At 63.6% G+C, this 55642-nt stretch carries 56 protein-coding genes (1 of these 56 cut by a window edge); 34 read left to right on the forward strand and 22 right to left on the reverse strand.

Annotated features, from left to right (window positions below; genetic code table 11):
• From KBB36_RS04680 to KBB36_RS04695, 4 genes are all read right to left on the reverse strand, one after another.
• A partial coding sequence (locus KBB36_RS04680; RefSeq protein ID WP_290977513.1) for an MATE family efflux transporter occupies positions 1-313 on the reverse strand: 313 nt, incomplete at its 3' end.
• Positions 314-323: 10 nt separating this feature from the next.
• The gene (dxs, locus tag KBB36_RS04685; protein ID WP_290977515.1) at positions 324-2243 is read right to left on the reverse strand and encodes a 1-deoxy-D-xylulose-5-phosphate synthase; all 1920 of its coding nucleotides are present in this window, start codon (positions 2241-2243) and stop codon (positions 324-326) included.
• Positions 2244-2258: 15 nt separating this feature from the next.
• Positions 2259-3167, reverse strand: a complete 909-nt coding sequence (locus KBB36_RS04690) for a polyprenyl synthetase family protein (protein ID WP_290977517.1) — start codon at positions 3165-3167, stop codon at positions 2259-2261.
• On the reverse strand, positions 3164-3448 hold the full coding sequence (locus tag KBB36_RS04695; protein ID WP_290977519.1) for an exodeoxyribonuclease VII small subunit: 285 nt from the start codon (positions 3446-3448) through the stop codon (positions 3164-3166). Before KBB36_RS04695 ends, KBB36_RS04690 begins: the two co-directional genes overlap by 4 nt.
• A gap of 140 nt (positions 3449-3588) precedes the next feature.
• On the opposite strand from KBB36_RS04695, the gene KBB36_RS04700 reads away from it, so the two are divergent.
• From KBB36_RS04700 to KBB36_RS04710, 3 genes are all read left to right on the forward strand, one after another.
• The gene (locus KBB36_RS04700; protein WP_290977521.1) at positions 3589-4338 is read left to right on the forward strand and encodes a lipid-binding SYLF domain-containing protein; all 750 of its coding nucleotides are present in this window, start codon (positions 3589-3591) and stop codon (positions 4336-4338) included.
• Between the two features lie 2 nt (positions 4339-4340).
• Complete coding sequence (locus tag KBB36_RS04705; RefSeq protein ID WP_290977523.1) at positions 4341-4769, forward strand: DUF3293 domain-containing protein; 429 nt, start codon at positions 4341-4343, stop codon at positions 4767-4769.
• Between the two features lie 165 nt (positions 4770-4934).
• Positions 4935-5150, forward strand: coding sequence for a helix-turn-helix transcriptional regulator (locus KBB36_RS04710; protein WP_290977525.1), 216 nt, complete (start codon positions 4935-4937; stop codon positions 5148-5150).
• A 55-nt stretch (positions 5151-5205) separates the two neighbouring features.
• Here the strand turns inward: KBB36_RS04710 and KBB36_RS04715 are convergent, their stop codons facing one another.
• From KBB36_RS04715 to meaB, 4 genes are all read right to left on the reverse strand, one after another.
• A complete protein-coding gene (locus KBB36_RS04715) occupies positions 5206-6384 on the reverse strand; it encodes an acetyl-CoA C-acyltransferase (RefSeq protein ID WP_290977527.1) in 1179 nt (392 codons plus the stop codon).
• An 84-nt stretch (positions 6385-6468) separates the two neighbouring features.
• Positions 6469-7617 (reverse strand): acyl-CoA dehydrogenase family protein, encoded by a 1149-nt coding sequence (locus KBB36_RS04720; RefSeq protein WP_290977529.1) that lies wholly within the window; start codon positions 7615-7617, stop codon positions 6469-6471.
• Positions 7618-7696: 79 nt separating this feature from the next.
• Positions 7697-8875 (reverse strand): pyridoxal phosphate-dependent aminotransferase, encoded by a 1179-nt coding sequence (locus tag KBB36_RS04725; protein WP_290977531.1) that lies wholly within the window; start codon positions 8873-8875, stop codon positions 7697-7699.
• 3 nt (positions 8876-8878) lie between these two features.
• The gene (meaB, locus tag KBB36_RS04730; protein WP_290977533.1) at positions 8879-9850 is read right to left on the reverse strand and encodes a methylmalonyl Co-A mutase-associated GTPase MeaB; all 972 of its coding nucleotides are present in this window, start codon (positions 9848-9850) and stop codon (positions 8879-8881) included.
• Positions 9851-9936: 86 nt separating this feature from the next.
• On the opposite strand from meaB, the gene KBB36_RS04735 reads away from it, so the two are divergent.
• The 6 genes from KBB36_RS04735 (at position 9937) to KBB36_RS04760 (ending at position 15812) form a co-directional block, all read left to right on the forward strand.
• Positions 9937-10776 carry an ABC transporter permease gene (locus KBB36_RS04735; RefSeq protein WP_290977535.1) on the forward strand — a complete coding sequence of 280 codons (840 nt, stop codon included), beginning with the start codon at positions 9937-9939 and terminating at the stop codon, positions 10774-10776.
• A 149-nt stretch (positions 10777-10925) separates the two neighbouring features.
• Positions 10926-12137, forward strand: a complete 1212-nt coding sequence (locus KBB36_RS04740) for an aspartate aminotransferase family protein (RefSeq protein WP_290977537.1) — start codon at positions 10926-10928, stop codon at positions 12135-12137.
• Positions 12134-13066 carry an ornithine carbamoyltransferase gene (argF, locus tag KBB36_RS04745; protein WP_290977539.1) on the forward strand — a complete coding sequence of 311 codons (933 nt, stop codon included), beginning with the start codon at positions 12134-12136 and terminating at the stop codon, positions 13064-13066. Before KBB36_RS04740 ends, argF begins: the two co-directional genes overlap by 4 nt.
• Position 13067: 1 nt before the next feature.
• A complete protein-coding gene (locus tag KBB36_RS04750) occupies positions 13068-14021 on the forward strand; it encodes an Hsp33 family molecular chaperone HslO (RefSeq protein ID WP_290977541.1) in 954 nt (317 codons plus the stop codon).
• A 56-nt stretch (positions 14022-14077) separates the two neighbouring features.
• On the forward strand, positions 14078-14671 hold the full coding sequence (locus tag KBB36_RS04755; protein WP_290977543.1) for a hypothetical protein: 594 nt from the start codon (positions 14078-14080) through the stop codon (positions 14669-14671).
• Positions 14672-14819: 148 nt separating this feature from the next.
• Positions 14820-15812 carry a D-glycerate dehydrogenase gene (locus tag KBB36_RS04760; protein ID WP_290977545.1) on the forward strand — a complete coding sequence of 331 codons (993 nt, stop codon included), beginning with the start codon at positions 14820-14822 and terminating at the stop codon, positions 15810-15812.
• A gap of 149 nt (positions 15813-15961) precedes the next feature.
• Here KBB36_RS04760 and lpdA read toward each other — a convergent pair whose 3' ends face one another.
• The 6 genes from lpdA to KBB36_RS04790 all read right to left on the reverse strand — a co-directional run bounded on the left by lpdA (position 15962) and on the right by KBB36_RS04790 (position 24474).
• The gene (lpdA, locus tag KBB36_RS04765) at positions 15962-17365 is read right to left on the reverse strand and encodes a dihydrolipoyl dehydrogenase (RefSeq protein ID WP_290977547.1); all 1404 of its coding nucleotides are present in this window, start codon (positions 17363-17365) and stop codon (positions 15962-15964) included.
• 4 nt (positions 17366-17369) lie between these two features.
• On the reverse strand, positions 17370-18590 hold the full coding sequence (gene odhB / locus KBB36_RS04770) for a 2-oxoglutarate dehydrogenase complex dihydrolipoyllysine-residue succinyltransferase (RefSeq protein ID WP_290977549.1): 1221 nt from the start codon (positions 18588-18590) through the stop codon (positions 17370-17372).
• A 36-nt stretch (positions 18591-18626) separates the two neighbouring features.
• Positions 18627-21512, reverse strand: coding sequence for a 2-oxoglutarate dehydrogenase E1 component (locus tag KBB36_RS04775; protein ID WP_290977551.1), 2886 nt, complete (start codon positions 21510-21512; stop codon positions 18627-18629).
• A 56-nt stretch (positions 21513-21568) separates the two neighbouring features.
• Positions 21569-22447 carry a succinate--CoA ligase subunit alpha gene (sucD, locus tag KBB36_RS04780; protein WP_290977553.1) on the reverse strand — a complete coding sequence of 293 codons (879 nt, stop codon included), beginning with the start codon at positions 22445-22447 and terminating at the stop codon, positions 21569-21571.
• Positions 22447-23616 carry an ADP-forming succinate--CoA ligase subunit beta gene (sucC, locus tag KBB36_RS04785; protein WP_290977555.1) on the reverse strand — a complete coding sequence of 390 codons (1170 nt, stop codon included), beginning with the start codon at positions 23614-23616 and terminating at the stop codon, positions 22447-22449. The genes sucD and sucC overlap by 1 nt, the downstream gene beginning before the upstream one ends.
• Positions 23617-23820: 204 nt before the next feature.
• Positions 23821-24474, reverse strand: a complete 654-nt coding sequence (locus KBB36_RS04790) for an outer membrane lipoprotein carrier protein LolA (protein ID WP_290977557.1) — start codon at positions 24472-24474, stop codon at positions 23821-23823.
• A gap of 123 nt (positions 24475-24597) precedes the next feature.
• On the opposite strand from KBB36_RS04790, the gene KBB36_RS04795 reads away from it, so the two are divergent.
• The 4 genes from KBB36_RS04795 to KBB36_RS04810 all read left to right on the forward strand — a co-directional run bounded on the left by KBB36_RS04795 (position 24598) and on the right by KBB36_RS04810 (position 28176).
• A complete protein-coding gene (locus tag KBB36_RS04795; RefSeq protein ID WP_290977559.1) occupies positions 24598-24924 on the forward strand; it encodes a YbjQ family protein in 327 nt (108 codons plus the stop codon).
• A gap of 79 nt (positions 24925-25003) precedes the next feature.
• Entirely contained in the window at positions 25004-25600 is a 597-nt protein-coding gene (locus KBB36_RS04800; RefSeq protein WP_290977561.1) for a TetR/AcrR family transcriptional regulator, read from the forward strand.
• Between the two features lie 48 nt (positions 25601-25648).
• Positions 25649-26575: an alpha/beta fold hydrolase gene (locus KBB36_RS04805; RefSeq protein WP_290977563.1), complete on the forward strand. Its 927-nt coding sequence runs from the start codon at positions 25649-25651 to the stop codon at positions 26573-26575.
• Positions 26576-26643: 68 nt separating this feature from the next.
• The gene (locus tag KBB36_RS04810) at positions 26644-28176 is read left to right on the forward strand and encodes a hypothetical protein (RefSeq protein ID WP_290977565.1); all 1533 of its coding nucleotides are present in this window, start codon (positions 26644-26646) and stop codon (positions 28174-28176) included.
• A gap of 4 nt (positions 28177-28180) precedes the next feature.
• On the opposite strand, the gene KBB36_RS04815 is transcribed toward KBB36_RS04810, so the two are convergent.
• From KBB36_RS04815 to KBB36_RS04830, 4 genes are all read right to left on the reverse strand, one after another.
• Positions 28181-28729 carry an RES family NAD+ phosphorylase gene (locus KBB36_RS04815; RefSeq protein WP_290977567.1) on the reverse strand — a complete coding sequence of 183 codons (549 nt, stop codon included), beginning with the start codon at positions 28727-28729 and terminating at the stop codon, positions 28181-28183.
• A 2-nt stretch (positions 28730-28731) separates the two neighbouring features.
• Positions 28732-29070 carry a hypothetical protein gene (locus KBB36_RS04820; RefSeq protein WP_290977569.1) on the reverse strand — a complete coding sequence of 113 codons (339 nt, stop codon included), beginning with the start codon at positions 29068-29070 and terminating at the stop codon, positions 28732-28734.
• Between the two features lie 160 nt (positions 29071-29230).
• Positions 29231-30967, reverse strand: a complete 1737-nt coding sequence (gene rpsA / locus KBB36_RS04825; RefSeq protein WP_290977571.1) for a 30S ribosomal protein S1 — start codon at positions 30965-30967, stop codon at positions 29231-29233.
• A 139-nt stretch (positions 30968-31106) separates the two neighbouring features.
• Positions 31107-31769, reverse strand: coding sequence for a (d)CMP kinase (locus KBB36_RS04830; RefSeq protein ID WP_290977573.1), 663 nt, complete (start codon positions 31767-31769; stop codon positions 31107-31109).
• Between the two features lie 307 nt (positions 31770-32076).
• Between KBB36_RS04830 and KBB36_RS04835 the strand changes: the two genes are divergently transcribed.
• The 3 genes from KBB36_RS04835 to KBB36_RS04845 are packed head-to-tail and all read left to right on the forward strand — an operon-like array spanning position 32077 to position 36427.
• On the forward strand, positions 32077-34194 hold the full coding sequence (locus tag KBB36_RS04835) for a methyl-accepting chemotaxis protein (RefSeq protein ID WP_290977574.1): 2118 nt from the start codon (positions 32077-32079) through the stop codon (positions 34192-34194).
• Between the two features lie 16 nt (positions 34195-34210).
• Positions 34211-34726 carry a chemotaxis protein CheW gene (locus KBB36_RS04840; RefSeq protein ID WP_290977576.1) on the forward strand — a complete coding sequence of 172 codons (516 nt, stop codon included), beginning with the start codon at positions 34211-34213 and terminating at the stop codon, positions 34724-34726.
• Positions 34727-34735: 9 nt separating this feature from the next.
• Complete coding sequence (locus KBB36_RS04845; RefSeq protein ID WP_290977578.1) at positions 34736-36427, forward strand: ATP-binding protein; 1692 nt, start codon at positions 34736-34738, stop codon at positions 36425-36427.
• Here the strand turns inward: KBB36_RS04845 and KBB36_RS04850 are convergent.
• Positions 36408-37163, reverse strand: a complete 756-nt coding sequence (locus tag KBB36_RS04850) for an ABC transporter substrate-binding protein (protein ID WP_290977580.1) — start codon at positions 37161-37163, stop codon at positions 36408-36410. The two genes, KBB36_RS04845 and KBB36_RS04850, sit on opposite strands and share 20 nt — an antisense overlap.
• A gap of 178 nt (positions 37164-37341) precedes the next feature.
• Here KBB36_RS04850 and KBB36_RS04855 point away from each other — a divergent pair, with 178 nt between their 5' ends.
• Complete coding sequence (locus KBB36_RS04855) at positions 37342-38259, forward strand: EamA family transporter (RefSeq protein WP_290977583.1); 918 nt, start codon at positions 37342-37344, stop codon at positions 38257-38259.
• Here KBB36_RS04855 and KBB36_RS04860 read toward each other — a convergent pair.
• A complete protein-coding gene (locus KBB36_RS04860; protein ID WP_290977585.1) occupies positions 38256-39545 on the reverse strand; it encodes an NCS2 family permease in 1290 nt (429 codons plus the stop codon). The two genes, KBB36_RS04855 and KBB36_RS04860, sit on opposite strands and share 4 nt — an antisense overlap.
• A 180-nt stretch (positions 39546-39725) precedes the next feature.
• On the opposite strand from KBB36_RS04860, the gene KBB36_RS04865 reads away from it, so the two are divergent.
• Together KBB36_RS04865 and KBB36_RS04870 are read left to right on the forward strand one after the other, a co-directional pair.
• On the forward strand, positions 39726-40457 hold the full coding sequence (locus KBB36_RS04865; protein WP_290977587.1) for an SDR family NAD(P)-dependent oxidoreductase: 732 nt from the start codon (positions 39726-39728) through the stop codon (positions 40455-40457).
• A gap of 10 nt (positions 40458-40467) precedes the next feature.
• Complete coding sequence (locus KBB36_RS04870; RefSeq protein ID WP_290977589.1) at positions 40468-40980, forward strand: 2,4'-dihydroxyacetophenone dioxygenase family protein; 513 nt, start codon at positions 40468-40470, stop codon at positions 40978-40980.
• On the opposite strand, the gene KBB36_RS04875 is transcribed toward KBB36_RS04870, so the two are convergent.
• Positions 40977-41837, reverse strand: coding sequence for an MBL fold metallo-hydrolase (locus KBB36_RS04875; protein WP_290977591.1), 861 nt, complete (start codon positions 41835-41837; stop codon positions 40977-40979). The two genes, KBB36_RS04870 and KBB36_RS04875, sit on opposite strands and share 4 nt — an antisense overlap.
• Before the next feature lie 81 nt (positions 41838-41918).
• On the opposite strand from KBB36_RS04875, the gene KBB36_RS04880 reads away from it, so the two are divergent.
• The 14 genes from KBB36_RS04880 to KBB36_RS04945 all read left to right on the forward strand — a co-directional run bounded on the left by KBB36_RS04880 (position 41919) and on the right by KBB36_RS04945 (position 54021).
• A complete protein-coding gene (locus KBB36_RS04880) occupies positions 41919-42245 on the forward strand; it encodes a metalloregulator ArsR/SmtB family transcription factor (protein ID WP_290977593.1) in 327 nt (108 codons plus the stop codon).
• Positions 42242-42775 (forward strand): rhodanese family protein, encoded by a 534-nt coding sequence (locus tag KBB36_RS04885; RefSeq protein WP_290977595.1) that lies wholly within the window; start codon positions 42242-42244, stop codon positions 42773-42775. The genes KBB36_RS04880 and KBB36_RS04885 overlap by 4 nt, the downstream gene beginning before the upstream one ends.
• Before the next feature lie 9 nt (positions 42776-42784).
• Entirely contained in the window at positions 42785-43564 is a 780-nt protein-coding gene (locus tag KBB36_RS04890; RefSeq protein WP_290977597.1) for a sulfite exporter TauE/SafE family protein, read from the forward strand.
• 40 nt (positions 43565-43604) lie between these two features.
• Positions 43605-45383 carry an SLC13 family permease gene (locus tag KBB36_RS04895; protein ID WP_290977599.1) on the forward strand — a complete coding sequence of 593 codons (1779 nt, stop codon included), beginning with the start codon at positions 43605-43607 and terminating at the stop codon, positions 45381-45383.
• Positions 45384-45419: 36 nt separating this feature from the next.
• Positions 45420-47333 (forward strand): asparagine synthase (glutamine-hydrolyzing), encoded by a 1914-nt coding sequence (gene asnB, locus KBB36_RS04900; protein WP_290977601.1) that lies wholly within the window; start codon positions 45420-45422, stop codon positions 47331-47333.
• Entirely contained in the window at positions 47330-48628 is a 1299-nt protein-coding gene (locus KBB36_RS04905) for a 3-deoxy-D-manno-octulosonic acid transferase (protein WP_290977603.1), read from the forward strand. The genes asnB and KBB36_RS04905 overlap by 4 nt, the downstream gene beginning before the upstream one ends.
• 1 nt (position 48629) lies before the next feature.
• Complete coding sequence (locus KBB36_RS04910) at positions 48630-49109, forward strand: nuclear transport factor 2 family protein (RefSeq protein ID WP_290977605.1); 480 nt, start codon at positions 48630-48632, stop codon at positions 49107-49109.
• Positions 49110-49155: 46 nt separating this feature from the next.
• Positions 49156-49968, forward strand: a complete 813-nt coding sequence (locus KBB36_RS04915; protein ID WP_290977607.1) for a CoA transferase subunit A — start codon at positions 49156-49158, stop codon at positions 49966-49968.
• Between the two features lie 4 nt (positions 49969-49972).
• On the forward strand, positions 49973-50722 hold the full coding sequence (locus KBB36_RS04920) for a CoA-transferase (protein ID WP_290977609.1): 750 nt from the start codon (positions 49973-49975) through the stop codon (positions 50720-50722).
• 13 nt (positions 50723-50735) lie between these two features.
• Entirely contained in the window at positions 50736-51485 is a 750-nt protein-coding gene (locus KBB36_RS04925) for a DUF3750 domain-containing protein (protein WP_290977611.1), read from the forward strand.
• A gap of 138 nt (positions 51486-51623) precedes the next feature.
• Positions 51624-51893, forward strand: a complete 270-nt coding sequence (locus KBB36_RS04930) for a DUF2282 domain-containing protein (RefSeq protein ID WP_290977613.1) — start codon at positions 51624-51626, stop codon at positions 51891-51893.
• A gap of 20 nt (positions 51894-51913) precedes the next feature.
• A complete protein-coding gene (locus KBB36_RS04935) occupies positions 51914-52825 on the forward strand; it encodes a DUF692 domain-containing protein (RefSeq protein ID WP_290977615.1) in 912 nt (303 codons plus the stop codon).
• Positions 52809-53564 (forward strand): DNA-binding domain-containing protein, encoded by a 756-nt coding sequence (locus KBB36_RS04940; RefSeq protein ID WP_290977617.1) that lies wholly within the window; start codon positions 52809-52811, stop codon positions 53562-53564. The genes KBB36_RS04935 and KBB36_RS04940 overlap by 17 nt, the downstream gene beginning before the upstream one ends.
• Positions 53565-53577: 13 nt before the next feature.
• The gene (locus KBB36_RS04945; protein ID WP_290977619.1) at positions 53578-54021 is read left to right on the forward strand and encodes a DoxX family protein; all 444 of its coding nucleotides are present in this window, start codon (positions 53578-53580) and stop codon (positions 54019-54021) included.
• A 17-nt stretch (positions 54022-54038) separates the two neighbouring features.
• Here KBB36_RS04945 and KBB36_RS04950 read toward each other — a convergent pair whose 3' ends face one another.
• Positions 54039-54929 carry a GNAT family N-acetyltransferase gene (locus tag KBB36_RS04950; RefSeq protein WP_290977621.1) on the reverse strand — a complete coding sequence of 297 codons (891 nt, stop codon included), beginning with the start codon at positions 54927-54929 and terminating at the stop codon, positions 54039-54041.
• 117 nt (positions 54930-55046) lie between these two features.
• Here KBB36_RS04950 and KBB36_RS04955 point away from each other — a divergent pair, with 117 nt between their 5' ends.
• Positions 55047-55642, forward strand: partial view of a ParA family protein gene (locus tag KBB36_RS04955; protein WP_290977623.1) — the 5' portion only. It continues 169 nt past the right edge of the window; the window shows 596 of its 765 coding nt (coding positions 1-596); the start codon lies at positions 55047-55049; its stop codon lies beyond the right edge, outside the window.

A 55642-nucleotide genomic window follows, 5' to 3' on the forward strand; every position in this document is an offset into this window, starting at 1 on the left:
GCAGCATCGCCAGCAAACCATACAGGCCCACCAGGATCAGCCCGTCATGCACCGCCTGGCGCACACCATCGCGGTCATCCGGATTGCGGCCCAGCGCCTGGGCGGCAATCGCCGGCGTGGCCATGCTGAGGCCCAGCCCCATCACCCACAGGAAATAAAACAGCGACATGCCAACGGCGGCAGCGGCCAGCGCGGTTTCGGAATAACGCGCCAGCAGCAGCACATCAGTGGTGTGGATCGCCATCTGTGCCAATTGGGTGCCAACAATCGGCAGCGCCAGGGCGACGGTGGCCCGCGCTTCGGTTACGATCATGTCGGAACCCTCAGGCGCGGACGCTAAAGCTGGATGAATTACCCAGGGCGTTGATCGCGGTGGCGACAATCTGCGGCGCGTTCAGGCCGGCTTCGTCATATTGCCGCTGCGGCGTGTCGTGATCGATGAAATGATCCGGCAGCACCAGCGGGCGGATTTTCAGGCCATGATCCAGCAGGCCGTCATGGCTCAGGAAATGCAGCACATGGCTGCCAAAGCCGCCCACGCTGCCTTCTTCCACCGTCAGCAGCACTTCATGATGCCGCGCCAATTGCCGCACCAGATCAATATCCAGCGGCTTGCAGAAACGCGCATCGGCCACTGTGGTGGGCAGGCCGCGTGCGCCCAGCTCTTCCGCCGCCTTCAGGCATTCCGCCAGCCGGGTGCCAAAATTCAGGATCGCCACCGCACTGCCTTCGCGCAACACCCGGCCCTTGCCCAGCGGCAACACCTGGCCACGCGCCGGCAGGGTCAGGCCCAGCCCCTCGCCACGCGGATAGCGGAAGGCCGAAGGGCGATCATCCAGCGCTGCCGCTGTGGCCACCATATGCATCAGCTCAACTTCATCTGCCGCCGCCATCAGCACCATGCCGGGCAGATTGCCGAGATAGGCTATATCGAAGCTGCCGGCATGGGTGGCACCATCGGCACCCACCAGGCCGGCGCGGTCGATGGCAAAACGCACCGGCAGCTTCTGGATCGCCACATCATGCACCACCTGGTCATAGGCGCGTTGCAGGAAGGTGGAATAGATCGCGGCAAAGGGCTTGAAGCCTTCCGCCGCCATGCCGGCGGCAAAGGTCACGGCATGCTGTTCGGCAATGCCCACATCGAAGCAGCGTTTCGGGAAGCGCTTGGCAAACAGGTCCAGCCCGGTGCCGGAAGGCATTGCCGCGGTGATGGCAACAATGCGCTCGTCATTCTCCGCCTCGCGGATCAGCGCTTCGGCAAACACCTTGGTATAGCTCGGCGGGCCGGCTTTCGGCTTGGCCTGGGCGCCGGTGACAACATCAAACTTGGCCACGCCGTGATATTTGTCTTCTGCCGCCTCGGCCGGGCCATAACCCTTGCCCTTCTGCGTCACCACATGCAGCAGGATCGGCCCCGGCTGTTCATTGTCGCGCAGGTTCTTCAGCACCGGCACCAGATGTTCAAGGTTATGACCATCCACCGGGCCGATATAATAGAAGCCCAGTTCCTCAAACAACGTGCCGCCGGTGACTAGGCCGCGCGCATATTCCTCCGCCTTCTCGGCGGCATCGGCCAGGCTTTTCGGCAGGATCTTCTTGCCCAGCTGCTTGGCCAACTGGCGCAGCGACATGTATTGCCGTGATGACAGCAGCCGCGACAGATAGGCGCTCATCGCCCCCACCGGCGGCGCAATCGACATGTCGTTGTCGTTCAGGATCACCACCAGCCGGCTATCGCTGAACCCGGCATTGTTCATCGCCTCATAGGCCATGCCGGCCGACATGGCGCCATCGCCAATCACACAAACCGCCTGGCGCTGTTCGCCTTTCAGCGCCGCCGCCACCGCCATGCCCAGGCCGGCGGAAATCGAGGTGGAACTATGCGCGGCGCCAAACGGATCATACTGGCTTTCCGAACGGCGCGTGAAACCGGACAGCCCGCCGCCCTGGCGCAGGGTGCGGATGCGGTCGCGCCGGCCGGTGAGAATCTTGTGCGGATAGGCCTGGTGGCCCACATCCCAGATCAGCCGGTCTTCCGGCGTGTTGAACACATGATGGATCGCCACCGTCAGTTCCACCACGCCCAGGCCGGCGCCGAGATGGCCGCCAGTTACCGAAACCGCATCGATGGTTTCACGCCGCAGCTCATCGGCCAGCTGGCGTAGCTGGTCGAGGTCAAAAGTGCGGATATCCGCCGGGCTGCGCACGGTATCCAGCAAGGGAGTGCGGTTGCTGATCATGATGGGGCCATTCTGTCACGAGCGGCGGGTTATAACAAACGCCGCCAGTCCATGCAAAACCCCGGTATCGCCTTTTAGCGCCGCCAGATGCTGCTGGGCCGCGCTGGTTAACGCCGCCGCCCGCGCCCGCGCCCCATCCAGGCCCAGCAGGCCAACAAAGGTGGCCTTGCCGGCCGCCGCATCCTTGCCCACCCGTTTGCCCAGCATGGCGGCATCGCCTTCATGATCCAGGATGTCGTCGGCAATCTGGAAAGCCAGACCGATGGCATCGGCATAGGCGCGCAGGGCCTGGCGTTCAGCCATGGCAGCGCCGCCCAGAATGGCCCCGGCCTCGGCGGCAAAACCGATCAGGGCGCCGGTTTTCAGCGCCTGTAAATGGCCGATCTCGGCCATATCCAGGGTCTTGCCCTGGCCGGCCAGTTCCTCGGCCAGCAGATCAATCGCCTGGCCGCCCACCATGCCGCGTGGCCCGGCAGCGGCGGCAAGCCCGGCCACCAGTTCCACCCGCACGGCCGCCTCCGGATGGGTGGCCGGATCGGCCAGCACGGCAAAGGCCTGGGCCTGCAAACCATCGCCGGCCAGCACCGCCGTGGCTTCGTCGAATGCCTTATGCACGGTCGGCCGGCCACGGCGCAGGTCGTCATCATCCATGCAGGGCAGGTCGTCATGCACCAGGGAATAGCAATGCAGCATTTCCAGCGCCGCCGCCGCGCGCAGGCTCTGCGCCCGCGCCACACCGAACAGATCGGCGCCGGCCACGGTCAGCAAAGGCCGCAGCCGTTTGCCGCCGCCCAGGCAGGCATAGGCCATGGCGTGGTCCAGCTTTGCGGTATGGCCGGCAGGCTGCGGCAGCAGGCGCGGCAATTCCGCCTCCACCGCCGCCGCCACCTCAGCCAAGGCCGCCTGGAATAGCGGATCGCTCATTCGCTGCGGAAGGCTTGGGCAGACACGCTGCCATCGCCGGCCACCACGATCTTTTCGATCTTTTCCTCGGCAGCGCGCAGCTTGGCCTCGCAATGGCGCTTGAGCAGCGCACCACGGCCATAAAGCGCAATGGATTCCTCAAGCTCCACCCGGCCGCTTTCCAGCCGGGCAACGATCTCATCCAGCGCCTTGAGCGCCGCCTCAAAGCTCATCGCCTGGATATCGGCAGGGATTTCCGGCGGATTTTCAGCCTTCTCGGCCGCATTGGCTGCCTTGGTCATGCCGCCTCCTGATCGCAATTCGGACATAGTTTACGGCTCATCTGGGGCTTAGGACAACCCGGCCGCTCGCTGGCGCAGTCCATATATTGTATCATTCCGTTTGCCAACCCCGAGATATACGTAACGAGAGGATGGATATCATGACCAATCCCCATATCATCGCCCGCGCCACCGCCCCCATTGCCCGGCGCAGCCTGCTGAAAAGCCTGGGCCTGGGCGGCTTGATGCTGAGCCCGGCTGGCGCCTTGTTGCTGCAAAACCGCGCCGCTCTGGCCAGCAGCGATCCGAAATTGCAGGGCCTGATGGATCAGGCCCGCATCACCGTGCAGAATTTTGCCGGCGACAGCAATTACACCGACATGCGGCGCCAGCTTGCCAATGCCAAGGGTGTGCTGGTGCTGCCGCAATTGATCAAGGCCAGCTTCATCTTTGGCGGCGAAGGCGGTTCCGGCCTGCTGCTGGCAAAGACTGCCGGCAGCTGGAGCCAGCCGGCCAATTACACATTGGCTGCCGGTTCGGTCGGGTTCCAGATCGGCGGCGAGGTATCCGAAGTGATGCTGCTGCTGATGTCGAACCGCGCGGTGGAAGCCATCCTGCGCAACGAATTCAAGCTCGGCGCCGATGCCTCGGTGGCGGCCGGCCCGGTCGGCGGCGGCATCGAGGCTTCCACCACCACCAATATGGGCGCCGATATCCTGTCCTACTCGCGCAGCAAGGGCCTGGCCATCGGCGTGTCGCTGGAAGGCGCCGTGATCACCGCGCGCCATGCCCGCAACGAGGCTTATTACGGCCGCTCGGCACATCCGCGCGACATCCTGTACCAGAACGCGGTATCGAGTGCCGGCACCGCCGAATTGCGCCAGGCGCTCGCCGCCGCCGAATTGCGCTGAAAATGAGAGCCGGGCTGCGCCGCGCCTATCGTGCCACCACCTATGCGGTGCTGGCATCGGGCGTGGCGCAGCCCTTTCTGCTGCGCGCCGGCAAACATCATGCCGGCTTTGATGCCTGGCTGAAACAGCAGGGCGCCCGGCAGGCGGTGTTGATCACCGCCTGGAACCCGGCCAGCCGCCAGCAAACCAGCAAACGTAACAAAGCTGCCAATGCCGCGCTGGCCGCCTGGCTTGGGCAACGCGGCTATCATCTAATCGACGCCGAAAACCGCGCCGCCGATCCGGCCTGGTGCGAGGAAAGCCTGGCCGTTCTGGACCTGCCGCGCAGTCTGACGCGCGCGCTCGCCCGTCGATGGCGCCAGAATGCAGTGCTATTCTGCCGACGCGGGCGGCGCACCACATTACTCGGCACACGGCGCAAATTCCGTTGACGAATCGCCGCGTTTTTCATAATAACCAACGGGTTACCCAGGCGCGGTCAATCCGGCCAGGGGCGGGTCTTCCCTGTTATGGCGACGTATCCGCCCTTCATTTCCTTTTGTCCTGCGGCCGCCCCGTGACTTGCGCGATTGCTGGCGGATATTCGTGAGAAAACCATGCCGATTGCACCGATCAGACAGGATAACCGCCTCTACTACCCCAAGGATTCCCACGAGCAGATTATCATGTGGTGCCGCAGCAAAGGCATGACATTGGATGAGTTCGCCCTGCAAGTGGGTTTGCCGCGTGCCAATCTGGTGAATATCCTGAAGGGTATCGACGCCGCGCCCACCCGGGTGGCGCAGGCGATCAACGACACCCTGCGTGGTTAAAGCATAAAAAAAGGGCCGGGAAATCCCGGCCCTTTGCTTGGTGTTTGTTGCCGGCTCAGGCCACTTCAAACAGCCCGGCCGCGCCCATGCCGCCGCCGATGCACATGGTCACCACCACATATTTGGCGCCGCGCCGTTTGCCTTCGATCAGGGCATGGCCGGTCAGCCGGGCGCCCGACATGCCATAGGGATGGCCCACCGCGATGGCGCCGCCATTCACATTGAGCAGTTCATCCGGGATGCCGAGCCGGTCGCGGCTGTAGATCACCTGGCAGGCAAAAGCCTCGTTCAATTCCCACAGGCCGATATCCGATACTTTCAGCCCGGCGCGTTCCAGCAGGCGCGGCACCGCGAAAACCGGGCCGATCCCCATTTCGTCCGGTTCGCAACCGGCCACTGCGAAGCCGCGGAAGATGCCAAGCGGCTGCAAACCACGCTGTTCCGCCAGCTTGGCATTCATCACGATGCAGGCCGAGGCACCATCGGAGAACTGGCTGGCATTGCCGGCGGCAACCACACCGCCCGGAATTGCCGGCTTGATCTGTGACACGCCTTCAAAGGTGGTGTCGGCGCGGATGCCCTCATCGGCCGTAACGGTCACTTCGCGCGTGGTGGTCTGGCCGGTTTCCTTGTCGGTCACCGCCATCATGGTCTTCACCGGGATGATCTCGGCATCGAACTTGCCGGCGGCGCGGGCGGCAGCGGCACGCTGCTGGCTGCGGGCGCCATAACGATCCTGGTCCTCGCGGCTGATATTGTAGCGCTTGGCCACCGTCTCGGCGGTTTGCAGCATCGGCCAGTAAACTTCCGGCTTGTGCTCGGCCAGCCAGGGATCGATGAGGTTGTTCTTGTTCATCTCATTCTGCACCAGCGAGATCGACTCGACGCCGCCCGCCGCCATCACCGGCACGCCATCCACGATCACGCGATGCGCCGCCTGGGCAATGGTTTGCAGGCCCGACGAGCAGAAGCGGTTCACCGTGACGCCCGATGTGGTGACCGGCAGGCCGGCACGCAGCGCAATCTGGCGCGCGATATTGCTGCCGGTGGCGCCTTCCGGATTGGCGCAGCCCATGATCACGTCCTCAACCTCGGCCGGATCAATCTTGGCGCGCTCCACGGCGGCGGCCAGGGCGGCGCCGCCAAGCGTGGCGCCGTGGGTCATATTGAAGCCGCCCTTCCAGGATTTGGCCAGGGCAGTACGCGCAGTGGAGACAATGACAGCTTCGGTCATGATGCGGTTTCCTCCAGTTGATTATGAACCAAGGCTAACAATTGTTACTTAGCATTACAATATCGTTTTCAGACCGCCCAGTTTTCACCTCACCCAGCGTTTGGCGATTTCCTCCAGCATCACCTCGGTGGCACCGCCGCCGATCGGGTGGATGCGAGCATCGCGCGCCATACGTTCGATGGCAGTGTCGCGCAGATAGCCGGCCCCGCCATGGAATTGCAGGCAGTCATAGGTCACATGGTTGACCAGTTCGCCGCAGAGCGCCTTCACCATCGACACTTCCTTTACCGCATCGATGCCCTGCTCCATCAGCCAAGCGGCGTGGTACACTAGTTGCTGTGCTGCGGCGGTTTCCGCCTCACGCATCGCCAGGCGCTGGCGGATCGCCTGCTTGTCCAGCAGGGTGGCGCCGAAAGCCTTGCGCTCGGCCACATAGCGCTTGGTGATGTCCAGCGCGCGGCGGCATTCACCCACCGCCATGGCACCCAGCACCAGGCGCTCATTCTGGAAATTTTTCATGATGGCGTAGAAACCCCGATTCTCCTCACCCAGCATGTCGGCGGCGGGAATACGCACGTCATCAAAGCTTAGTTCGGCGGTATCCGAGCAGAGCCAGCCATGTTTGCGCAGCCGGCGGCTGACCTTGAAACCCTTGGCGCCCTTGCGCAGCACAAATATCGAAATGCCGCGTGAACCCTTGGCCTCCGGGTCGGTGCGGGCGGCAACAAAATACACATCCGCCAGCGCACCATTGGTGATGAACATTTTCGAGCCGTTCAGCACCCAATCGGCGCCATCCCGGCGCGCCCGGCTTTTCATCCCGGCCACATCCGAGCCGGCATCCGGTTCGGTGACGGCGATGGCGGTGATCGCCTCGCCGCGCACGATGGCGGGCATGAATTCGGCCCATTGCGCCTCATTGCCGGCATGGCGCAGATGCGGCGAAGCCATGTCGGTATGCACCAGCACGGTGGCGGAAAAGCCGCCAAAGCCAGACAGGCCGCATTCCTCGGCCAGCACCACTGAACCCAGCGGCCCCAGGCCCAGGCCGCCGAAACGCTCCTCATGCCGGATGCCGAGGAAACCCAGGCTGCCCATCTGGCGCAGCACGGCGCGCGGCACCTCGCCGCTTTCCTCCCAAGCCTCGCCCTGCGGCATCACTTCCTGAGTTATGAAGCGGGCAATCTGCGCCCGCATCTGCTCCAGTTCGTCGCTGAAATACGGCTGCGGCATGTTTCCTCCTTGGCTTCCATCGTCATGCGCGGACTTGATCCGCGCATCCCCGGCGATGACGACTTGGTATGGTGCTACCTCAGCGCAATTGCGGCTCCAGCCGGTCCAGCGCCTCGCTCAGCTTCGGCAGCGAGGCGGCGAAGCAGAGCCGGATGCGGCCTTCGCCGGTATCGCCGAAAGCGATGCCGGGCGCCAGGCCGACCTTGGCGGTTTCCAAAAGCTTGAGGCAGAAAGCCAGGCTGTCGCTCATGCCATCCAGCGCGAAGAAGGCATAGAAGGCGCCTTCCGGCCGGGTCAGGCGCACCCGCGGCAAGGCCGCCAGGCGCTGAAACACCATGTCGCGCGCCTGGCCATAGCGCGCCACCAGATTCTCCACATAGGCGTCGCCCTGATCCAGCGCGGCAATGCCGCCATGCTGCACAAAGGTGGTGGGGTGCGAGATGTTGAACTCGGTCATCTTCTCGATCTCGGTTTGCAAACGCGGCGGCGCCACGATCCAGCCCAGGCGCCAGCCGGTCATCGACCAGCTTTTGGAGAAGGAATTGACGATCACCACCGGGTCTTCCGGCTCGGCGATGGTGAGGAAGGTGGGCGCAAACGGCCGGTCATAGACGATGCGCGAATACACCTCGTCGGACAGAACCCAGATGCCGCGCTGGCGGCAGAAATCCAGGATGGCGCGCAGTTCATCTTCTGTCGCCATCCAGCCTGTGGGGTTGCCCGGGCTGTTGATCGAGATGACGCGGGTATTGTCGTCGCAAGCGGCAAACAGCTTGTCGAGATCAAGCCGCCAGCCGCCATCTTCGGTGGGGTCCAGATCAACCCGGCGCGGCTCGGCGCCCATCACCCGCATCGCCTGCATGCCATTGGGCCAGACCGGGCCGATCACCACGCCATTATCGCCCGGGCCGAGCAGGCATTGTGTGATCAGCATCAGCGCATTCATGCCCGAGGCGGTGACGGTGATGCGCTCAATGGCCACATCGCGCTGATAGGTGCGCAGCATGTAGCGCCGGATCGCCTCGCGCAATTCCGGGATGCCGCGATTGGGGGCGTAGAAGGTCTTGCCACTTTTGGCGGCTTCGGCAGCTGCATCGGCGATGAAGCCCGGCGTCGGATCGTCGCCCTCGCCGAACCATAGCGGCAGCACATCCGGCATATTGGCGGCGGCGCGGTTGACGATGCGGATACGCGAGCCGTTGATGGCCTGGATATGCGAACGGATCGGCGCCGTGGCGACGGGGGCGGTGACAGACATGATCTAGCGGGACTCCCGGGACAGCAATTGCAGCAGGTTGTTGAGAACAGTGTCGGTATCAGCATTGCCTTCCAGCAGATCGAGCGCCAGGGCATCAAGCGCTTCGGCCGGCAAAGCCTCCAGGCGGCGGCGGAACCAATCCTGCGCCAGGCCAGCAAGCAATCGGCGCAACCGGGCGCGCGGATCGGGGCGTTTGCGGCGGCCCAGCGCGGCGATGGCATCGGCCAGGTCGGGCACACCTTCATTACGTGTGGCCGAGGTGCGCAAAACCGGCACCGGGCGGCCATCGCGCTGCGCCGCCATGGCGGCAAGCTGGCGCGCCGAACGCTCGGCAAAAGGCAGATCGGATTTGTTCACCACCAGCACATCGGCAATTTCCAGAATGCCGGCCTTGATTGCCTGGATGTCGTCGCCGAGGCCGGGGGCATTCACCACCACGCGCACATCGGCGATTTCGGCAATCTCAACTTCCGACTGGCCGGTGCCGACGGTTTCCACTACCACAATGTCGCGGCCCGAGGCATCGAACACATCAATCACCCGTGCCGCCGTGCGCGACAGGCCACCGAGATGGCCGCGGCTGGCCAGCGAGCGGATGAAAACGCCGGGATCGGCGGCATGCTGGCTCATGCGGATACGATCACCCAGGATGGCACCGCCGGTAAGCGGGCTGGACGGATCCACCGCCACCACACCAACCGAGAGGCTGCGCCGGCGCAATTCCGCCACATAGGCCGAAACCAGGGTGCTTTTGCCCGCACCGGGCGCGCCGGTGAAGCCCACCACCAATGCGCGGCCAAGCCGATCACGGATAGCGCGCAACACGGCCCGCGCCTCTGGCGTCTCGTTTTCCACCGCCGTGATGGCCCGCGCCAGGGCGGCGCGTTCGCCTGCCAGCAGGCCGGGCAGCCAGGCCGGGGCCGGAAAAGCTGCCTGGGCGGCGCTCGGGCCAGGGCTGGAGGGGGTGTTTTGCATCGGGCGAAAATACGCGCTATGAGAGGCGCCCGACAAGCGTTCCGCCTCGCCGGATATATCCCCGCCGGCCTCGTTAATGGTTTCCCATGCAGCCGCCCGCAAATGCCCAGCCATCGCCCCCGCCCGCCGCCGCGCCCAATCTGGCGCCGCGCGACTATGGCCTAGTGAACTGGCTTGGGCTGTGGACGCTGTATCTCAAGGAAGTGCAGCGTTTCCTGAAAGTAATCACCCAGACCGTGCTGGCCCCGGTGGTGACAACATTGCTGTTCTTCGCGGTTTTTGCCCTGGCTCTGGGCGGCGCGGTGCGGCAGGTTGGCGGCCTGCCCTTCATCGATTTCCTGGCTCCCGGCCTGATCATGATGGCGACGACGCAGAACGCCTTCGCCAATACCTCGTCCTCGCTGATGATCTCAAAAATCCAGGGCAACATCGTGGATGTGCTGATGCCGCCGCTCAGCCCGGGTGAATTGCTGGTGGCCTATGCCCTGGCCGGGGTGACGCGCGGCATGGTGGTGGCAAGCGCCGTGGGCGTGGCGATGCTGCCCTTCATCAGCACGCCGATCCAGGCCTGGTGGGCGGTGGTGTATTATGCCCTGCTGGGTTCACTGATCCTCAGCCTGATCGGCATCCTGGCCGGGCTGTGGAGCCAGAAATTCGACCACCTGGCCGCCGTCACCAACTTTGTGATCACGCCGCTGGCCTTCCTTTCCGGCACCTTCTATTCGGTGCAGCAATTGCCGCCCTTCTGGTATGCGGCAGCCCATGCCAACCCGTTTTTCTTCATGATTGACGGCTTCCGCTATGGCATGACCGGGCATACCGATGGCGACATAACGCTGGGCGCCACGGCATTGGGGCTGGTGGCGCTGGCTTTGTGGGGCTTCTGCCATCTGCTGCTCAAGCGCGGCTATCGGCTGCGACCCTAGACCTTTGGCCATTGTCCGGGTGCAATTCGCCGAATTGACACATACCGGTCTGCCGCTTAAAAAAGGGGTATCGCCAGCCCGGCAGCGCAAAAGCCGGGGCTGGCGTCGTTATTTTGGGCCAATCGCAATAGCAGCCAAAGGAGAGTGTCGTGAGCGAAGCATTGATGTCGACCTACGCGAGGCAGAACCTCGCGTTCGAGCGGGGCGAGGGTTCCTACCTCTACACCGCTGACGGTCGACGTTATCTGGACTTCGCTTCCGGCATCGCCGTCACCGCCCTGGGCCATAGCCACCCGCATCTGGTGGCCAAGCTGCAGGAGCAGGTCGGCAAGCTGTGGCACACCTCCAACCTGTTCCAGATTCCGGCCCAGGAAGAACTTGGCGCCCGGCTGGTGGCGGCGAGCTTTGCCGACAAGGCATTCTTCTGCAATTCCGGCGCCGAGGCCTGCGAAGGCTCGGTGAAGATCGCGCGCAAGTATTTCGCCGCCAAGGGGCAGCCGGAACGCTGGCGCGTCATCACCTTTGAAGGTGCCTTCCATGGCCGCACCATCGCCATGCTGGCTGCCGGCAACAACAAGAAATATCTCGACGGCTTTGGCCACAAGGCCGATGGCTTCGACCAGGTGCCGCTGAACGATCTGGAGGCGGTGAAAGCCGCCATCGGGCCGGAAACTGCGGCCATCATGGTGGAGCCAATCCAGGGCGAAGGCGGCATCCGCGAAGTGCCGAGCGAGACGCTGCGGGCGCTGCGCCAGATTTGCGACGAGCGCGACCTGTTGCTGATCTTCGACGAAGTGCAGACCGGCATGGGCCGCACCGGCAAGCTGTTTGCGCATGAATTGAGCGGCGTGACGCCGGATATCATGGCGCTGGCCAAGGGCCTGGGCGGCGGCTTCCCGGTGGCGGCGATCCTGGCCACCGCACGCGCCGCCAGCGGCATCGCACCTGGCACGCATGGCACGACTTTTGGCGGCAACCTGCTGGCGATGACCGCTGGCAATGCCGTGCTGGATGTGATGCTGGCGCCCGGCTTCCTGGATCAGGTGCAGCAAAATGGCCTGCGGCTGCGCCAGCAACTGGCCATGATCGCGGATCGCCATCCCGATATCATCGAAGGTGTGCGCGGCCAGGGCCTGCTGCTGGCGGTGAAAACCCGCGTGCCGAATGGTGATCTGCTCAACGAACTGGTGAACCAGGAGATGGTGACAGTAACGGCCTCGGAAAACACCCTGCGCCTGCTGCCGCCCTTGACTGTGAGCGATGCCGAGATCGGCGAGGCAGTGCGCAAGCTGGAAGCAGCCTGCGTGGCGCTGGAGGCGAAGCTGGCACCAGCGGAAACCGCCAAGGCCGGCGCAGCATGAGCGGGCCGCGGCATTTCCTCGATCTGAAGGAGCTGCCCGCGGCAACGCTGCGGGCAATCCTGGATCATGCCGCACGCATGAAAGCCGGCCGCGCCGGCTGGCCCAAGGGCCGCGAGGAACCGGATGCACCCGGCCGCGACCGCGTGCTGGCGATGATCTTCGAGAAGCCCTCAACCCGCACCCGGCTGTCCTTCGATACCGCGATGCGCCAGCTTGGCGGCAGCACCATGGCGTTGCGGGCCGACGACTTGCAGCTTGGCCGGGGCGAAACCATTGCCGATACCGCGCGTGTGCTGTCGCGCATGGTGGATGCGGTGATGCTGCGCACCACCAAGCATGCCAACATGCTGGAACTGGCCGCCAATGCCGATATCCCGGTGATCAACGGCCTGACCGATGACAGCCATCCCTGCCAGATCATGGCCGACCTGCTCACCTTCGAGGAAAAGCTGGGGCCGGTTGCCGGCCGCAAGGTGGCCTGGATCGGTGATGGCAACAATGTTGCGGCCTCGTGGATTCATGCGGCGGTGAAATTCGGCTTCCGGCTTGATCTGGCCTGCCCTGCCGGCCTGCATCCGGCAGACAGCCTGCTCAACTGGGCGAAGGCCGAAGGCGGCATGGTCAATCTCAGCAACGATCCGGCGGCAGCCGTGGCCGATGCCGAATGCGTGGTGGCCGATACCTGGGTTTCCATGGGCCAGGATGAGCAGGCCGCGCGCCGCCATGCCGCGCTGGAACCCTATCGTGTTGATCAGGCGCTGATGGACAAGGCGGCCGGTAACGGCATCTTCATGCATTGCCTGCCGGCGCATCGCGGCGAGGAAGTCACCGCCGAAGTGATCGACGGGCCGCGTTCGGTGGTGTTTGACGAGGCCGAGAACCGCCTGCATGCGCAGAAGGCGATTCTGGCCTGGTGTTTTGGCGGCTGATTTGACCCCCGAATTGACCGACGATCTCTCGCAGCCCTTCCAGGTCGAAGCCTGTGACGTGCGTGGCCGCCTGGTGCGGCTGGGCGCGGCGCTGGATGATGCCCTGGCCAAACATGACTACCCCAATCCGGTGGCGCAACTGGTGGCCGAGGCGGTGGCGCTGGCCGCCACCATGGCCACGGCGCTGAAATTTGACGGCATCTTCACCTTGCAGGCCAAGGGCGACGGCCCGGTTTCGCTGCTGGTGGCGGATTATCGCACCGGCACATCCGAAAACGATATCGGCAGCGGCGCATTGCGCGGCTATGCCAGTTTTGATGCCGAACGCCTGGCCGGGCTGGAACTTGGCCCTGGGCCGGAACCGCGCACCGCGCCGGTGCCGCTGCTGCTGGGCAAGGGCTATCTGGCCTTCACCATCGACCCGGCCGGCGAGGATATGGAACGCTATCAGGGCATCGTCGATCTTTCCGGGGCCAACCTGGCCGAAGCGGCGCATGCCTATTTTGCCCAATCCGAACAATTGGCGGCGCGGGTTTCGCTGGGCGCGGCCCGGGTGGCCGGCGCCGATGGCCGGCGCCGCTGGCGCGCCGGCGGCCTGCTGGTGCAGCAATTGCCGGCAAAGGCCGGCGGCCTGGGCCCCGAGGAACGTGAAGAGGCCTGGGAACGGGTGAAGGCATTGACCGCCACTGCCAAGGTGCAGGAATTCTGCGACCCGGCGCTACCGCCGCATGACCTGCTTTACCGCCTTTACCATGAAGATGGTGTGCGGGTTTACGAGCCGATGGCTTTGGCCGCGCGCTGCACCTGCAACGCGGATCGTATCCTGGGCATTCTGCGCTCCTTCACCGCCGAGGAGATCAACCACATCGTGGCAGACGGCCAGGTGGCGGCGACTTGCCAGTTTTGTAGCGAAACCTATCGCTTTCCGGCGGAAATGGTCCAAAATCTGCCGTAATCTGGCCGCATTTGGCGCCTTTAAGTGGCGCCTGACAAAAACTGAGGAGATCGAGCATGCGATTCCCCAAAACCGCTGCCCTGGCTGTTGCATTCCTTACCGCCCTGGCCGCCTGCACCACGCCGCCGCCGCCGCGCCTTAACCTGCCCGAAATCGGTTTCGCGCAATCCGGCCCGTTGATCTTTGCCGCCGGCTCGGTGGAGACGGTGAACGAATTCCGCTCCAGCTTCGCCTCGCCCTATATCGAACATATGCTGCCGCAGCCGCCGGCCCGGGTGGCCGAACGCTGGGCGCGCGACCGGGTGCAACTTGATAATTCACAGCCCAATTCGGTGCGCGTGGTGATCAAGGATGCCAGCGTGATCGAGCAGGATATCGCCAAGACCCCCGGTTTGCGCGGCCAGTTCACCAATGATCAGGTATCGCGCTTTGAAGTCAGCCTGGGGCTGGTGGTGGAAGTGCGCGATGCGCGCGGCTTCAAGCTCGGCGAGGCCAGTGCCTCGGCCAAGCGCTCCGGCACCCTGGCCGAAAAGGCCACGCTGAACGACCGCGACATGCTGATCTACAACCTGATCAAGGATGCCAGCGCCGATGTGGATCGCGGCCTGGATCAGAGCATCCGGCAATATCTGCCGCTTTACGTTCGGTAAGACTGCCGGTAGCTGTTCGTAGACGAACGGATCTGCCCGTCTTAGCCGAAAGTACCGGAAAAACGCCCCGTCCGAGGGTTTGTCTCGGTCGGGGCGATCTGCTAATCAAGGCCTGTCAGGTCTTCACTTTCGCTCTGGAAACGCCCGCATGCCCACGCCCAAGAAGCGCCCCCTGGTGGTTGTCACCCGGAAGCTGCCGGACCAGATCGAAACCCGGATGATGGAGCTGTTCGAGACCCGGCTGAATGTCTCGGACAAACCGCTCACCCAGGCCGAGCTGATCGAAGCCGCCAAAACCGCCGATGTGCTAGTGCCGACCCTGACCGACCGGATCGACGGCGCGGTGCTGGCCCATGCCGGGCCGAATTTCCGCCTGATCGCCAATTTCGGCACCGGCGTGGACCATATCGACCTCGCCGCCGCCCGCCAGCGCGGCATTACCGTGACCAACACCCCCGGCGTGTTGACCGAAGACACCGCCGACATGACCATGGCGCTGATCCTGGCCGGCCCGCGCCGCCTGATCGAAGGCGCCAATCTGCTGCGCAGCGGCGAGTGGCAGGGCTGGTCGCCAACCTGGATGCTGGGCCAGCGCATCTGGGGCAAGCGGCTCGGCATCATCGGCATGGGCCGCATCGGCCAGGCGCTGGCGCGCCGTGCCAAGGCATTCGGCCTGTCGATCCACTACCATAACCGCAAGCGGGTGCATGACAGCATCGAGCAGGAACTGGAGGCGACCTACTGGGAAAGCCTGGACCAGATGCTGGCACGGATGGACATCATCTCGGTGAATTGCCCGCATACCCCGGCCACCTTCCATCTGCTTTCCGCCCGCCGCCTCGACCTGTTGCAGCCGCAAGCCTATGTGGTGAACACCGCGCGCGGCGAGGTGATCGACGAGAACGCCCTGATCCGCAAGCTGCGCAAGGGTGAGATCGCCGGTGCCGGGCTGGACGTGTTCGAGCATGAACCAGCCGTGAACCCGAAGCTGTTGGAACTGAAGAATGTGGTGCTGCTGCCGCATATGGGCTCGGCCACGCTGGAAGGCCGCGTCGATATGGGCGAGAAGGTGATCATCAACATCAAAACCTTCGCCGACGGCCACGCCCCGCCCGACCGCGTGATTGCCGGGCTGCTGTAAGGCAGCCCGCCTCACTCTCACACGTCATCATGCCCGGACTTGATCCGGGCATCTTTCTGCCTCGAGAGGCCATAAAAAAGAAGATGCCCGGATCAAGTCCGGGCATGACGACTTGGCGGTGCGGTTACAGCCACCTCAGATATTGCCGCTCAGATATTGATGGCGCGGCCTTCCACGGCGAGCGCGGCTTCCTTCACCGCCTCGGTGAGTGCCGGATGGGCATGCACGGTACGGAACACATCCTCAGCCGAAGCGCCGAATTCAATCGCCTGCACCACTTCCTGGATGATGTGGCCGGCATCGGCGCCGATGATGTGGCAGCCGACAATCTTCTGCGTGGCGGCGTCTTCGAGGATTTTCACGAAGCCGTCGGTCATGGTCATGGCGCGGGCGCGGGCATTGGCGGTGAAGGGGAATTTGCCGGTCTTGTATTGCACCCCGGCAGCCTTCAATTCCTCTTCCGTCTTGCCCACGGAAGCCACTTCCGGCCAGGTGTAGACCACGCCCGGAATGGCATCGTAGTTGATATGCGGCTTCTGGCCGGCCAGCATCTCGGCCAGCACCACGCCTTCCTCCTCGGCCTTATGCGCCAGCATGGCGCCGCGGATGCAGTCGCCGATGGCATAGATGCCGGGCGCCGTGGTGGCGAAATGATTGTCCACCTTGATACGGCCGCGCTCGTCCAGTTCCACATTGGCCTTGCCGATGCCGAGGCCCTTGGTGTAGGGCCGCCGGCCGATGCTGACCAGCACCACATCGGCGGTCATCTCTTCCTTGTCGCCGCCAGCAGCCGGCTCCAGCGTCAGCGTGACACCGGTCTTGCCGGGCTTCGCCGCCGTCACCTTGGTGCCAAGCTTGAACTTCATGCCCTGCTTGGTCAGCACGCGCTGCATCTGCTTCGACACTTCGCCGTCATTGGTCGGCAGGATGCGGTCGAGGAATTCCACCACCGTCACCTCGGCGCCAAGCCGGCTCCACACCGAGCCAAGCTCCAGGCCGATCACGCCGCCGCCGATCACCACCATGCTTTTCGGAATCGCCGGCAGCTTCAGCGCGCCGGTGGAGGACACGACCTTGTCCTCGTCGATCTCGATGCCGGGCAGCGGCGTCACTTCCGAACCCGGCGCCAGGATGATGTGCTTGGCGCTGAGCGTGGCCGGCGCCTCGCCGCTTACCTGCACCTTGCCGCCACCGAGCAGGCTGCCCTCACCCAGGAACCGGGTGATCTTGTTCTTCTTGAACAGGAACTCGATGCCCTTGTTCGAGGACGTGACCACGCTCTGCTTCTGCGCCATCATCGCCGGCAGGTCGATCTCGATCTTGCCGACCTTGAGGCCATGCTGGGCAAAACCATGCGTGGCTTCGTGATACAATTCCGAGGAATGCAGCAAAGCCTTGGACGGAATGCAGCCGACATTGGTGCAGGTGCCGCCAAGGCCGGCATCCTTTTCGATGCAGGCCACGGAAAAGCCGAGCTGGGCGGCGCGGATCGCGGCGGTGTAGCCGCCCGGGCCGGCGCCGATGACAACAACGTCAAAAGCTTGTTCGGTCATGGCCTCACACCTCGAACAGCAGACGCTGCGGGTCTTCGATGCTTTCCTTCACGCGCACCAGGAAGCTGACCGCCTCGCGGCCATCAACAATGCGGTGATCGTAGCTCAGCGCCAGATACATCATCGGGCGGATCACCACCTGGCCGTTGATCGCCATCGGGCGGTCCTGGATCTTGTGCATGCCGAGGATAGCCGATTGCGGCGGATTGAGGATCGGGGTGCTCATCAGCGAACCGAACACGCCGCCATTCGAGATCGAGAAGGTGCCGCCCTGCAATTCGTCCAGACCCAGCTTGCCATCGCGGGCGCGCTTGCCGAAATCGGCGATGGTCTTTTCCACGCCGGCAAACGACATCTGGTCGGCATCACGCAGCACCGGCACCACAAGACCGGTCGGGGTGGAAACCGCGCAGCCGATATTGAAGTAATTCTTGAACACCACATCGGTGCCCTCGATCTCGGCATTCACCGCCGGGAATTCCTTCAGCGCCTGCACGCAGGCCTTGACGAAGAAGGACATGAAGCCGAGGCGCACGCCATGCTTCTTCTCGAAGCCATCAACATAGGTCTTGCGCGCCGCCATCAGCGCGGTCATGTCCACCTCGTTGAAGGTGGTGAGCATGGCGGCAGTGTTCTGCGCTTCCTTGAGCCGGCGCGCGATCACCTGGCGCAGCTTCGACATCGGCTTGCGTTCTTCACGCGCGGCATTGGCACGCGGACCGGCAGCCACCGCAGCAGCGGCCGGCGCGGCAGCCGGCGCGGCCAGCATGGCGGCAACATCGCCCTTGGTGACGCGGCCATCCTTGCCCGAACCAGCAACACCCGAAACATCCAGGTTATTCTCGGCAGCCATCTTGGCAGCAGCCGGCAAAGCCTGACCGGCAGCCTTGGCAGCCACGGGCGCGGCTACAGGTGCCGGGGCTGGCGCGGGCGCCGGCGCGGGGGCCGGGGCAGCAGCGGGCTTCGGCGCCGGCTTGGTGCCGGCAGCGCCAGCTGCAATGGTGGCCAGCAGATCGCCCACCTTCACGGTGGCGCCTTCGGCGGCGAGGATTTCACTGACGGTGCCGGCATCGGCGGCATTCACTTCAACGGTGACCTTGTCGGTCTCCAGCTCCACCAGCAACTGGTCGCGGGCGACGCTGTCGCCGGCCTTCACCGACCACTTGCCAACGGTGGCTTCGGAGATCGATTCCGCCAGTTGCGGCACTCGGATTTCAACGGCCATGGGGTATTCCTCTGCTTCAATCTACGGCGTGGTGGATCAGGACGCAGTCAGCGCGTCATCCACCAGCTTGGCTTGCTGCTGGTTATGCTTGCTCATCAGGCCGGTGGCCGGCGATGCGGCCTCGACCCGGCCGGCATAAACCGGACGCTTCGGCTTCAGGCCGCTATCCGCCAGCACCGCTTCCAGATAGGGCTGGATATAGCTCCAGGCACCCATATTCTTCGGCTCTTCCTGGGCCCAGACCACCAGCTTGGCGTTCTTGTAGCGACCCAGTTCGGCGGCGAGCGCCTTGTGCGGGAAGGGATAGAGCTGTTCGATACGCAGGATCACGGTGTCCTTCAGGCCACGCTTCTCGCGCTCCTCGAACAGATCGTAATAGACCTTGCCGGTGCACAGGATCACACGCTTGATCTTCTCGTCGGCGCTGGGCTGGTTGTCGTCCCACAACACACGATGGAAGGACGAACCCGGCCCCATCTCGCTCAGCTTCGACACCGCCAGCTTGTGGCGCAGCAGCGATTTCGGCGTCATCAGCACCAGCGGCTTGCGGAAATTGCGCTTAAGCTGCCGGCGCAGGATGTGGAAATAGTTGGCCGGCGTGCTGCAATTCGCCACCTGCATGTTGTCTTCGGCGCAGAGTTGCAGATAGCGCTCAAGCCTTGCGGAACTATGCTCCGGCCCCTGGCCTTCATAGCCATGCGGCAGCAGCATCACCAGGCCCGACATGCGCATCCACTTGGCTTCGCCCGAGGAGATGAACTGATCCACCACCACCTGCGCACCATTGGCGAAATCGCCGAACTGGCCTTCCCAGATCGTCAGCGTGTTCGGATCGGCCAGGCTGTAGCCGTAATCATAACCCAGCACCGCCACTTCGGAGAGCAGGCTGTCGATCACTTCATAATTGGCGGCACCGGCGCCGAGATTGTTGAGCGGCACATAGCGCTCCTCGGTCTGCTGATCGTGCCACACCGAATGGCGCTGGCTGAACGTGCCACGGCCACAATCCTGGCCGGAGAGGCGCACACCATGGCCTTCAAGCTGCAAAGAGCCGAAAGCCAGCGCTTCTGCCGTGGCCCAATCAATGCCCTCGCCGTTATCAATCATCGCCTTCTTGGTGGCGAGCTGGCGGGTCAGCGTCTTATGGATGTTGAAACCTTCCGGCACCGTGGTGATGGCGGCGCCAACCTGGCGCAGCACATCCAGTTCCACGGCGGTGGAGCCACGGCGATCATCGCCTGAGGCCACTTCCAGGCCGCTCCACTTGCCTTCCAGCCAATCGGCCTTGTTCGGCTTGAACGACTTCGAGGCTTCCAGTTCCTCTTCCAGACGATTCTGGAAGTTGGTCACCATCGCCTCCGCCTCGGCCTCGCTGAGCGTACCTTCATCCACCAGCCGCTTGGAATAAAGCTGCCGCGTGGTCGGATGGGTGGCAATGGTGCGATACATCACCGGCTGGGTGAAAGACGGATCGTCGGTCTCGTTATGGCCATGGCGGCGATAACAGAACAGGTCGATCACCACATCCTTCTTGAAGGTCTGGCGGAATTCGGTGGCGATCTTCGCCACATGCGTCACCGCCTCGGGATCGTCGCCATTGACATGGAAGATCGGCGCCTGCACCACCTTGGCGCCATCCGACGGATAGGGCGACGAGCGCGAATAGCTCGGGTTGGTGGTGAAACCGATCTGGTTGTTGACGATGATGTGGATGGTGCCGCCGGTGCGGTAGCCGCGCAATTCGGACAGCGCAAAACATTCCGCCACCACGCCCTGGCCGGCAAAGGCCGCATCGCCATGCAGCAGCACGGTCATCACCTGGCCGCGCTCGGTATCGCCAAGCTGGGTCTGCTTGGCGCGCGACTTGCCAAGGCAGACCGGATTGATGATCTCAAGGTGCGACGGATTGGCGGCCAGCGAGAGATGCACCTTGTTGCCATCGAATTCACGATCCGACGAAACACCAAGATGGTACTTCACGTCGCCCGAACCCTGGAAATCGTCGGGATGGTAAGCCATGCCCTTGAATTCCGAGAAGATGGCGCGATACGGCTTGGCCATCACATTGGCGAGCAGGTTGAGGCGGCCGCGATGCGGCATGCCCAATTCGATATCCAGCAGGCCCATCTGGCCGCCGCGCTTGATGATGGCTTCCAGCGCCGGAATCAGCGCTTCGCCGCCTTCCAGGCCGAAACGCTTGGTGCCGGTGAATTTCATGTGGCAGAAACGCTCGAAGATTTCGGCTTCCACCAGCTTGTTCAGGATGGCGCGCTTGCCCTCGGGGGTGAAATGCACCTCCTTGTCGCGGCCTTCGATGCGGGCCTGAATCCAGGCTTTCTGTTCCTGATGGTAGATATGCATGAACTCGACGCCGATGGTCGAGCAATAGGTGCGGCGCAGGATGGCGAGGATTTCGCGCAGGCTCGCGGTTTCCAGGCCGAGCATGAAATCAATAAAGATCGGCCGGTCCATATCGGCTTCCGAGAAGCCATAGGTGGCCGGCTCAAGCTCGGGATGCGCGCCCGGCGCCTGGATGCCCAACGGATCCAGATTGGCCATCAGATGGCCGCGGATGCGGTAATTGCGGATCAGCATCGCGGCGCGGATGGTGTCCAGCGCGGCGGCGCGGGCATCGGCGGCACTGGCACCCGCCTTGAGCGCCTTGTCTGCAGCCTTGGCGGCTTTGCCCTGGTTGCCGAGCAGCCCCTCATCGTCGAGCTGCACCAGCGGCGCCACCGGCTGCCAGGACGGCCGCGTCTTGGCGTCGGCCGGCTGGGCGAAGCCTTCACCCAGCGCGGCGAAGAATTCGCGCCAGGAGGCGTCGACGCTGTTGGGGTCGGCGACGAACTTGCCATACAGCTCCTCCACGAAGGAGCTGTTGCCGCCGTAGAGGAACTGAGTGCGTTCGAGTTGCGCCGTCATGGGGCTGTATGCGGCGCCGCTTGTTGGCCGGCGCCGCCCTCTTCAGTGTTGTGCCGTTACTTCCCGTTCAACAGATCAACCAGCGTGGTGCCGAGCGCCGCCGGGCTATCCGACACGCGGATGCCGGCCGAACGCATGGCCTCAAGCTTGGTTTCAGCATCGCCCTTGCCACCCGAGATGATGGCGCCGGCATGACCCATGCGGCGACCCGGAGGCGCGGTGCGACCGGCGATGAAGCCAACCGTCGGCTTCTTCACCTTGTTCTTACGCATGAACTCGGCCGCCTCTTCCTCAGCCGAGCCACCGATTTCGCCGATCATGATGATGGCTTCGGTTTCCGGGTCCTTCAGGAACAGGTCAAGGCAATCAATGAAGTTGGTGCCGTTCACCGGATCGCCGCCGATGCCGATGCAGGTGGTCTGACCCAGACCGGCTGCCGTGGTCTGCGCCACCGCTTCATAGGTCAGGGTGCCGGAACGCGACACGATGCCGACCTTGCCACGGCGATGGATATGGCCCGGCATGATGCCGATCTTGCATTCGCCGGGTGTGATGATGCCGGGGCAGTTCGGGCCGATCAGGCGGGTCTTGCTGTTGGCCAGGGCGCGCTTCACACGCACCATGTCCAGCACTGGGATGCCCTCGGTGATGCACACCACCAGCTTCACCTGGGCATCAATCGCTTCCAGGATCGAATCGGCGGCAAATGGCGGCGGCACATAGATCACGCTGGCCGTGGCCTTGGTCTTTTTCACCGCGTCGCCCACGGTATCAAAAACCGGCAGGCCGAGATGCTGCGTTCCGCCCTTGCCGGGGGTGACGCCGCCAACCATCTTGGTGCCATAGGCAATGGCCTGTTCGGAATGGAACGTGCCCTGGGCGCCGGTGATGCCCTGGCAGATCACCTTCGTGTCCTTGTTAACGAGAACAGCCATTACGCGGCCTCCTTCACGGCCTTGACCACCTTCTGGGCAGCGTCGGCAAGATTATCGCCAGAAATGATCGGCAGGCCGCTCTCGGCCATGATCTTCTTGCCCAGCTCAACGTTAGTGCCTTCAAGCCGAACGACAAGCGGCACCGACAATTTCACTTCCCGCGCCGCCGCGATCACGCCTTCCGCGATCACGTCGCAGCGCATGATGCCGCCGAAGATATTCACCAGGATGCCCTTCACATTGGGATCCTTGAGAATGATCTTGAACGCAGCGGTGACGCGCTCCTTGGTGGCGCCGCCGCCAACATCGAGGAAGTTGGCCGGCTCGGAGCCGTACAGCTTGATGATGTCCATGGTGGCCATGGCCAGGCCGGCGCCGTTCACCATGCAGCCGATCTTGCCGTCGAGCTTGACATAATTCAGCTCATACTTGGCGGCTTCGAGTTCGGACGGGTCTTCCTCGTCCGGGTCGCGCATCTCAGCCACGTCCTTGTGGCGGAACAGCGCGTTGTCATCGAAGTTCATCTTGGCATCGAGCGCGATCAGGTCGCCGGCGCCGGTGACGACCAGCGGGTTGATCTCGACAATCGAGGCATCCAGCGCAATGAAGGCCTGATACATCGCGGTCAGGAACTTCACCGCCGAGCCGACCTGCTTGTCCTTCAGCTTGAGCGCGAAGGCGATCTTGCGGGCATGGAACGGCTGCAAGCCGGTGACCGGATCAATCGCCAGCTTGAAGATCTTCTTCGGATGCTTGGCGGCCACTTCCTCGATGTCCATGCCGCCTTCGGTGGAGGCCATCACGGTGACACGCGAGGTGGCGCGGTCGATCAGCAGGCTGAGATACAGCTCGCGCTTGATGTCGCAGCCTTCTTCCACATAGAGCCGCTTCACCAGCTTGCCCTCGGGGCCGGTCTGGTGCGTCACCAGGGTCATGCCCAGCATGTTCTTGGCGGTTTCGCTCACCGCGTCGATGGACTTAACCACTTTGACGCCGCCGCCCTTGCCGCGACCGCCGGCATGGATCTGGGCCTTCACCACCCAGACCGGGCCGCCCAGTTCGCGGGCGACATTGGCCGCCTCGTCGGGGGTGAATGCCACGCCGCCGCGGGGCACCGCAACGCCGTATTTCGCAAGCAGGCTCTTGGCCTGGTATTCATGGATATTCATGCGGACCTTCGGATTTTAGGGTAGCCGGCAAAAATAGAGGAACCCTGGCTGTTCTCGGTTCGAAGTGCGGTCGAGGTTATAGCAGCCTTCCGCGCCGCCGCAACCTTTGCCGGGCGTGGCGAATCCGGGTTTTAGACGAAAGTGCGGCCTCAAGCTCGCCTGAATGCTGGCTGTTTCAAATTGTAACGAGATCGGCCGAATTTGTTACCGGCGGCGCTGTAATTCGCGCAACTGGGCCGGGCGCATGCCATAACGGAACAGGCTGTCCGGCAGGGTCGGGTTGAGGTCCAGGGCGGAAAGCGCCACCGTGGTGGTCTGGCCCTGGGCGTCATGCACGGTCCAGCCGGTAAAGCCGAGCGGCCGGTCGGAGAAGCTCAGCACCAGGCTGCCATCATGCGGCTTGCCGGCATCCGCCAGGGTGACCCGCAGCACCGAAGCACCGCGCTCCAGCCGCTGCACCGCCAGTTTCGGATCATCGAAACTGACCTGATCGCGCACCAGGATATCCAGCGGGGTGGAGCCAAGCGGCAGGCGGTCAACCGATTTGAGCTGGCGGTCTTCCATAGTGATATAGCTGCCATCGGAAACGATCAGCAGCGGCGCCGGCGGATCATACTCAAAGCGGAAACGACCCGGGCGTTGCAAGGCGATCAGCCCTTCGGCGGCGCTGCCATCCGGGCCAATTTGCAGAAAGCGCCCCATCAGGCTGCGGATACTGTTGAAATAACTGGCCAGACGATCCAGCTCGGCCCGCTCGGCCGGCGACAATTTGGCCTGCGCCGGCCAGGCAAATGTGAATAGCAGGCCGGCCAAACCAGTGGCGAGCAGGCTGCGGCGCGATGGGGTATTCTGCGTCATGCCCATGGCTTAACTGTCGCTGATGGCGAAATCAAGGCGGCTTCCGCCCTGCCCGCCTTGTGCTAACATTCACCCTCGCATGCCAAAGCGACAATGATTTCCATCCAGAAGCAGGGAATAGTCATGATTCTTACCACCACCGACAGCGTGGACGGCAAGCGCATCACCGCCTATCTGGGCGTGGTTTCGGGCGAAACCGTGATGGGCACCAATATCTTCAAGGACTTTTTTGCCGGCGTGCGCGATATCGTGGGCGGCCGAACCAAAAGCTATGAAGGCGTACTGAACGACGCCAAGCAGGAAGCCCTGCAAGACCTGGCCGAGGCAGCCAAGAAGCTTGGCGCCGATGCCGTGGTGGGGATTGACCTGGATTATGAGGCCATCGGTGGCGGCGGCGACCGCACCCTGCTGATGGTGACCGCCAATGGCACGGCCGTAAAGCTCGGCTAACACCTTATAAAGATTGCGTTATTGCAGCTTATATGTTTTTGCATTGCCAACTTAACGACCGTTCGTTATTATCTCTGCCATGATCGCCCTTGCCGATACCCGCAACCGCATCCTGGCCGCCGCGCTTGACGCCGCCAGCCTGGAGGGTTTTCGCGGCCTGTCGCTGGCGCCCTTGGCGGCCCGGCTGCATTTGAGCAAAACCGGCGTGGTGCTGCCTTTCGGCAACAAGCAGGGCCTGCAAATGGCGGTGCTGGAAACCGCAATGGCACGCTTCATGGCCGCCGTGTTTCAGCCCAGCCTGCTGGCGCCGCGTGGCCTGCCACGGCTGAACGCGCTGATGCGGCATTGGCTGAATTGGCTGGATCAGGCAGACGGCCTGCCCGGCGGCTGCCCGCTGATCCCCGCCACCCGGGAATGGGACGATCTGGCCGGGCCGCTACAAGAGAAGCTGCGCCACAGCTATCGGCAATGGGTGGCGACACTGGAGGAAATGGTGCGCCGCGCCCAGCGCCAGGGCCAGCTGACGATGGCTGCCGATGCCGCCCAAATCGTATTCGGCCTTTACTGCATCATCCTGCAAGCACAGCAGGAATACCGCCTGTTGCAGCGCCCGGATTGGCGCCAGCGTGCCGAGCAGGCTTATGCCGACCTGCTGGCGCGCCACAAAATTCCTTAACCCCCCCCCAAGAAAAGCCTCCCCAGGCCCAAGCAAAGGAAACCAGCCATGTCACTGCGCAAAATTAGCACGAACGTACGCAATATAATCAAACTCGGCAGCCTGCGGCTGGGCTACCGCCTGGGCTTCGCCCTGGCGCCGGGCCTGGCCGCCGAGCAAGCGGCCCGGCTGTTTCTCAAGCCGCAGCGCCAGGCGCCGACCTGGTTGCCGGAGCCGCAGGAGCATGCTCCAGCCCGCAACGGGCCAACCGCGTTCCGCCTGCTGGGGCCGCAAGGCGAGTTGTTTGCCTGGAGCTGGGGCAGCGGCCCCACCGTGCTGGTGGTGCATGGCTGGGAAGACGATCACCGTGGCCTGACGCCGCTGATCGACCGCCTGACCTGGGCCGGCTTCCGTGTGGTGGCACTTGACCTGCCGGGCCATGGCAAATCCGCTGCCGCGTCGGGCGGCCTGGCGCCCATTCCGGTGCTGGCCGAGGCCGTGGCCGCTGTGGCCCGGCTGGTCGGCCCGCTGGAAGCCATCGTGGCGCATTCGCTCGGCGGCACGGCCACCATGCTGGCGCTGAGTGAATTGGGCGTTGATGCCCGTCGCGCCGTGATCCTGGCCTCGCCCAACCACCCGGAGCATTTCGCCCGTGGCGTGGCCCGCTTGCTCGGGCTGGGAGATAATCAGTTCAGCCGCATGCGCGCCGCCATCGAGCGCTTGGCCGGCCGGCCGCTGGATGCACTGCATCTGCCGCCATTGCTGCGCCGGCTGAACCTGCCGGCGCTGTTCCTGCATGATGCTGGCGACCGCGTGGTGCCGCTGCAACATAGCCGCGACAATGCGGCTGCCTGGCATGGCGCCCGGCTGGAAGTGCTGCACGGCCTGGGCCATCGCCGCCTGCTGGCCGATCCGCAGGTGCTGGAGCAGGTGGTGGGTTTTGTTGCCGACACAACGCCGCAAAGCCGGGCCATGCAGGCGGAGCGCGCCGCGTAACCAAAGATTGTGCAATGCGGGATTAATTCTGGCTCGGAATCGGAGCGGATTCAGCATATTACGGGATAATGAATGTTCCAGCCGCCGCTTCTGCGCACAGCAACCTGGTCTTATGCGAGACCGTCGAAGACCTCTACACGCCGCGTGGCCGGGCCGCCCTGGCGCGTGCCTGCCGTGATCATCTGGAGGAAAACAAGCTGATTCCGCTGGAATTGCTTTCCTCCAGCGAGCAGGCCCGGCTGGTGATCAACAGCGAGACCATGTTCGGCTCGCTGTTGCAGCAGGTCGCCATCGCCCAGGCCCAGGCGCTGAAACAAAGTGTGCGCGACCGGGCCAAGAAGCTGACCAGCATCATCAATCAGGCTGTCACCCAGACCACCAGCTTTGAGCGCAAGCTGCCGCCGCCGCCGGTGGATGCCGCCGGTCTGTCCAAACTGGCGGAGAGCGACCCGCTCTATGGCGAGCGTATCGCTTTTGTGGCGCTGGCTCGGCATCTCGCCTTCAGCCGTAGCTGGACCGAAAAGACCGAGCGCTGCTTTGCCTTGCTGGGCCGGCCAGACAAGCAACTGGCCGATGCGGCGGCGCAAGGCATCATCACCGCCGCCCTGGCCGAGATCATGCTGGTGCGCACCGGGGTGCCGGAATTGCTGGGCAAGGCGCGCAACCCGATGCATCGCATTGCCCAGCTCTTGTCGCTGCTGGATGCCCGCTTCGCGCTGCCGGCCGAGGAGCCGGTCACCGAGATAGCTGAAAAGCTGACCGCACTGATCCGCAGCCAGCAGCCGGCAGCTTTGCGCGATGCCGTGGTGCAATTGATCCGACGCCTGTTGGATAATCCGATTGCCTTCGCTGCCGAGGAACCCTCCGAGGAATTCCGCGCCACCCGCCTGGTTTATGAAACCCTGATCCGCGATTCGGCGCTGGCGCTGGAAATCGGCGTGGCCGATCCGATGGAAATCCGCATGCGCCGGCTGGTGACACGGGAAAACCTCACCCGCCTGGTGCCGGGCGCCTATAGCGGCCCCAAGCTGATGCAGGCGCTGATGCTGTATGAGCAGACCATCGGCGAAGGCGCCCGCGAAATTCTGCTGAAATATGCCGTCTACATGGCCGAACACCGCGACTTCGCCAAGGAATTTGCCGATCCCAGCACCAGCACCGAAGAAAAGCTGGAAATGGCTCTCGAAATCCGCGCCAAACTGGCCACATCCGGCCTGCCCGATCATCGCCGCGAAAAACTCACCCTGCTGCTGGATGGCCTGATCAACCAGCTCAAGGTTGGTGAGCAGCGCCGCGCGCCACGCACCATGTGTGGCCCGGAAGACCATGTTGTGGTTGAAAACATCAAGGTGCCGCTGCGCAACTGGAGCGCCCTTGGCCTGCTCTTCGGCCCGCTTTCGGCCACGTTGGACCTGGGCCAGAAGCTGCATCTGACGGTGCGGATCAAAAATCCGAAAATCTCCATCGCCTTCGATGCCGAGGCGGAAGTGCTGCGCTGCGGCGAGGATGGCTTGGTGGCGGTGAAATACCATTGCCCGGATCGCCAGATCAGCAAGATGATCCAGCAATATTTTGATCCGGTGGGCGCGGCCAAGGGCTGACCGGCTACCAAGCCACCAAGCCGTGGTCGTGTACTATCGCCATGGCTTCGGGCGGCACACGATCGCCAAACAATACAGCGTTGTGGCAGCCATAACGGGCCGATGGCACGATCAAACCATCGAATTCCAGGAAATGCGCCACTTCGCCAATCTGCTGCGTGCGCGGATATTCCTGTGATTTATCCTGATAGGATAGCCGGCCATATCTGCTCACATCCAAGCCGAGGGCTGACAGCGCATCCAGGTCGAGCAGCTTCAGCGCCCGGCCGACACGAACCTGAAGTTCAAACAGCTTGTATCTTACCCTGCTCGGCATCACCGGCTGGCCGCGCATCAGGTGAAAGCGCATTTCCTCTATCGCCCCCTGACGTTCCAGCGACGTGTAAAGCACATCAAAGCTGCCATCATCCCATCGGCCACCCGAGGCGCTGAAACGCAGGGGGTCACGCCCTTCGCGGACGATGCGCCAGACCGGGCCTGCATATTCGACCGGCGCAATGGCTTCCAGCGCATCAATCAGCGCATTGTCCCGCCTCGGGATGGCATTCGCCATGGTCAGAGGTAAACGTCGTTATCCAGGCGATCCAGCACCGCCAGCACTTCAATCGTGCGGCCCTGGTTTATCAGGTCAATCGCCCGCTCGCCGTTCAATTGCGGATGCAGCGCGTAAAGCCAGGTGCGGATTTCCTCCGGGGCATAAAACTCCTGCAACCGCCCGACAACATAATAGAGATCAGATAGCACCAGCTCATTCTTCGGCTGCGGCTTGATATCGCCGGCTTTCCAGCGCGATACGGTGGCCTTGGACACCGCCGTTATATTGGCGATATCTGCACCCTTCAGGCCGCCAACCTTGCCCAATTCATCAATATATCGGACCACGGTTCCCAGCATGACGCCTCCGGTGCGGGCAAGTATTGCGGCATATCGGTTTCACAAATCGTAATTAAGAAACCAATATGCAATATCAAGCGCCGTTTCTCGGCCCAAGGCAAACAAAAAAAGCCCCGGCGGATCGCTCCGCCGGGGCTTCGTTTAGCCGAACAGGCTGGGATCAGGCGTCTTCGCCGTCCTTCTTGGCGGCCTTGGCGCGGTTCATCGCAGCGCCCAGGATGTCGCCGAGCGAAGCGCCCGAATCGGCGGAACCATACTGTTCCATCGCTTCACGCTCTTCCTCGATCTCGCGCGCCTTGACCGACAGGCTCAGCTTGCGGGCCTTGCCGTCGATGGTGACGATCTTGGCGTCGATCTTGTCGCCCACCGAGTAGCGATCCGGGCGCTGCTCGTCGCGATCACGCGACAGCTCAGCCTTGCGGATATAGCCCTGCACGCCGTCGCCGACGCTGACCGTGATACCGCGCGGATCAACCGCCGACACGGTGCAGGTGACAACGTCGCCCTTCTTCAGGCTGCCGAGCGACTGGAACGGATCGTTGGCGAGTTGCTTGATGCCGAGCGAGATACGCTCCTTCTCGGTATCCACATCGAGCACCTGGGCCTTGACGATCTGGCCCTTCTGATACTCCTTGATGGCTTCTTCGCCAGCCTTGTTCCAGTCGAGATCCGACAGATGGACCATGCCGTCGACCTGACCGTCGAGACCGATGAACAGACCGAATTCGGTGATGTTCTTGATCTCGCCTTCGATGATCGAACCAATCGGATGCTTGTCTGCGAAGGCGTCCCACGGATTGGCCAGGCACTGCTTGAGGCCCAGGCTGATACGGCGCTTGGCCGGATCGACTTCCAGGATCATCACTTCCACTTCCTGAGAGGTGGAAACGATCTTGCCCGGATGGACGTTCTTCTTGGTCCAGCTCATCTCTGAGACGTGCACCAGACCTTCGACGCCCGGCTCCAGCTCCACAAAGGCGCCGTAGTCGGTGATGTTGGTGACGCGACCGATGAACTTGGCCGTGACCGGATACTTCGACTTCACGCCTTCCCACGGATCGGCTTCGAGCTGCTTCATGCCGAGCGAGATGCGCTGGGTTTCCGGATTGACGCGGATCACCTGCACCTTGACGGTCTGGCCGATGGTCAGCACCTCGGACGGGTGGTTGACGCGGCGCCAGGCGATGTCGGTGACATGCAGCAGGCCGTCCACACCGCCGAGATCAACGAACGCACCGTAATCGGTGATGTTCTTGACCACGCCGTCGAGGATCTGACCTTCCTTGAGGTTGGACACCAGTTCCGAACGGGCCTCGGCGCGGCTCTCTTCGAGCACGGCGCGGCGCGACACCACGATATTGCCGCGGCGGCGATCCATCTTGAGGATCTGGAACTGCATCGGGTTGCCCATCAGCGGGCCGACATCGCGCACCGGGCGCACGTCAACCTGGCTGCCGGGCAGGAAGGCCACGGCGCCGGACAGGTCGACGGTGAAGCCGCCCTTGACCTTGCCGAACAGGATGCCTTCGACGCGCAGATTGGCGTTGAACGCCTGTTCCAGCTTTTCCCAGGCTTCTTCGCGGCGGGCCTTGTCGCGGCTGATCACCGCTTCGCCCATGGCGTTTTCGATACGCTCGAGGTAGACCTCGACCACATCGCCCACCTTGATCTCGGCCTGCTGGCCGGGACCGGCGAATTCCTTCATCGAAATGCGGCCTTCGCACTTGAGGCCAACATCGATCAGGGCAAAATCATTCTCAATCGAGACCACGACGCCCTTGACCACGGAACCTTCCATGGAATTGGACGTGCTGAACGATTCATCCAGCAACGCGGCAAAGTTCTCGACTTCCAGCTGCTCCATCGGTTGGGCGGCAGCGGCGCTACGTTTAGCCATATTGTCTCCTGAATACCCCAGATGTTGGTGCCTGCCGACGGCGCCAGGGCTTATCCTGGGGCATGTCGCGGGGTGGTGCAGGCAGTCCGGCGCAGACGCGGCGACGGAGAGAGTTTGGGTTAAACCGCCCGGGGCGGCGTCAGCGCCCCAGAACCCGGGCTACAATATCAGCCGCAGCCTGGGCGGCGGCATCTATAGCCAAATCGGATGTATCGAGCAAGAGGGCATCGTCGGCCGGCTTCAAGGGCGCCGTGGCGCGGGCGCTGTCCTGGGCATCGCGGCGGCGCAGATCGGCCAGCACGGTGGCGAAATCCGCTGCTGCGGCGCCATCGCGGGCCAGCAATTCCTGGTGTCGCCGTGTGGCGCGCACAGTATCGCTGGCAGTGACGAACAGCTTTACGTTCGCATTTGGGCAGACCACAGTGCCGATATCGCGGCCATCCAGCACCGCCCCGGCTGCGCCGCCCGGCGGATGCGCGGCGTAGTTGCGCTGATAATGCAGCAAAGCGGCCCGAACCCCCGGCACCGAAGCCACCTTGGAAGCCGCCAGCCCCACCGCCTCGCTGCGTAGATCGGCGGCCACCAGATCCTCGGCCGTCAGCCCCTCGGCCGTATCGGCGGCAAAGCCGTCATCGCCCGGATCGCCGCCCAGTCGCAGCACCTTGGAACCAACTGCCCGATAGAGCGCGCCGGTATCGAGATAGGCAAAACCAAAGCGCGCGGCGAGTTTGCGCGCCAAAGTGCCTTTGCCGGCCGCCACCGGGCCATCTATCGCCACCACAAAAGCCATAACACGCTCCATTATGCTATCGCCGCTGTGTATATCAGGGCGCTAGACGTTGAAATACTCAGACAATAGCCATGAACAAAACGCATGGCAGCCAGCGACTCTTTGCAATTGCCGCTAGGGCATCATTTGAGCATTTTCGCGCCAGACCACAACCGGCATTCGCGATTCTTCGCGGATGACGGGTGGCCGTCCTCCGCGGGAAGGGGGGCGCATAGAGCGCCGATGGGATGGCGAAGCGATACCGTCGCCATCCAGCCACATCGGCATTCCTTTCTGCTATTGTAGCCGCCTTCTAGAATTTGGAAGGCCGGGGGAAGTCATGCGCCTGTTATCCCGTTTCAGCATTGGTGTGCGGATTTTTGTTGTACTCGGCCTGATGGCCGCACTCACCATTGGCGTCAGCGTCATGGGCGTGAACGGCCTTGACCGCTATGAGGCGCAATCCAACACCATGACCGCAGTGTCTGAACGCGCCATGCTGAGCCTGAAGACCAATGCCCTGGTCAACCAGATGGTGGGCGATACCCGGGCGGTCTACACGGCGCGCAATGCAGATGAAATGAAAATCTATGCCACCGATTTAGCCAAGGTGATCAAGGAAACCGAAGCCCTGGTGGACGTGTGGCAGAGCAAGGTGCCGCCGGAAAGCCTGGAGGCCTTTGACAAGCAGGTGAAGCAGCCGCTGGTTGCCTTCATCAAGAGCCGCCAAGCCATCGCCAAGGTGGCTGATGAAGAAAGCCCGATCAGCGCCCAGCTGGAAGCCGACCGCGAGGATTACCGCGACCTGCGCCTGAAGATTGCCGCCACCCTGGTTACGGTAAGCGACCGCAATGCCAAGTCGGTGGAGGAGATGAATACGGCGCTCTCGGTGTTTTACAACACCCAGCGCCCCACCATGATCTGGGGTTCGGCGGCCGGCCTTGTGGTGGTTCTGGCCCTGGCCCTGCTGATTGTGCTGGCCACCATCACCCGGCCGATTGGCGGCATCACGGCGGCGATGCGCCAGCTTGCCACCGGCGATCTGGAAACCCGCATCCTCGGCGCCGAGCGGCGCGACGAGATCGGCGCCATGGCCAAGGCGGTTGGTGTGTTCAAGGATAATATGGTGGCGCGTGCCGAAGCCGAGGCTCAGATCGAGGCGCAGCGCAGCGCCGATGAAACCGCCCGCGCCGAGCGTGCCGCCCGTGAACAATCCGCCATCACCGAGATCAGCCAGCTTTGCGACCGCATCGCTGCCGGCGACCTGAACAGCCGGCTTGACGAAGCCGGCAAGGAAGGTTTCCTGCTCAGCATGAGCCAGCAGCTCAACAGCCTGGCCGCCATGCTGCAAACCATGACCGGCGAATTGGCCAGCATCACCTCGGCACTGGCCGAAGGCAGCCTCGACCGCAATGTGACCGGCGACTATGCCGGTGTGTTCGGCGAATTGAAGCAGAGTGTGAATGGCATGGCCGCCACCTTGCGCGATTTCGCCACCCGGCTCGGCACCGCCACCCATGCGGTGCGCGATGCCTCGTCGGAGATTTCCGCCGGCAGCCAGGATCTGGCGCAGCGCACCGAAAGCCAGGCTGCCAGCATTGAGGAAACCGCCGCCTCGATGCAGGAGATCACCGCCACGGTGAAGCAGAATGCCGAAAATGCCCAGGCCGCCAACCAGCTTGCCACCACGGCGCGCGAGACCGCCAATAAGGGCGGCAGCATTGTGGGCGAAGCCGTGCGCGCCATGGCCGGCATTGAGGACAGTGCCCGCAAGATTTCCGAGATCATGGCCCTGATCGACGAAATCGCCTTCCAGACCAACCTGCTGGCGCTGAATGCCAGCGTGGAAGCGGCCCGCGCCGGTGAAGCGGGCAAAGGCTTCGCCGTTGTGGCGCAGGAAGTGCGCAGCCTGGCGCAGCGTTCCGCCGGTGCCTCAAAGGATATCAAGAGCCTGATCGGCCAGTCCAACAGCCAGGTGCGCCAGGGTGCCAGCCTGGTGCAGCAGGCCGGCGCCAGCCTGGAGGATATTGTCAGCGCGGTGAAGAAGGTGGCTGATATCGTGGCCGAGATCGCTGCCGCCAGCCAGGAGCAGGCCACCGGCCTGGACCAGATCAACACCGCCGTGGCCAGCATGGATGAAACCACCCAGCGCAACGGCGCCCTGGTGGAAGAAACCTCGGCTGCCGCGCAAGCCCTGTCGAGCCAGGCCGAACAGCTTTCCAGGCTGGTGGCCTTCTTCCGCCTTGGCAACAGCGCCGGCAAACCCGCCGCTGCTGCACAGCCTGCTATCGCAGCCAAGACAACCTATGCCGCCAAGCCGGCAGTGCTGCACAAGCCCGCCACCCTGCAAAAGCCTGCCGCAGCAGCGCTGAAGCGCCCGGCGCTGAAAGTGGCCGGCGGCACCACCGTCGCTGCCGCCGCAAGGCCGGCCGATGATGGCGAATGGGCCGAATTCTGAGCCGGAGGAAAACAGCATGAACGAGATCACCAACGGCCATAACGCTTCGGACCACGGCAATGCCGGCGATGCCAATCTGCCGCATGACTATCTGACCTTTGCCATCGCCAGCGAAATCTATGGCATCGACATCCTGACCGTGCGCGAAATCCGCGGCTGGACCCAGGAAAACCCGCTGCCCAACGCGGCGCCGCATATGCGCGGCGTGATCAACCTACGCGGCGAGGTGGTGCCGATCCTGGACCTGCGGCTCAAGCTGGGCGCGCAGGCCGAGGCGCCGAGCCATACCAATGTGGTGATCGTGGTGGCGGCGGCCGACAATGTCTGCGGCCTGCTGGTCGATTCGGTTTCCGACATATTGTCGTTGCTGCCAAAGGACATGCAGCCAGTGCCGGCCACCGCACTGACTGGCGACCATGCCTATATCGCGGCGCTGGCAACCCGCGACGACCGCATGGTGTCACTGCTCGACCCGGTGCAATTGCTGGGCGCACGCCCTGCTCTGCCGGCCCTCACCAGCCAGGCCGCCTAGGCATCAGCCATGCCCAATCTTGGTTCCATCCGCTCGTTGCAGCGAGCGGCGCTGGTGGTGTTTACCCTGCTGGTGCTTGCCGGCATCTGGGGCGCCACGGCACAGCGCATCTTGTTGCACCGCACACAACTGCGCCAGTATGCCGAGCGCGAGCTGCATGGCGCGCAGAAAACCCTGCATGCCCATATGCGCCGCACCCTGGAAGGGGTGCTGGTGCTGATGGCCGGCACCAATCTGCGCCTGAGCGAAAACCAGCAGACCCTGCCTGAACTGATCGACGCGCTGCGCCGATTGCGACAATTCGACCCCGATCCGGCCGATATCGGCTTTGTTGGCCATGATCGCCAAATCTGGCGCCTCAGCGTGGGCCCCGGGCATACCGCCGATGTGGCTAACCGCGATTACGTTGCCGCCCTGGCCCAGGCCGAGCCAGGCACGGTTTATGTTGCTGCCGTCACCCATAGCCGGCTATCGGGCCGGCAAATCCTCACCCTGGCGATGAAGGCACTGCCGAATGGCTATGGCGTCGACATCGTCATCGGCGCCGTGCCGGTGGACCATTTCACTGCCGCCTATAGCGACCTGCTGCTTTCCGCCCCCACCTATATCGGCATCCTGCGCCAGGATGGCTATGTGCTGCATATGGCACCCGATCCCAGAGGTGTGGTTGGCAGTTATCTGAATGATGGCTATCTGGAGGCCCTGCGCCTGCGCAAGGGCAGCAGCGGCGTGGTGCAATATGATAATGGCCAGAGCGTGGAACGCCTGCTGGCCGGCTATGCCATGCTGGAGCGGCTGCCGTTAACAATATTCGTTGGCCTTGACCTTGCCGAGCTGGATGCCCGATGGCGCCACGGCCTGCGCCGCCCACTACTGCTCGCCAGCCTGGCTACCCTGCTGTGCCTTGGCTTCATGGCCTTGCTGCTGCTGCTGATGCGGCGCCGCGATACCGAAGCGGCGGAATTGCACCGCGCCTTGCTGGCAGCCGAGGCCGCCAATAATGCCAAGCGGCAATTCATGGCCCGCATGAGCCATGAATTGCGCACGCCGCTGAATGCGATCCTGGGCTTTTCCGAAGTGCTCGCCACCGGCATTCTGGGGCCGCTGAGCCAAACCTATCGCGGCTATGGCCGGGATATTCACCGCAGCGGCCAGCATCTGCTGGGCCTGGTGAACCAGGTGCTGGAAATCGCCAAACTGGAAGCCGGCGCCATGCCGCTGGAGGAAAAGCCCTGCCTGTTGGGCGACCTGATCGGCGAGGCCGTGTGCATGATGCAATCTGCCGCTGATAAAAAGCGGCTGCGGATCCACGTTGGCCCACTGCCGCCCGCGCGGCTGCAAGCCGATCCGCTGCTGCTGCGCCAGATGCTGCTGAACCTGCTGTCCAATGCCGTGAAATACAGTGATCCCGGCGGCTGCATCGCCATCTCGGTCGCCACACAGCCGGATGGCCTAGCAATCTGTGTCAGCGATACCGGCCAGGGCATCGCCGAGGAGCGCAAGCAGCATATCTTTGAGCCTTTCGGCCATGGCAACGCATTGCTGGCACGGCCGGATGATGGCTTTGGCCTAGGCCTGCCGATTGTGCGCGCGCTGATCGAACTGCATGGCGGGCGCATCGAGCTGCGCTCGGCGCCCCGTCAGGGTACCGAGGCAACCCTGCTGTTTCCGCGGCAGCGCGTCATTCCCATTGCCGCATGATGGCGGCAATCGAGCCATCCGCCTGCATCTGCGCCAGCGCCACAGCCAGCCTTTCGGCGATCCCCGGCCGATCACGCGGCACAGCGATATAGCGCGCCACGCGGTCAAACGGCTTGGCCAGGAAACGAATGGTGTCACGCACGCCTTCCTGCTGCGCCAGATAGGCCAGAGTGACCCGATCACCGATAATGGCATCCACCCGGCGCGCTGCCAGCATGCGCAGCAGCAGCCGGTTGTCGCCTGCCGTATTCTCCTTGCGCAGAAAACTGGCCTGATCAAACGCCTGGCCATAGGTGTAACCCTGCACCACGCCGATGCTGAAAGGCTGAAAATCCTCCAGCCGTTCCCAGTCGCTGATACCATCCAGCGGCACGGCAAAAACCGTCTCGCCAAACCGGAACGGCCCGATCATGTGGTATTTCTCAAAACGATCCGGCCGGCCGACAAACTGGAACGCGGCATCAACGCGGCCCTGTTCCAGCAATTGCTGCACACGATTCCACGGCGCCGGCTCAAAACGCGGCTCGGCACCGGCGCGGCGCACCAGGGCGGCGACGATCTCCACATCCATGCCCGAGAGCTTGCCGGCATCAAGCCAGCTATAGGGCGGGAATACGCTGTCCGACGCGATGCTCCAGGTTTCGCCGACCGGCCCGGATTGGGCATGGCCGGGCGATGGCCACAAGCCAGCCAGCAACACATGCAGCGCGAACAGGGCGGTGGTGAGGAGGTGCATTTTTCCGACCGTGTTTTCACCCCCGAGATTAACCAGCCAGCTATCCCCGTCCAGTGAAATCGCCCCAGGCTTGGCCACGGCGTGACAATTCCGCTCAACTCCCCCTTGCGGCTTTCTCATTTGCACAAAAACGCGGCAACGCGTATGTCCAGCGCTATCCACAGCAAGGAAGCCGCGCATGGAATGGGCCTGGATACCGATCACCATCTGGGCCGCCGCCTGCCAGACCCTGCGCACCGGCCTGCAAAAGCACCTCAAGGGCCGGCTCAGCACCAACGGCGCCAGCTTCACCCGCTTTGTCTATGGCATGCCGCTGGCGCTGCTCTACCTGCTGCTGGTGGCGCAGATCAGCCAAGCCACCATCCCGGCGGCGCAGCCGGAATTCCTGGCCTGGATGGCTTTTGGCGCGGTGGCGCAAATCCTGGCCACCAACCTGCTGATTCTGGCCCTGACGTTGCGCAATTTTGTGGTTGGCACCGCCTATTCCAAAACCGAGGCGATCCAGGCCGCCATCTTTGGTGTGCTGCTGCTGGGTGAAACCGTGAGCCAGCTTGGCGTTGCTGGCATCCTGCTCGGCACGGTGGGCGTGATGCTGATCTCACTCAAGCATAGCGACAACAAGCTGCGCGCTTTCCTGCTTGGCTGGACGGAACGCTCGGCGCTGATCGGCATTGCCTCGGGCGGCCTGTTTGCGGTTTCCGCCATCGGCTTCCGCGCCGCCTCGCTGTCGCTTGACGCGGCCAATATCCCGCTCGCCGCCGCCACTACGCTGGCCTATGCCACAATACTGCAAACCACGCTGATGCTGGCCTATCTGCTGCTGCGTGAGCCGGGCGAGCTTGGCCGCGTGGCTGCGGCCTGGCGCCCCGGCCTGCTGGTGGGTTTCACCTCGGCGGCCGGCTCGGCCGGCTGGTTCACCGCCATGGCTTTGCAGGTGGCCGCCTATGTACGCATGCTGGGGCTGGTGGAAATGGTGTTCACCTTCCTGCTCAGCTATTTCGCCTTCCGCGAAAAGCCGGGTCAGGCCGAGATAGCCGGCGTGCTGATCCTGCTCGCCGGCATCGCCCTCGGCCTGATCGGCAGGTTAAGTCATTAAAGCACCGCGAACTTGATCACAAACAGCGCGGCCAGCACTGCCATCACGGCATTCACTTCCTTCACCCGGCCGGATAGCAGCTTGACGGCCACATAGGTGATGAAGCCCAGGCCGATGCCGGTGGCGATCGAGAAGGTGAACGGCATCATCACTGCCGTGACCACGGCGGGGGCGTATTCGGTGACATCCTCCCAATCGATCTGCGCCAAGCTGGAAGCCATCACACAAGCCACAAAGATCAGCGCCGGGGCCGTGGCATAGGCCGGGATCGACGTGGCGAGCGGCGCAAAGAACACACTGAGCAGGAACAGCACCGCCACCACCGTGGCGGTGAGGCCAGTGCGGCCACCAACCCGGATACCGGCAGCGCTTTCGATATAGCTGGTGGTGGTGGACGTGCCGAGGCCGGCGCCAGCCACGGTGGCCACCGCATCGGCCATCAACGCCTTGCTCAGCCGCTTCAGCTTGCCATCCGGGCCAACCAGATTGGCACGCTGCGACACTGCCACCAGTGTGCCGGCAGTATCGAACAGGTCAACAAACAGGAAGGCAAACACGATGGCGACCAAGCCAAGCGAAAACGCGCCCTTGATATCCATCTGCATGAAAGTGGGGGCCAAGCTGGGCGGCGCCGAAACAATGCCGTTGAACGGCGACAGGCCAAGCGCGATACCGACCGCCGAAACCACCAGGATGGCGATCATGATGGCGCCCGGCACGCGGCGGTGATCCAGCACGGCAATCGCCAGGAAGCCGGCAATCGCCATCAGCGCGGTGGGCGCAGCGATCTTGCCCAAAGCCACCAGGGTGGCCGGATGATCCACCACTAGCCCGGCATTCTTCAGCCCGATCAGCCCAAGGAACAGGCCGATGCCGGCGCCGATCGCCATTTTCTGCGATTTTGGAATCGCATTGATGATCGCCTCGCGCACCGGCAGCAGCGACAGGATGATGAACAGCACGCCGGAGATGAACACGGCGCCCAAAGCCACCTGCCAGCTATGCCCCATGCCCAGCACCACGCCATAGGTGAAATAGGCGTTCAGGCCCATACCGGGCGCCAGCGCCACCGGATAATTGGCGTAAAGCCCCATGATCGCCGTGCCAATCGCCGCCGCTAGGCAGGTAGCAACAAAGGCGGCACCATGATCAATGCCGGCATCCTTCAGGATCATCGGGTTGACGAAGATGATATAGGCCATGGTCAGAAAGGTGGTGACCCCGGCCAGCACTTCGCGGCGGATGGTTGAGCCGCTCTCAGTGATTTTGAAATAGCTATCGAGCATGGATATTCCCCCAGCCGCGATCCTGGCAGCCCCCGCCACCCCTGCAACCGCGACTCGTTTTGCCATGCAACTGTAATGCCGCTTGGCCTTGGCTGCCAATGGGATAGAGCACGAGCCGGCATGTTGCCCACCGCATTGGTATCTGATATCTCAGTTACATAATGTGAGGAAACCCGGGCGATGACGCAGGCAAGCTATAATTTCACCGGCAAAACCGCCCTGGTCAGTGGCGGCAGCAGCGGCATCGGGCGCGGCGTGGCGCTGGCTTTGCGCGATGCTGGCGCCCGCGTGATTGCCACCGGCCTGCCGGGCGAAACCGTGGCGCCAGAAACCGGCATCGAATTTGTTGCCCTGGATGTGGCCGATCAGGCCGGGGTGACGGCTTTGGCGGCGCGGCTGACGCAGGACGGCGCCGGGCTGGACCTGCTGGTTAATTGCGCCGGCATGATCCGCCGCCAAGCCGAATATGATATCGAAACCTTCCTGCGTGTGCTGGATGTGAATCTGGCCGGCACGATGCGGCTTTGTACCGCCTGCAAGCCTTTGCTGGCAAAACAGCGCGGCAGCATTGTCAACACCGCTTCGATGCTGAGCTTTTTCGGCGGCGCGCTGGTGCCGGCTTATGCGGCTTCCAAGGGCGGCGTGATGCAGCTTACCAAGTCGCTGGCGATTGCCTGGGCCGCCGAGGGCATCCGGGTCAATGCCGTGGCGCCGGGCTGGATCGCCACGCCGCTGACCCAGGCTTTGCAGGACGACCCGGCGCGCAGCGGCCCGATCCTGGAACGCACGCCGATGCGGCGCTGGGGCCAGCCCGAAGATGTGGCAAAAGCCGTGCTGTTTCTGGCTTCCAATGCCGCCGAATTCATCACCGGCGTTATCCTGCCGGTGGATGGCGGCTATGCCGTTGCCTGAGGAGAATGTGATGACCGATCCCAGCCGGATGCCCTACCAGCTGCCCTTCCCCAAGGAAGCCGATACCGAGATTGTGGTGCCCGGCATCATCCCGGCGGATGAGCGGGTCTGGGTGCCGCAGGCCGAGAATGTCTGGTTCCGGCCGCTCTGCCTGCATGCCGGGCAAGGCTATTGGGTCAACCTGCTGCGCGTGCGTCGCGCCGGCATTCTCAGCCGCCATCGCCATCCCGGCCCGGTGCATGGCCATGTGCTGCGCGGCAAATGGCATTACCTGGAACATGACTGGGTGGCGGAAACCGGCTCGTATGTCTACGAGCCGCCAGGCGAAACCCATACCCTGGTGGTGCCCGAGGATTGCCCGGAAATGATCACCCAATTCCACATCACCGGCGCCATGATCTATGTTGATCCCTGGGGCAAGGTGCTGGGCTACGAGGATGTGTTCAGCAAGATCGAGATGTGCCGCAAGCATTATATCGCTTGCGGGCTTGGCGAAGGTTTTGTTGATCAGTTCATTCGCTAAAGCAGGTTTACCGGCAGTTTCAGATAGACCGTGCCGTTTTCTGCTGCGGGCGGAAAATCACCGGCACGGATATTCACCTGCACCGAAGGCAGGATCAGAGCCGGCATATCCAGCTTGGCATCGCGCGCCTGGCGCATTGCCACGAAGCTGGCTTCGTCAATGCCGTCGCGCACATGCAGGTTGCCGGCCTTCTGCGCCGCCACCGTGGTTTCCCACACATATTGATCGCGGCCCGGCGCCTTATAATCGTGGCATAGAAACAGCCGTGTTTCCGGTGGCAGGCAAAGCAGGCGCTGGATCGAGCGATACAACGTGGCGGCATCGCCACCGGGAAAATCGCAGCGCGCCGTACCGTAATCCGGCATGAACAGCGTGTCGCCGACAAACACGGCATCTTCAATGCGATAGCTCATGCAGGCCGGGGTGTGGCCCGGCGTGGCCATCGCCTCGATCCGCAGGCTGCCCAGCGGCAGGCTTTCGCCATCTTGCAACAGCCGATCAAAGGCCGAGCCATCCGGTGTCAGATCGCCCGCATCGAAGATCGGCTTGAACACCTTCTGCACCTTGGTGATATCAGCACCGATCACGCTGCGCGCGCCGCTGCGCTGGCGTACCACCGGGGCGGCAGAGAGGTGATCGGCATGGGCATGGGTTTCAAGCGTCCAGTCGATACTGAGGCTGCGCTTGGCGGCCTCGGCCAGCAGGGCATCGATGCTCTGCGTGCCGGTGCGGCCGGATTTGGCGTCAAAATCCAGCACCGGGTCGATCACAGCGGCGCGGTTGGTGGCGCTGTCCCACACCAGATACGACACCGTGTTGGTTGGTTCATGGAAATGCGCGGAGATGTGCAGCGGCATGGCGGCCTCGTCGTTTCGATACTTGACATATATATTAGACTTTACTAAATTAGCAATATCTAAAATGATTGATTGTTCCCGATGCCAAACACCTCCGACCTGACAGCCGCCGCCGCCGAAGCCAGCCGTTTCCTTGGCCTGCTGGCCAATGAGAAACGCCTGCTGGTGCTCTGCCTGCTGGTGGAAGGTGAGGCCAGTGTGGGCGCGCTTGCCGAGCGCGTTGGCCTGAGCCAGTCGGCCTTGTCGCAGCATTTGCAGAAGCTGCGCGATGACGGCCTGGTGGCGACGCGGCGCGAAGGGCAATCGATTCATTACCGGCTGGCCGATGCCAAAGTGACAGCGCTGATTGCGCTGCTGCATAGCCAATTCTGCCCGCCGCTATCCCCCCCTGAAGGAGCCGAGCCATGACCCTGCCAACCATTGATGCCGCCGCGCTGAAACAGCAACTGGATGCCGGCAAAGCCATCCTGATCGATATCCGCGAGCCTTCCGAATATGCCCGCGAGCATATTCTGGGTGCCCGCCTAGCGCCGCTTTCCGCCTTTGACCGCCATGATTTTGATGCCGACAAGGATAAGATCGCGGTGTTTCATTGCAAAAGCGGCAACCGCACCGCCATGAATGCGGCCCAGCTTGCCGCCAAGGGCTTTGCCCAGGCTTATATCCTGAAGGGCGGCCTGGATGCCTGGAAGGCTGCCGGCCTGCCGGTGCATCTTGATCGCTCGGCGCCGATCGACCTGATGCGCCAGGTGCAGATCACCGCTGGTGGCATGGCGCTGCTTGGTGCGCTGCTGGCCTGGCTGGTTTCGCCCTGGTTCATCGCGCTGTCGGGTTTTGTCGGCGCCGGCCTGATGGTGGCCGGGATCACCGGCTTCTGCGGCATGGCCCGCCTGCTGGGCCTGATGCCCTGGAACCGGCGCTACGCGCTGCAATTCTGAGCCTGAAGCATGTTGTTGCCATTATTAGCCGTGCCGGCTGGGGCGCTGGTTGGCCTCACTTTGGGGCTGATCGGCGGCGGCGGCTCGATCCTGGCGGTGCCGCTGCTGCTTTATGGCGTCGGCGTCAGTGATCCGCATCGCGCCATCGGCACGGCATCGGTGGCGGTGGCGGCCAATGCGCTGGTCAACCTGGTGCCACATGCCCGCGCCGGCAATGTGAAATGGCCCTGCGCCAGCGTGTTTGCGCTCAGCGGCATGCTGGGGGCAGCTTTGGGCGCCTGGGCCGGCCGGCTGATGGATGGCCAGAAGCTGATGGCGCTGTTTGCCCTGGTGATGCTGGCGGTGGCGGCCAATATGCTGCGCCAGCGCAAGGATGGCGGCGATCCGGATGTGCGCATCACGCCGCGCATAGCCTGGCGCCTGGCGCTGCTTGGCCTGCTCACCGGGCTGGCGGCCGGCTTTTTTGGCATTGGCGGCGGGTTTCTGATCCTGCCCGGGCTGATCCTTGGCTCCGGCATGGCGATGCTGAATGCCATCGGCTCGTCGCTGCTGGGAGTTGCCGCCTTTGGTGCCACCACGGCAACCAATTATGCCCTGGCCGGCCTGGTCGATTGGCCGCTGGCCGGGCTTTTCCTGCTCGGCGGCGCGCTGGGCGGCTGGGTGGGACAGCGGCTGGCTGGCCGGCTGAGCCAACAGCGCGGATTGCTCAACCGGCTATTCGCCGGCTTGTTGATTGTGGTGGCCGGCTACATGCTGTGGCGCAGCGCCGGCCTGCTTGGCTGGCGCTGAAGCCTTCCAGTTGGTCATGGCGCCCCTGTAGACTGGCGCCATGAGCTTTGACCAGATCACCATCCTGATTCTGCTTGCCGCCGCACTCGGCCTGTTCGCCTGGGGCCGCTGGCGCCACGATCTGGTGGCTTTGCTGGTGCTGTTTGCCGCCTTGCTGTTTGGCCTGGTGCCGTTTGAACGTGCCTTCCTGGGTTTTGGCCATCCGGCGGTGATCACCGTGGCGGCTGCGCTGGTGATCAGCCGCGCCGTGGCTGCCACCGGTATCCTGGATGGCGTGGCCCTGCGCATCACGCGCGGGGTGAAAAGCCCGTCGCTGCTGTTGCTGCTGCTGTTGCTGCCAGCAGCCATTGCTTCCGGCTTCATGAATAATGTGGCAGCGCTGGCAATGGTGATGCCGGTAGCCATCGCGGTTTGCGCCAGTGCCGGGCAATCGCCCAGCATGGCGCTGATGCCGCTGTCTTTTGCCACCATGCTGGGCGGCCTGCTGACCCTGATCGGCACGCCGCCGAATGTGATCATTTCCGGCATCCGCGCCGACAAGCTGGGCGAGCCGTTCCATCTGTTTGATTTTGCAATGGTGGGCGGCGGTGTGGCCCTGGCCGGGCTGATCTACACCGTGCTGATCGGCTGGCGGCTGGTGCCGCAGCGCAGCCCGGTGGCGAAAAGTGATGGCAGCGACACGATTGGCGAATATCTGATTGAGGCCAGCGTGGCACCAGGTTCGAGCCTGATCGGCCAGCCGTTGCATGTGGCGATCGAAAAGCTGGACGGCCAGGATGCCGAGATCATCGGCCTGCTGCGCGGCAGTGTCACCATCCCTTCGGCGGCGCAATGGACCGTGGTGCGTGAAGGCGACATGCTGCTGATCGAGACGGCACCAAACATGCTGGGCGACACGCTGCGCGAGCTTGGCCTGATGCTGCTGAAGCCGAAACATGCCGTGCTGGAGGATGCCAAGACCGGCAACCTGCATGTCGCCGAGGCGGTAGTGCGGCCGGGCGCCGAGATTGAGGGCCAGAGCGTGCTGGACCTGCGGCTGCGCCAGCGCCATCAGGTCAACCTGCTGGGTGTTTCGCGCGCCGATGCCAGCCAGTTCCGTGGCCTGCGCAACTGGCGCTTTGCCACCGGCGATGTGCTGTTGCTGCAAGGCGAAGCCAACCGGGTGGAGGAAACCATGGCGCAGCTTGGCCTGCTGCCGCTGGCCGGGCGGCAATTGAGCCTGCGGCCCAAACCCGGCGCCATTGCCACATTGCTGATCGCCCTGGCCGGACTGGCCGCCCTCACTATCGGCCTGGCGCCGGCTGAAATCTGCCTGGCCGGCAGTGCCATCGCCCTGCTGCTCACCGGGCGCCTGTCACTGCGCGAAGCCTATGGCGCCATCGACATCTCAGTGATCGTGCTGCTGGCGGCCATGATGCCGGTGGGCGATGCCTTTGAAGCCACCGGCACCACCGGCCTGATCGCTGATCTGGTGGCCGGCCTGGCCGGTAGCCTGGCGCCGATCTGGCTGCTGGCGATTGTCATCATCGTGACCATGCTGGTTTCAGACATCCTCAACAATGCCGCCACCGCCGTGCTGATGGCGCCGCTGGCGATTGACCTGGCACAGCGCCTGGAGGTGAACCCCGATGCCTTCCTGATGGGTGTGGTGGTGGGCGCCACCTGCGCCTTCCTCACCCCCATCGGGCACCAGAATAACCTGCTGGTGATGGGGCCGGGCGGCTACCGCTTTGGTGATTACTGGCGCCTGGGCCTGCCGCTGGAAATTGTCTCCCTGCTGGCCGCCCTGGTGCTGATCCCGATCTTCTGGCCGCTCTAACTTGTCTTATCGGCTGGCAAATTCTAAGGTCCGCGCATGTGCGGCATAGCCGGCCTGCTCTATCCTGATCGTAACGCGGAGCATCTGCGCGCCATCGTGGCGGCGATGACTGCCAGCCTGCGCCATCGCGGCCCGGATGATGGCGATGTGTGGGTGGATGCCGGCATTGCCCTGGGCCAGCGCCGGCTCAGCATCATCGACCTGTCGCCGCTGGGTCGGCAGCCAATGGCCTCGGCCTCAGGCCGCTATATGCTGACCTATAACGGCGAAATCTATAATTTCCAGGCGCTGCGGCGCGAACTGGAAGCCCTGGGCGCCCGGTTTCGTGGCCATTCCGATACCGAAGTGATGCTGGCCGGCATTGAGGCCTGGGGCCTGGAGCCGTGCCTGCACCGGCTGCACGGCATGTTCGCCCTGGCGCTGTGGGACCATCATGAGCAGAGCCTGACCCTGGCGCGTGACCGCATCGGCATCAAGCCGCTTTACTGGTGCGCCCATGGCCGCGACGGGCTGGCCTTTGCTTCCGAACCGCGCGCCTTTACCACCCTGCCCGGCTGGCAGCGCCGGCTGAACCCGGAAGCGGCAGCGGCCTTCCTGCGCTTCAACTATATCCCAACCCCGCTGTCGATCTGGCAGGGCCTGCACAAGCTGCCGCCGGGCGGCCTGCTGGTGAAACGCCCGGGCCAGCCCGCCGCCGAAAGCCGCTATTGGCACCTGGCCGATGCGGTGGCCGCCGAGCCGCGCTTTGATAATGAGGCCGAGGCCGAGGCCGAACAGCAGCTTTACGAATTACTGCGCAGCACCGTGCGCGACCACATGATTGCCGATGTGCCGCTGGGCGCCTTTCTTTCCGGCGGCATCGATAGCAGCCTGGTGGCGGCGCTGATGCAGGCCGAGGCCAGCCGCCCGGTGAAAACCTTCACCATCGGCTATGCCGAGGCCGGCTATGATGAATCCGATGCCGCCGCCGCCGTGGCGCGGCATCTCGGCTGTGATCACACCACCCTTAGGGTGACACCGGCCGAAGCCCTGCAAGTGATTCCCGGCTTGCCGGAAATCTATGACGAACCCTTTGCCGATGCCTCGCAAATCCCGACCTATCTGGTGGCGCGGCTGACCCGCCGGCATGTCACGGTGGCGCTTTCCGGCGATGGCGGCGACGAAGGCTTTGCCGGCTATAACCGCCATGTGATGGCGCCGCGCTGGCAGAATTACGCCACCTGGCCCGGTGCCCTGCGTCATGGCCTGGCCGGCAGCCTGCGCCTGCTGGCGCCACGGCAATGGGAAGCGCTGGCCCGGCTGCTGCCGGCGGCCTTGCGCCCGCCGCAACTGGGCGAAAAGCTGCACAAGCTGGCCGGCACCCTGGGCGCCGAAACGCTGGAGCAATATTACCGCCCGCTGGTGGAGCAATGGCCCGATGCCGCCGCCCTGCTGCTGGACCCGACCGCGCCGCCAGCCCTGCCGCCGCAGCGCGACCGTGAAGACATCGTGGGTTATCTGCAACGGCTGGATGCCGAAAGTTACCTGCATGACGATGTGCTGACCAAGGTGGACCGCGCCACCATGGCGGTGGCGCTGGAAGCCCGCGTGCCGTTGCTGGATCATCGTGTCTTGAGCTTTGGCCTGGCCCTGCCCACGGCGTTCAAACTGCGCCATGGCCGGGGCAAGCATATGCTGCGCCGCCTGCTGGCGCGCCATGTGCCGCCAGAACTGACGGATCGCCCCAAAAGCGGCTTTGCGGTGCCGATTGGCGACTGGCTGCGTGGCCCCTTGCGTGACTGGGCCGAGGATCTGCTCAGCCCGGCGGCCTTGGCTGAAACCGGCCTGCTGCTGCCCGATCCGATCCGCCGGGCCTGGGCCGAACATCAAAGCGGCCGCGCCAACCGGCAATATGGCCTATGGGGCGTGCTGATGCTGCAAGCCTGGCAGCGCCACTGGTTGAAACAATGAGCCAGGCGGCGCCGGATTGGCGCGCCGGCCTGTGGCGCGGCATCGGCCATGTTATCGCCCCCGGCATCCGGCTGTGGCTGCAACGTCGCGTGGCGCGTGGCAAGGAAGATGCGGCCCGGCTGCCGGAACGCTTTGGCAGCGCCAGCCTGCCGCGCCCAGCCGGCCGGCTGATCTGGAGCCATGCCGCCAGTGTGGGCGAAGCGATGGCCTTGCTGCCGCTGCTGGAAAGGCTGCAAACAACCCAGCCCGGGCTGACGCTGCTGCTCACCACCGGCACAGTAACCTCGGCAGCTTTGGTGGCGGCGCGGGCACCGGGATTGCTGCATCAATTCCTGCCGGTGGACCTGCCCGGGCCGGTGGATGCCTTCCTGAACCATTGGCGCCCGGATCTGGTGCTGTGGAGCGAAAGCGAATTATGGCCCGGGCTGCTGGGCAATCTGGCGCAACGCGGCATTCCGGCGCTGCTGCTGAACGGCCGGCTATCGGAACGCTCGGCGCGGCGCTGGGCCAGGCTGCCCGGCACGGCGCGCTGGCTGCTCGGTGCCTTCGAGACCATCTACGCCCAGAGCGCCGCCGATGGCGAGCGTTTCCGCCAACTCGGCGCCCGTGATGTGCGCTGTATCGGCAATCTGAAACAGGCCGCGCCGCCGCTGCCGGCTGACGTGGCGCAGCTTGCCGACTTGCAGGCAACACTGGCGCAACGGCCACGCTGGCTGATGGCCAGCACCCATCCCGGCGATGAAGCCGCCATCATCACCATCCAGCGCCAGCTGGCAGCGCAGATTCCCGATCTGCTGGGCCTGATCGTGCCACGCCATCCCGAACGCGGCGCTGCCCTGGCCGAAACGCTGCGCGGCGCCGGCTTCCGCGTCAGCCGTCGCTCAGCCGGCGAAGCCATCACGGCGGATACGCAGATACATATCGCCGATACGCTGGGCGAACTTGGCCTGTGGTATCGGCTTTGCCCGGTCGTTGTGATGGGCGGCTCGCTGATCCCGCATGGCGGCCAGAATCCGCTGGAGCCGGCCCGGCTGGGTGCTGCGGTATTGTTCGGCCCGCATATGTTCAATTTTGCGGAACTGAGCGCCGACCTGCTGCAACGCCAGGCCGCCTTGCAGGCCGAGGATGCGGCCGGCATTGCTGCCGGTCTGGCTGAACTGCTGGGCAATCCTGCAAAGCTGCAAGCCATGGGCGCAGCCGGCCGCGCCTATGCCAGCGAGCGCCGCGCGGTGCTGGATGAGATCGAGGCCGCCGTGCTGCAACGGCTGGAAATCAAAAAAGCGGAGGAAGCCTGACATGACCGAGACAGCCGATTTCATTGCCCTGCTGGAGCGTTTTTCCGACACCGTGCGGCGCCAGGATGTGGCCGCCTTCACGGATTTGTTTACGCCGGATGCCTATTACGACGATGTGTTTTATGGCCGCCATGAAGGCCGCGCTGCCATCGGCGCGATGCTGGAGAAATTCTTCAACGATGGCGCTGATTTTGAATGGGAGATGCATGAGCCGGTGGCGGCCAACGGCATCGGCTACACCCATTGGGATTTCAGCTTCACCTCCCGGAAGACGCCGAATGACGGCAAGCGGGTGCTGATGACCGGCGCCAGCCGCTTCCGCCTGACGAGCGGCAAGATCTCCGCCTATAACGAATGGTGCTACCAGGCCAGCTGCCTGGTGGGCATCGGCGTGCCGGCCGCCGCGCTGGAAAAATCCCTGCTGCGCCAGGATGCGGCTTTCCGCGCCGCCGCCGACCCGATCAAGCACCGCTTGCGCTAAACCATCAGCGGCGCGACAATCGCGGCATAAAGCAGGAGGAAGACCCATGAATGCGGATGAACTGGCCGCCCTGATCCCGGATGGCGCCAAGATTGCCGTGCCGCCGGATTATTCCGGCGTGGCGATGGAACTGACCCGCGCCATGATCCGGCGCGGCATCCGCGATCTGCATGTGGTGGGCGTGCCGGTTACCGGCCTGCAAACCGAAATGCTGATTGGCGCCGGCGCCGTGCGCGTGCTGGAAACCTCGGCGGTGACGTTGGGCGAATATGGCACCGCCCATCGCTTCATCTCGGCATTGAAGCGCAAGCAGTTCCAGATGCTGGACGCCACCTGCCCGGCGATTCATGCCGCGATCCAGGCCGCCGGCAAGGGTATTCCGTTCATGCCGCTGCGCGGCATGCTGGGCACAGATCTGCTCAAGCATCGCCCGGATTGGCAGGTGATGCAGAATCCGTTTAATGCCGAGGCCGATCCGATTGTGCTGCTGCCGGCAATCCGGCCGGATTTTGCCCTGTTCCATGCCCCCTATGCCGACCGTAACGGCAATGTGTTCATCGGCCGGCGGCGCGAATTGGTCGCCATGGCCCATGCAGCCCGTCAGGCGCTGATTACAGTAGAGGAAATCCGCGATATCGACCTGCTGGCCAACGAGGAAACCGCTGCCGGCACGCTGACCGGCGCCTATATCGGCGGCATCGCTGTGGCACCGCGCGGCGCTTGGCCGGTTAATCTGTGGAATATCTACGGCCATGACGAAGCGCATATCACGCGCTATTGCGAACTGGCCCGCAGCGAGGCCGGCTTCGCGCAGTATCTGGGCGAATTTGTGCAAGCCAAACAAGCAGCGGCGGAGTGATGTGATGAGCGACTTTCCCTTCCGCCCACAGGAATTGCTGATCCACACCATCGCCCGGCTGCTGGCCGGCTGCCGCCTGATCGCCACCGGCTCGTCCTCGCCGATCCCGGGCGCCGGCGCATTGCTGGCGCGGGCGCAATCGGGCGGGCAGATGCGGGTGAATGTACTGGGCAGTATCCGCAATGATTTTTTCTGCGATGGCGGTGTCGAATTATTTGACATCGCGGCGCAGGGCCGCCTGGAGGCGTTTTTCCTCGGCGGCGGTCAGATTGATGGCGAGGCCAATATCAATCTGGTGGGCGCTGGCGGCGATTATCCGCAAACCGATGTACGCTGGCCCGGTTCATTTGGCTCGGCCTATCTGTATTATCTGGTGCCGCGCGTGATCCTGTTCCGCGAGGAACATAGCCGCCGCGTGCTGGTGCCGAAGGTGGATTTTGTCTCCTCCGCCGGCCCGAAAAATGACGGCACCTATCGCCCCGGCGGCCCGATTGGGCTGCTGACCAATCTATGCTGGTTCTCGTTTGACCGCACGCGGCGGCGTTTCACTCTTGAAACCGTGCATCCGGGCCATAGTTTGGAAGAGGTGCGCGACAATACCGGTTTTGACTTTGACTGCCCCGCCTCGGTGCCGGCCACACCGGCGCCGGATGCTGCCACGCTGGCGCTGATGCGCGGCCGCATCGCGCGCGAACTGGCCGAAACCTATCCGCGCTTTGTGGCGCGTATCTTCCCCGAGGCCCTGGCGGCATGACAGGATTGACTGGATGAAAAAAGCGCTGCTCCTGCTGCTGGCCCTGGTGCTGCTGCCGCTTGGCGTCAGCGGCGCGCAGGTGGCGCTGACGGAGCGGCCGCATTGGTCGGTGGCGCGCAGTGACAGCACGGCGCTGGCCCCCGATCCGGCGCGCACGCCGGAAGCCGTGATCCAGGTTTATGCCGCGCGGCTCTGGGGCTGGCGCGGCGCGCTGGGTGTGCATAGCTGGATCGCCTTCAAGCCGGCCGGGGCCGCCACTTATGAGCGGTATGAAGTGGTGCGCTGGAGCAACCCGGTGGTGCGTCAGCGCCAGGGCCAGCCGGATACGCGCTGGGCCGGCAACGAGCCGGAATTGCTGCTTGACCGGCGCGGCGCAGAAGCCGCACGGCTGATCCCGCAGATTCGCGCCGCCATCGCCAGTTATCCCCATGCCGACGAATATGTGATCTGGCCGGGGCCGAATTCCAACAGCTTCATCGCCCATATCGGCCGCAGCGTGCCCGAACTGGGCCTGCAATTGCCGCCCACCGCCATCGGCAAGGATTACTTGTCCGATGGTGCGCTGATCGGCCCGCCACCCAGCGGCACAGGCGTGCAGGTTTCGCTTTATGGCTTGATTGGCGCGGCCTTGGCGCCGCGTGAGGGTATCGAACTGCACCTGCTTGGCCTGACGCTGGGCATCGACCTGCTGCGCCCGGCCCTGAAATTGCCCGGCATCGGCCGTGTCGGTCTGCCGGCCATGAGGCACGTGCCGAATGACTGAACCTTACCTCACACCCGCGTTATTGAGCCGCCATTTGCCGCACCTGAATGTTACGCGGGCGGTTTCCGGGGCCATGCTAGCGTCTGCCCGCGTTCAACCCGAGCGCATGACGCTAACCAATATGCAGGGAGTCTCCCGATGAAAACCAATGCCCTTGTTGCTGCTTCCGCCCTGGCGGCAATCCTGACTGCCGGCCTTGCCTTGCAGGCCCCCAGCGCCGCGGCGCAGGATGCCAAAACCGAGAAATGCTATGGCGTGGCCAAGGCCGGCAAGAATGATTGCCAGACTGCCACCACCTCTTGCGCCGGCACTTCGAAGAAAGATCGCCAGGCCGATGCCTGGATCGCGGTGCCGGCCGGCACCTGCACCAAGTTATCTGGCGGCAGCCTGACCGCCGGCAAGGCCTGACAATGGTTCACGGCCCCGCCATGCCGATACCCGACAGCCGCAAGCCATTGCGGAGCGGGATCGGCTGGCGTGGGCCGCATCATGCCAGCCTGTTGCAGCAACGGCCGGCCGTGGGCTGGCTGGAAGTGCATGCCGAAAACTACATGGGCGGCGGTGCGCCGCTTCATTACCTGCGCGAGGCCAGAAAGGACTGGCCGGTGGCGCTGCATGGTGTTGGCCTGGGCTTGGGCGGCGCAGAGCCACCCGATGCAGCGCATCTTGAGCGGCTGGCACGGCTGACAGCCGAGATTGAGCCCTTCCTGGTTTCCGAGCATCTAGCCTGGAGCCAAGTGGACGGGCGTTACTATAACGATCTGTTGCCGCTGCCCTATAACGAACAAAACCTGCTCACAACCTGCCGCAATGTGTCGATGGTGATGGACCGGCTGCAACAACCGATCCTGATCGAGAACCCGGCGACCTATCTGCGTTTCGCTGACAGCAGCATGTCGGAACTGGATTTCCTGTGCGAACTGGTGCAGCGCACCGGCTGCGGCCTGCTCTGCGATGTGAGCAACATCTATGTATCCAGCTTCAACCATATCGGCGCCGGGGTGGCCGCAACGGTGGCGGAAGCCTATCTCGATGCGCTGCCCAGCGCGGCAGTGCGCGAAATCCATCTTGCCGGCCATAGCGAGAGCGATGCCGATGGCCATGCCATCCTGATCGACGATCATGGCTCTATCGTGCCGGAGCCGGTCTGGCGGCTATACCGCCATGCCGTGGCGCGGTTTCCCCAGGCCGATACGCTGGTGGAATGGGATAGCGACCTGCCGCCGCTGAGCGCCCTGGTGGCCGAGGCTGATCTGGCTGATCGCCATCGCGCCGCAGCCTTGGCCGCAGCTGGCATGGCCGCCACAGACGCGACGGATGGCGATGAGCAGGCAGCTTGAATTACAGCGCGACTTTGCCGCCGCTTTGGTGGGCCGGCCCAGCGCCATTGCGCCGCTGGTGGTGGATGATGCCATCGGTGCCGCCGGCCGGCTGCAAATTTATGCCAACCATTTCCGCATCAGCCTGATTGAAGCACTTGCCGCTATTTTTCCGGTGACCCGCGCCTTGGTGGGCGAGGCTTTTTTTGCCCAGGTGGCGCGCGATTTTGTGTTGCGCCAGCCGCCACGCGATCCGCGCCTGTATTGTTATGGCGCCGGCTTTCCGACCATGCTGAAAGCACTGCCCAATCTGGCCGGCCATGCCTATATGCCCGATGTGGCAGCCTTCGAATGGGCTTTGAACGAAGCCTATCACGCCGAGGACACTGCCGCCTTTGGCCCCGAGGACATGACCGATCCGGCCCTGGTGGCAAGCCTGACCCTGGCATTGCAGCCTTCCGCGCGCCGGCTCGACACACCCTGGCCGGTGAGTGAAATCTGGCAGGTGCACCAGCCTGAAGCACCCGCAGTGGAAAGCATCGACCTGAAGCAGGGCGGCGAGCAATTGCTGGTGTGGCGCGATGGCATCACGGTGTGCTGGCGCAAATTGCAGCCGGCCGAAGCCGCCTTGCTGGATGCCATGATGGCCGGTCAGCCGCTGGCCCAGGCAGCAGCCATCGCCGCCCAGGCCGGGCCACTGGATTTCACCGCCAGCTTTGCCTGGTGCCTGGAGAGCGGTGTTTTTCGCCGCCCGTTATGAAAAGGAAAGCGCCATGATCCACAGCCTGCGCGCCCTGCTGGACGCTTTTCCGCTTGCCCCCATCCAACTGATGCTGCGCCTGGGGATCGGGCTGCTATTCTGGCGCTCCGGCCTGACCAAGGTGGTGACCAACGAGGCCGGCGACCTGCCGGCCTTTCCGCCTGCTTTGGCCGCCGGCACAGTGGACCTGTTCACCACTGAATACAAAGTGCCGCTACTGCCGCCGGAACTGGCCGCCACCCTGGCCGCTAGCGGCGAGTTGGTGCTGCCGGTTTTCCTGGTGCTGGGCCTGTTTGGCCGTTTTGCCGCCGCCGGTCTGCTGGCGATGACCCTGGTGATCCAGTGGGTATATCCCAGCAACTGGGCCGAACATCTGTTCTGGGCCGGCGCCTTGCTGCTGATCCTGAGCCGCGGCCCGGGCACTCTGTCTCTCGATGCGCTTATCTGGCGTCGCTGAGCAGCGCCGAACCACACTTATAGTTTTCGAATATAGACCGGGCTAACGACTTTCACCTCACGCCAACCATAGCGCAAATGCAGCTTGTACGCTGCTGTGTTGCGTGTGGAGGCATATGTAAGCAAACGACGGTATCCCATATCCAAAAGATGCTGCATGGCGCGCGTTCCAGCCGCCGCCGCCGCCGATGTGCCCCAATGCGAACGCGCGGCGACAATGCTGGTGACGATCGGTTTGTCGTCCAGCACGCCCCATTCAGCAAAGCTGGCCATCGAGTCGCCATCCCAGCAAATCACCATGCCACGGGATTTCTGGCCGAAATAAGGACGCCAGACATTCTGCGGGCTCATTTGAGACACCAGCCGAAGCGCACGGTATGATCTGTTGTGCAGATCAAGTATGGCCTGATCGATGGCAGCATCCCCGCCATCATATTCCTGTATCCGCAGGTTGCCTGGATCAGCCAGAGGAACCGCGTCACCACACCATTCCATCTCACGGGTCATGCGATCAAGCAGGAACCCCTCCTCAGCCAGCGCCAATTCCAGAGGCTCAGGGAGCCGTTCCTGTAACGATATGATGTGCCAGGTATTGGGCAGTTCGGCATCAAGACCAGAAATGCGCGAAAGCAGCAATTTCAGATCAGCGGCAGATAGTTGCGCGGGCTCACTAGCCACTGAAATCCAGATATTGGATGAACCATCCGGCGCAATCTGACGCATGGAAATCGCTGTGGCGATCAATTCGCCATTCTGGCACAGCAACGAAACATCAAGATTTTCCGGCTTGGTGACTATTTGCCTTGTCTGCTCGGAATCACCAGCCTCAGGCCATTCCGGAAAGACCTTGCACCAGAATGCTGAAATCCTCTCCAGCATCGTTTCATCATAGGCGATCAATTCAGCCATCGTGGTGAAAACCTGTATGCTAGTGGTTACTAACTGCATGACAGCTTATCAAAATCGCGATTGGAAGCTAACCTTGAAGTTGGTCAGACTAAGAATCCATGGCCCAGGGAGGTGCGGGTGAGGCGCATAGCAGTTTCCAACCAGAAGGGTGGCTCGGCCAAGACCACAACAGCGGTCAATCTGGCTGCCGCATTGGCCGAAAATGGGCGCAAGGTGCTGGTGCTTGATCTCGACCCCCAGGGCAGTTCCTCATCCTGGCTCGGCATGGCAGGCAGGCCATCTGGGGCCTATGAGTTGCTTGCCGAAAGCGGCCCTGCCGTAGATCTGGTGCAAACCACGGCCTTCAACGATATCGCCGTGATACCGGCCACGCCGGCCCTGCATAATGCCGAGCGAACCCTAGCGCGGGAAATCGGCGCTGAAATGGTTTTGCAACGTCGACTGGCCGGCTTAGGTGGCAACTGGGATTATCTGCTGATCGACACACCACCCACGCTTGGGATGCTCACCCTGAACGCACTTGCGGCAGCAGATGAATTGATTGCGCCGGTGGAGGCACATGTCATGGCGCTGGCCGGCGTGGCGCAATTGATGGAAACAATGCGCATGGTGCGCGAGCGCCTGAACCCGGGGCTCAGACTGGCCGGCATCCTGGCCTGCCGTGTGGACAGCCGCACGCGGCATTCGCTGGATGTGGTGGCAAGTATGCGCAA

Origin of the sequence: Ferrovibrio sp., assembly GCF_017994015.1 — a bacterium.
Classification (GTDB): Bacteria; Pseudomonadota; Alphaproteobacteria; order Ferrovibrionales; family Ferrovibrionaceae; genus Ferrovibrio.

What these genes read in the sequence shown, in the direction of transcription:
- dxs (WP_290977515.1), bottom strand. Translation starts at nt 2,243, where the DNA reads ATGATCAGCAACCGCACTCCCTTGCTGGATACCGTGCGCAGCCCGGCG.
- KBB36_RS04690 (WP_290977517.1), bottom strand. Translation starts at nt 3,167, where the DNA reads ATGAGCGATCCGCTATTCCAGGCGGCCTTGGCTGAGGTGGCGGCGGCG.
- KBB36_RS04695 (WP_290977519.1), bottom strand. Translation starts at nt 3,448, where the DNA reads ATGACCAAGGCAGCCAATGCGGCCGAGAAGGCTGAAAATCCGCCGGAA.
- KBB36_RS04700 (WP_290977521.1), top strand. Translation starts at nt 3,589, where the DNA reads ATGACCAATCCCCATATCATCGCCCGCGCCACCGCCCCCATTGCCCGG.
- KBB36_RS04705 (WP_290977523.1), top strand. Translation starts at nt 4,341, where the DNA reads ATGAGAGCCGGGCTGCGCCGCGCCTATCGTGCCACCACCTATGCGGTG.
- KBB36_RS04710 (WP_290977525.1), top strand. Translation starts at nt 4,935, where the DNA reads ATGCCGATTGCACCGATCAGACAGGATAACCGCCTCTACTACCCCAAG.
- KBB36_RS04715 (WP_290977527.1), bottom strand. Translation starts at nt 6,384, where the DNA reads ATGACCGAAGCTGTCATTGTCTCCACTGCGCGTACTGCCCTGGCCAAA.
- KBB36_RS04720 (WP_290977529.1), bottom strand. Translation starts at nt 7,617, where the DNA reads ATGCCGCAGCCGTATTTCAGCGACGAACTGGAGCAGATGCGGGCGCAG.
- KBB36_RS04725 (WP_290977531.1), bottom strand. Translation starts at nt 8,875, where the DNA reads ATGTCTGTCACCGCCCCCGTCGCCACGGCGCCGATCCGTTCGCATATC.
- meaB (WP_290977533.1), bottom strand. Translation starts at nt 9,850, where the DNA reads ATGCAAAACACCCCCTCCAGCCCTGGCCCGAGCGCCGCCCAGGCAGCT.
- KBB36_RS04735 (WP_290977535.1), top strand. Translation starts at nt 9,937, where the DNA reads ATGCAGCCGCCCGCAAATGCCCAGCCATCGCCCCCGCCCGCCGCCGCG.
- argF (WP_290977539.1), top strand. Translation starts at nt 12,134, where the DNA reads ATGAGCGGGCCGCGGCATTTCCTCGATCTGAAGGAGCTGCCCGCGGCA.
- KBB36_RS04755 (WP_290977543.1), top strand. Translation starts at nt 14,078, where the DNA reads ATGCGATTCCCCAAAACCGCTGCCCTGGCTGTTGCATTCCTTACCGCC.
- KBB36_RS04760 (WP_290977545.1), top strand. Translation starts at nt 14,820, where the DNA reads ATGCCCACGCCCAAGAAGCGCCCCCTGGTGGTTGTCACCCGGAAGCTG.
- lpdA (WP_290977547.1), bottom strand. Translation starts at nt 17,365, where the DNA reads ATGACCGAACAAGCTTTTGACGTTGTTGTCATCGGCGCCGGCCCGGGC.
- odhB (WP_290977549.1), bottom strand. Translation starts at nt 18,590, where the DNA reads ATGGCCGTTGAAATCCGAGTGCCGCAACTGGCGGAATCGATCTCCGAA.
- KBB36_RS04775 (WP_290977551.1), bottom strand. Translation starts at nt 21,512, where the DNA reads ATGACGGCGCAACTCGAACGCACTCAGTTCCTCTACGGCGGCAACAGC.
- sucD (WP_290977553.1), bottom strand. Translation starts at nt 22,447, where the DNA reads ATGGCTGTTCTCGTTAACAAGGACACGAAGGTGATCTGCCAGGGCATC.
- sucC (WP_290977555.1), bottom strand. Translation starts at nt 23,616, where the DNA reads ATGAATATCCATGAATACCAGGCCAAGAGCCTGCTTGCGAAATACGGC.
- KBB36_RS04790 (WP_290977557.1), bottom strand. Translation starts at nt 24,474, where the DNA reads ATGACGCAGAATACCCCATCGCGCCGCAGCCTGCTCGCCACTGGTTTG.
- KBB36_RS04795 (WP_290977559.1), top strand. Translation starts at nt 24,598, where the DNA reads ATGATTCTTACCACCACCGACAGCGTGGACGGCAAGCGCATCACCGCC.
- KBB36_RS04800 (WP_290977561.1), top strand. Translation starts at nt 25,004, where the DNA reads ATGATCGCCCTTGCCGATACCCGCAACCGCATCCTGGCCGCCGCGCTT.
- KBB36_RS04805 (WP_290977563.1), top strand. Translation starts at nt 25,649, where the DNA reads ATGTCACTGCGCAAAATTAGCACGAACGTACGCAATATAATCAAACTC.
- KBB36_RS04810 (WP_290977565.1), top strand. Translation starts at nt 26,644, where the DNA reads ATGAATGTTCCAGCCGCCGCTTCTGCGCACAGCAACCTGGTCTTATGC.
- KBB36_RS04815 (WP_290977567.1), bottom strand. Translation starts at nt 28,729, where the DNA reads ATGGCGAATGCCATCCCGAGGCGGGACAATGCGCTGATTGATGCGCTG.
- KBB36_RS04820 (WP_290977569.1), bottom strand. Translation starts at nt 29,070, where the DNA reads ATGCTGGGAACCGTGGTCCGATATATTGATGAATTGGGCAAGGTTGGC.
- rpsA (WP_290977571.1), bottom strand. Translation starts at nt 30,967, where the DNA reads ATGGCTAAACGTAGCGCCGCTGCCGCCCAACCGATGGAGCAGCTGGAA.
- KBB36_RS04830 (WP_290977573.1), bottom strand. Translation starts at nt 31,769, where the DNA reads ATGGAGCGTGTTATGGCTTTTGTGGTGGCGATAGATGGCCCGGTGGCG.
- KBB36_RS04835 (WP_290977574.1), top strand. Translation starts at nt 32,077, where the DNA reads ATGCGCCTGTTATCCCGTTTCAGCATTGGTGTGCGGATTTTTGTTGTA.
- KBB36_RS04840 (WP_290977576.1), top strand. Translation starts at nt 34,211, where the DNA reads ATGAACGAGATCACCAACGGCCATAACGCTTCGGACCACGGCAATGCC.
- KBB36_RS04845 (WP_290977578.1), top strand. Translation starts at nt 34,736, where the DNA reads ATGCCCAATCTTGGTTCCATCCGCTCGTTGCAGCGAGCGGCGCTGGTG.
- KBB36_RS04850 (WP_290977580.1), bottom strand. Translation starts at nt 37,163, where the DNA reads ATGCACCTCCTCACCACCGCCCTGTTCGCGCTGCATGTGTTGCTGGCT.
- KBB36_RS04855 (WP_290977583.1), top strand. Translation starts at nt 37,342, where the DNA reads ATGGAATGGGCCTGGATACCGATCACCATCTGGGCCGCCGCCTGCCAG.
- KBB36_RS04860 (WP_290977585.1), bottom strand. Translation starts at nt 39,545, where the DNA reads ATGCTCGATAGCTATTTCAAAATCACTGAGAGCGGCTCAACCATCCGC.
- KBB36_RS04865 (WP_290977587.1), top strand. Translation starts at nt 39,726, where the DNA reads ATGACGCAGGCAAGCTATAATTTCACCGGCAAAACCGCCCTGGTCAGT.
- KBB36_RS04870 (WP_290977589.1), top strand. Translation starts at nt 40,468, where the DNA reads ATGACCGATCCCAGCCGGATGCCCTACCAGCTGCCCTTCCCCAAGGAA.
- KBB36_RS04875 (WP_290977591.1), bottom strand. Translation starts at nt 41,837, where the DNA reads ATGCCGCTGCACATCTCCGCGCATTTCCATGAACCAACCAACACGGTG.
- KBB36_RS04880 (WP_290977593.1), top strand. Translation starts at nt 41,919, where the DNA reads ATGCCAAACACCTCCGACCTGACAGCCGCCGCCGCCGAAGCCAGCCGT.
- KBB36_RS04885 (WP_290977595.1), top strand. Translation starts at nt 42,242, where the DNA reads ATGACCCTGCCAACCATTGATGCCGCCGCGCTGAAACAGCAACTGGAT.
- KBB36_RS04890 (WP_290977597.1), top strand. Translation starts at nt 42,785, where the DNA reads ATGTTGTTGCCATTATTAGCCGTGCCGGCTGGGGCGCTGGTTGGCCTC.
- KBB36_RS04895 (WP_290977599.1), top strand. Translation starts at nt 43,605, where the DNA reads ATGAGCTTTGACCAGATCACCATCCTGATTCTGCTTGCCGCCGCACTC.
- asnB (WP_290977601.1), top strand. Translation starts at nt 45,420, where the DNA reads ATGTGCGGCATAGCCGGCCTGCTCTATCCTGATCGTAACGCGGAGCAT.
- KBB36_RS04905 (WP_290977603.1), top strand. Translation starts at nt 47,330, where the DNA reads ATGAGCCAGGCGGCGCCGGATTGGCGCGCCGGCCTGTGGCGCGGCATC.
- KBB36_RS04910 (WP_290977605.1), top strand. Translation starts at nt 48,630, where the DNA reads ATGACCGAGACAGCCGATTTCATTGCCCTGCTGGAGCGTTTTTCCGAC.
- KBB36_RS04915 (WP_290977607.1), top strand. Translation starts at nt 49,156, where the DNA reads ATGAATGCGGATGAACTGGCCGCCCTGATCCCGGATGGCGCCAAGATT.
- KBB36_RS04920 (WP_290977609.1), top strand. Translation starts at nt 49,973, where the DNA reads ATGAGCGACTTTCCCTTCCGCCCACAGGAATTGCTGATCCACACCATC.
- KBB36_RS04925 (WP_290977611.1), top strand. Translation starts at nt 50,736, where the DNA reads ATGAAAAAAGCGCTGCTCCTGCTGCTGGCCCTGGTGCTGCTGCCGCTT.
- KBB36_RS04930 (WP_290977613.1), top strand. Translation starts at nt 51,624, where the DNA reads ATGAAAACCAATGCCCTTGTTGCTGCTTCCGCCCTGGCGGCAATCCTG.
- KBB36_RS04935 (WP_290977615.1), top strand. Translation starts at nt 51,914, where the DNA reads ATGCCGATACCCGACAGCCGCAAGCCATTGCGGAGCGGGATCGGCTGG.
- KBB36_RS04940 (WP_290977617.1), top strand. Translation starts at nt 52,809, where the DNA reads ATGAGCAGGCAGCTTGAATTACAGCGCGACTTTGCCGCCGCTTTGGTG.
- KBB36_RS04945 (WP_290977619.1), top strand. Translation starts at nt 53,578, where the DNA reads ATGATCCACAGCCTGCGCGCCCTGCTGGACGCTTTTCCGCTTGCCCCC.
- KBB36_RS04950 (WP_290977621.1), bottom strand. Translation starts at nt 54,929, where the DNA reads ATGGCTGAATTGATCGCCTATGATGAAACGATGCTGGAGAGGATTTCA.